52 protein-coding genes and 1 pseudogene (2 of these 53 cut by a window edge) are annotated in these 54939 nt (G+C 73.3%); 26 read left to right on the forward strand and 27 right to left on the reverse strand.

Translation table 11 applies throughout. The features are described from left to right. Positions 1 to 471, reverse strand: the beginning of a protein-coding gene (locus tag KBY90_RS02015; RefSeq protein WP_254966731.1) for a glutamine synthetase. The gene continues 990 nt to the left of window position 1, outside the view; 471 of the gene's 1461 nt are visible here — the first part of the coding sequence; its start codon is at positions 469 to 471; its stop codon lies beyond the left edge, outside the window. A gap of 26 nt (positions 472 to 497) precedes the next feature. On the opposite strand from KBY90_RS02015, the gene KBY90_RS02020 reads away from it, so the two are divergent. Together KBY90_RS02020 and KBY90_RS02025 are read left to right on the forward strand one after the other, a co-directional pair. Continuing rightward, positions 498 to 1103, forward strand: coding sequence for a cysteine hydrolase family protein (locus tag KBY90_RS02020; protein WP_254966732.1), 606 nt, complete (start codon positions 498 to 500; stop codon positions 1101 to 1103). A gap of 4 nt (positions 1104 to 1107) precedes the next feature. Then, complete coding sequence (locus KBY90_RS02025; protein ID WP_254966733.1) at positions 1108 to 2175, forward strand: GlxA family transcriptional regulator; 1068 nt, start codon at positions 1108 to 1110, stop codon at positions 2173 to 2175. Here KBY90_RS02025 and KBY90_RS02030 read toward each other — a convergent pair. From KBY90_RS02030 to KBY90_RS02045, 4 genes are all read right to left on the reverse strand, one after another. Next, on the reverse strand, positions 2099 to 2995 hold the full coding sequence (locus KBY90_RS02030) for a transglutaminase family protein (RefSeq protein ID WP_254966734.1): 897 nt from the start codon (positions 2993 to 2995) through the stop codon (positions 2099 to 2101). The genes KBY90_RS02025 and KBY90_RS02030 overlap by 77 nt on opposite strands. A 77-nt stretch (positions 2996 to 3072) precedes the next feature. Continuing rightward, positions 3073 to 3822 (reverse strand): NYN domain-containing protein, encoded by a 750-nt coding sequence (locus KBY90_RS02035; RefSeq protein ID WP_254966735.1) that lies wholly within the window; start codon positions 3820 to 3822, stop codon positions 3073 to 3075. Further along, positions 3819 to 5246, reverse strand: a complete 1428-nt coding sequence (locus tag KBY90_RS02040; protein ID WP_254966736.1) for a (Fe-S)-binding protein — start codon at positions 5244 to 5246, stop codon at positions 3819 to 3821. The genes KBY90_RS02035 and KBY90_RS02040 overlap by 4 nt, the downstream gene beginning before the upstream one ends. A gap of 28 nt (positions 5247 to 5274) precedes the next feature. Continuing rightward, positions 5275 to 6705: an NADP-dependent isocitrate dehydrogenase gene (locus KBY90_RS02045; RefSeq protein ID WP_254966928.1), complete on the reverse strand. Its 1431-nt coding sequence runs from the start codon at positions 6703 to 6705 to the stop codon at positions 5275 to 5277. Between the two features lie 180 nt (positions 6706 to 6885). Here KBY90_RS02045 and KBY90_RS02050 point away from each other — a divergent pair, with 180 nt between their 5' ends. The 6 genes from KBY90_RS02050 (at position 6886) to kdsB (ending at position 13763) form a co-directional block, all read left to right on the forward strand. Continuing rightward, on the forward strand, positions 6886 to 7353 hold the full coding sequence (locus KBY90_RS02050) for a hypothetical protein (protein ID WP_254966737.1): 468 nt from the start codon (positions 6886 to 6888) through the stop codon (positions 7351 to 7353). A 77-nt stretch (positions 7354 to 7430) separates the two neighbouring features. Then, on the forward strand, positions 7431 to 8156 hold the full coding sequence (locus KBY90_RS02055; RefSeq protein ID WP_254966739.1) for a heme oxygenase (biliverdin-producing): 726 nt from the start codon (positions 7431 to 7433) through the stop codon (positions 8154 to 8156). Positions 8157 to 8197: 41 nt separating this feature from the next. Further along, on the forward strand, positions 8198 to 9271 hold the full coding sequence (locus KBY90_RS02060; RefSeq protein ID WP_254966740.1) for a glycosyltransferase: 1074 nt from the start codon (positions 8198 to 8200) through the stop codon (positions 9269 to 9271). 10 nt (positions 9272 to 9281) lie between these two features. Then, on the forward strand, positions 9282 to 11702 hold the full coding sequence (locus KBY90_RS02065; protein ID WP_254966741.1) for a UvrD-helicase domain-containing protein: 2421 nt from the start codon (positions 9282 to 9284) through the stop codon (positions 11700 to 11702). A gap of 25 nt (positions 11703 to 11727) precedes the next feature. Continuing rightward, positions 11728 to 12945 carry a CCA tRNA nucleotidyltransferase gene (locus KBY90_RS02070; RefSeq protein ID WP_396122500.1) on the forward strand — a complete coding sequence of 406 codons (1218 nt, stop codon included), beginning with the start codon at positions 11728 to 11730 and terminating at the stop codon, positions 12943 to 12945. Continuing rightward, positions 12945 to 13763: a 3-deoxy-manno-octulosonate cytidylyltransferase gene (gene kdsB / locus KBY90_RS02075; protein ID WP_254966742.1), complete on the forward strand. Its 819-nt coding sequence runs from the start codon at positions 12945 to 12947 to the stop codon at positions 13761 to 13763. The genes KBY90_RS02070 and kdsB overlap by 1 nt, the downstream gene beginning before the upstream one ends. Before the next feature lie 58 nt (positions 13764 to 13821). Here the strand turns inward: kdsB and KBY90_RS02080 are convergent, their stop codons facing one another. The 8 genes from KBY90_RS02080 to KBY90_RS02115 are packed head-to-tail and all read right to left on the reverse strand — an operon-like array spanning position 13822 to position 23162. Then, complete coding sequence (locus KBY90_RS02080; protein WP_254966743.1) at positions 13822 to 14391, reverse strand: HAD family hydrolase; 570 nt, start codon at positions 14389 to 14391, stop codon at positions 13822 to 13824. Continuing rightward, a complete protein-coding gene (kdsA, locus tag KBY90_RS02085) occupies positions 14388 to 15209 on the reverse strand; it encodes a 3-deoxy-8-phosphooctulonate synthase (RefSeq protein ID WP_254966744.1) in 822 nt (273 codons plus the stop codon). Before kdsA ends, KBY90_RS02080 begins: the two co-directional genes overlap by 4 nt. Then, positions 15206 to 16228, reverse strand: a complete 1023-nt coding sequence (locus KBY90_RS02090; protein ID WP_396122488.1) for an SIS domain-containing protein — start codon at positions 16226 to 16228, stop codon at positions 15206 to 15208. Before KBY90_RS02090 ends, kdsA begins: the two co-directional genes overlap by 4 nt. A 20-nt stretch (positions 16229 to 16248) precedes the next feature. Beyond that, positions 16249 to 18480 carry a selenide, water dikinase SelD gene (gene selD, locus KBY90_RS02095; RefSeq protein WP_315858700.1) on the reverse strand — a complete coding sequence of 744 codons (2232 nt, stop codon included), beginning with the start codon at positions 18478 to 18480 and terminating at the stop codon, positions 16249 to 16251. Next, a complete protein-coding gene (locus tag KBY90_RS02100; RefSeq protein WP_254966746.1) occupies positions 18477 to 19277 on the reverse strand; it encodes a pentapeptide repeat-containing protein in 801 nt (266 codons plus the stop codon). The genes selD and KBY90_RS02100 overlap by 4 nt, the downstream gene beginning before the upstream one ends. A 50-nt stretch (positions 19278 to 19327) precedes the next feature. Continuing rightward, positions 19328 to 21214, reverse strand: coding sequence for a DUF3488 and transglutaminase-like domain-containing protein (locus tag KBY90_RS02105; RefSeq protein WP_254966747.1), 1887 nt, complete (start codon positions 21212 to 21214; stop codon positions 19328 to 19330). Further along, positions 21215 to 22234: a hypothetical protein gene (locus KBY90_RS02110; protein ID WP_254966748.1), complete on the reverse strand. Its 1020-nt coding sequence runs from the start codon at positions 22232 to 22234 to the stop codon at positions 21215 to 21217. Next, positions 22221 to 23162: a MoxR family ATPase gene (locus tag KBY90_RS02115; protein ID WP_254966749.1), complete on the reverse strand. Its 942-nt coding sequence runs from the start codon at positions 23160 to 23162 to the stop codon at positions 22221 to 22223. The genes KBY90_RS02110 and KBY90_RS02115 overlap by 14 nt, the downstream gene beginning before the upstream one ends. Here KBY90_RS02115 and KBY90_RS02120 point away from each other — a divergent pair. Next, a complete protein-coding gene (locus tag KBY90_RS02120) occupies positions 23161 to 24264 on the forward strand; it encodes a histidinol-phosphate transaminase (RefSeq protein ID WP_254966750.1) in 1104 nt (367 codons plus the stop codon). The two genes, KBY90_RS02115 and KBY90_RS02120, sit on opposite strands and share 2 nt — an antisense overlap. 4 nt (positions 24265 to 24268) lie before the next feature. Here the strand turns inward: KBY90_RS02120 and KBY90_RS02125 are convergent, their stop codons facing one another. After that, the gene (locus tag KBY90_RS02125; RefSeq protein ID WP_254966751.1) at positions 24269 to 25342 is read right to left on the reverse strand and encodes a glycosyltransferase; all 1074 of its coding nucleotides are present in this window, start codon (positions 25340 to 25342) and stop codon (positions 24269 to 24271) included. Between the two features lie 49 nt (positions 25343 to 25391). On the opposite strand from KBY90_RS02125, the gene KBY90_RS02130 reads away from it, so the two are divergent. After that, positions 25392 to 26219, forward strand: a complete 828-nt coding sequence (locus KBY90_RS02130; protein WP_254966752.1) for a hypothetical protein — start codon at positions 25392 to 25394, stop codon at positions 26217 to 26219. Between the two features lies 1 nt (position 26220). Here KBY90_RS02130 and KBY90_RS02135 read toward each other — a convergent pair whose 3' ends face one another. Then, a complete protein-coding gene (locus tag KBY90_RS02135) occupies positions 26221 to 26502 on the reverse strand; it encodes an EF-hand domain-containing protein (RefSeq protein WP_254966753.1) in 282 nt (93 codons plus the stop codon). A gap of 81 nt (positions 26503 to 26583) precedes the next feature. On the opposite strand from KBY90_RS02135, the gene KBY90_RS02140 reads away from it, so the two are divergent. Then, positions 26584 to 27306 carry a response regulator gene (locus KBY90_RS02140; RefSeq protein WP_254966754.1) on the forward strand — a complete coding sequence of 241 codons (723 nt, stop codon included), beginning with the start codon at positions 26584 to 26586 and terminating at the stop codon, positions 27304 to 27306. Next, positions 27284 to 28594: an ATP-binding protein gene (locus KBY90_RS02145; RefSeq protein ID WP_254966755.1), complete on the forward strand. Its 1311-nt coding sequence runs from the start codon at positions 27284 to 27286 to the stop codon at positions 28592 to 28594. Before KBY90_RS02140 ends, KBY90_RS02145 begins: the two co-directional genes overlap by 23 nt. An 18-nt stretch (positions 28595 to 28612) precedes the next feature. Here KBY90_RS02145 and KBY90_RS02150 read toward each other — a convergent pair whose 3' ends face one another. Both KBY90_RS02150 and KBY90_RS02155 read right to left on the reverse strand, forming a co-directional pair. After that, the gene (locus KBY90_RS02150; protein ID WP_254966756.1) at positions 28613 to 29509 is read right to left on the reverse strand and encodes an NAD(P)-dependent oxidoreductase; all 897 of its coding nucleotides are present in this window, start codon (positions 29507 to 29509) and stop codon (positions 28613 to 28615) included. Beyond that, a complete protein-coding gene (locus KBY90_RS02155; protein WP_254966757.1) occupies positions 29506 to 30711 on the reverse strand; it encodes a phosphoglycerate kinase in 1206 nt (401 codons plus the stop codon). The genes KBY90_RS02150 and KBY90_RS02155 overlap by 4 nt, the downstream gene beginning before the upstream one ends. A gap of 113 nt (positions 30712 to 30824) precedes the next feature. On the opposite strand from KBY90_RS02155, the gene KBY90_RS02160 reads away from it, so the two are divergent. The 4 genes and pseudogenes from KBY90_RS02160 to KBY90_RS02175 all read left to right on the forward strand — a co-directional run bounded on the left by KBY90_RS02160 (position 30825) and on the right by KBY90_RS02175 (position 33405). Beyond that, a complete protein-coding gene (locus KBY90_RS02160; protein WP_254966758.1) occupies positions 30825 to 31196 on the forward strand; it encodes a universal stress protein in 372 nt (123 codons plus the stop codon). Then, a complete protein-coding gene (gene ylqF, locus KBY90_RS02165) occupies positions 31196 to 32131 on the forward strand; it encodes a ribosome biogenesis GTPase YlqF (RefSeq protein WP_254966759.1) in 936 nt (311 codons plus the stop codon). The genes KBY90_RS02160 and ylqF overlap by 1 nt, the downstream gene beginning before the upstream one ends. A 23-nt stretch (positions 32132 to 32154) precedes the next feature. Further along, positions 32155 to 33132, forward strand: a pseudogene (locus KBY90_RS02170) (RluA family pseudouridine synthase); the annotation flags it as partial. Between the two features lie 27 nt (positions 33133 to 33159). After that, positions 33160 to 33405, forward strand: a complete 246-nt coding sequence (locus tag KBY90_RS02175) for a Nif11-like leader peptide family RiPP precursor (protein ID WP_254966931.1) — start codon at positions 33160 to 33162, stop codon at positions 33403 to 33405. A gap of 9 nt (positions 33406 to 33414) precedes the next feature. On the opposite strand, the gene KBY90_RS02180 is transcribed toward KBY90_RS02175, so the two are convergent. Further along, complete coding sequence (locus KBY90_RS02180) at positions 33415 to 35016, reverse strand: ABC transporter ATP-binding protein (protein WP_254966760.1); 1602 nt, start codon at positions 35014 to 35016, stop codon at positions 33415 to 33417. 116 nt (positions 35017 to 35132) lie between these two features. On the opposite strand from KBY90_RS02180, the gene KBY90_RS02185 reads away from it, so the two are divergent. Together KBY90_RS02185 and KBY90_RS02190 are read left to right on the forward strand one after the other, a co-directional pair. Next, positions 35133 to 37508 (forward strand): bifunctional (p)ppGpp synthetase/guanosine-3',5'-bis(diphosphate) 3'-pyrophosphohydrolase, encoded by a 2376-nt coding sequence (locus KBY90_RS02185; RefSeq protein ID WP_254966761.1) that lies wholly within the window; start codon positions 35133 to 35135, stop codon positions 37506 to 37508. 258 nt (positions 37509 to 37766) lie between these two features. Then, on the forward strand, positions 37767 to 37955 hold the full coding sequence (locus KBY90_RS02190) for a hypothetical protein (RefSeq protein WP_254966762.1): 189 nt from the start codon (positions 37767 to 37769) through the stop codon (positions 37953 to 37955). 21 nt (positions 37956 to 37976) lie between these two features. Here KBY90_RS02190 and KBY90_RS02195 read toward each other — a convergent pair whose 3' ends face one another. Further along, a complete protein-coding gene (locus tag KBY90_RS02195) occupies positions 37977 to 38480 on the reverse strand; it encodes a DUF2062 domain-containing protein (RefSeq protein WP_254966763.1) in 504 nt (167 codons plus the stop codon). On the opposite strand from KBY90_RS02195, the gene mnmE reads away from it, so the two are divergent. The 3 genes from mnmE to nadC all read left to right on the forward strand — a co-directional run bounded on the left by mnmE (position 38479) and on the right by nadC (position 41366). Continuing rightward, positions 38479 to 39837 (forward strand): tRNA uridine-5-carboxymethylaminomethyl(34) synthesis GTPase MnmE, encoded by a 1359-nt coding sequence (gene mnmE, locus KBY90_RS02200; protein ID WP_254966764.1) that lies wholly within the window; start codon positions 38479 to 38481, stop codon positions 39835 to 39837. The two genes, KBY90_RS02195 and mnmE, sit on opposite strands and share 2 nt — an antisense overlap. Positions 39838 to 39905: 68 nt before the next feature. Then, positions 39906 to 40460: a TerB family tellurite resistance protein gene (locus tag KBY90_RS02205; RefSeq protein ID WP_254966765.1), complete on the forward strand. Its 555-nt coding sequence runs from the start codon at positions 39906 to 39908 to the stop codon at positions 40458 to 40460. A gap of 18 nt (positions 40461 to 40478) precedes the next feature. Continuing rightward, positions 40479 to 41366: a carboxylating nicotinate-nucleotide diphosphorylase gene (gene nadC, locus KBY90_RS02210; protein WP_254966766.1), complete on the forward strand. Its 888-nt coding sequence runs from the start codon at positions 40479 to 40481 to the stop codon at positions 41364 to 41366. A 29-nt stretch (positions 41367 to 41395) separates the two neighbouring features. Here the strand turns inward: nadC and KBY90_RS02215 are convergent, their stop codons facing one another. Further along, positions 41396 to 42043, reverse strand: coding sequence for an NAD(P)H-dependent oxidoreductase (locus tag KBY90_RS02215; protein ID WP_254966767.1), 648 nt, complete (start codon positions 42041 to 42043; stop codon positions 41396 to 41398). A 41-nt stretch (positions 42044 to 42084) separates the two neighbouring features. Next, positions 42085 to 43581, reverse strand: a complete 1497-nt coding sequence (locus KBY90_RS02220; RefSeq protein ID WP_254966768.1) for a glycoside hydrolase family 13 protein — start codon at positions 43579 to 43581, stop codon at positions 42085 to 42087. Between the two features lie 63 nt (positions 43582 to 43644). On the opposite strand from KBY90_RS02220, the gene glpK reads away from it, so the two are divergent. Together glpK and KBY90_RS02230 are read left to right on the forward strand one after the other, a co-directional pair. Further along, complete coding sequence (gene glpK / locus KBY90_RS02225; protein ID WP_254966769.1) at positions 43645 to 45213, forward strand: glycerol kinase GlpK; 1569 nt, start codon at positions 43645 to 43647, stop codon at positions 45211 to 45213. Beyond that, positions 45213 to 46850 (forward strand): glycerol-3-phosphate dehydrogenase/oxidase, encoded by a 1638-nt coding sequence (locus KBY90_RS02230; protein ID WP_254966770.1) that lies wholly within the window; start codon positions 45213 to 45215, stop codon positions 46848 to 46850. The genes glpK and KBY90_RS02230 overlap by 1 nt, the downstream gene beginning before the upstream one ends. Here the strand turns inward: KBY90_RS02230 and KBY90_RS02235 are convergent. The 6 genes from KBY90_RS02235 to ggpS are packed head-to-tail and all read right to left on the reverse strand — an operon-like array spanning position 46763 to position 53883. After that, positions 46763 to 48457 carry an alpha-amylase family protein gene (locus tag KBY90_RS02235; protein ID WP_254966932.1) on the reverse strand — a complete coding sequence of 565 codons (1695 nt, stop codon included), beginning with the start codon at positions 48455 to 48457 and terminating at the stop codon, positions 46763 to 46765. The genes KBY90_RS02230 and KBY90_RS02235 overlap by 88 nt on opposite strands. Positions 48458 to 48490: 33 nt before the next feature. Further along, positions 48491 to 49495, reverse strand: a complete 1005-nt coding sequence (locus KBY90_RS02240) for an ABC transporter ATP-binding protein (protein ID WP_254966771.1) — start codon at positions 49493 to 49495, stop codon at positions 48491 to 48493. Next, positions 49492 to 50313, reverse strand: a complete 822-nt coding sequence (locus KBY90_RS02245) for a carbohydrate ABC transporter permease (protein WP_254966772.1) — start codon at positions 50311 to 50313, stop codon at positions 49492 to 49494. Before KBY90_RS02245 ends, KBY90_RS02240 begins: the two co-directional genes overlap by 4 nt. Further along, the gene (locus tag KBY90_RS02250) at positions 50310 to 51167 is read right to left on the reverse strand and encodes a carbohydrate ABC transporter permease (RefSeq protein WP_254966773.1); all 858 of its coding nucleotides are present in this window, start codon (positions 51165 to 51167) and stop codon (positions 50310 to 50312) included. Before KBY90_RS02250 ends, KBY90_RS02245 begins: the two co-directional genes overlap by 4 nt. Further along, complete coding sequence (locus KBY90_RS02255) at positions 51164 to 52378, reverse strand: ABC transporter substrate-binding protein (RefSeq protein ID WP_254966933.1); 1215 nt, start codon at positions 52376 to 52378, stop codon at positions 51164 to 51166. Before KBY90_RS02255 ends, KBY90_RS02250 begins: the two co-directional genes overlap by 4 nt. Before the next feature lie 47 nt (positions 52379 to 52425). Beyond that, positions 52426 to 53883, reverse strand: a complete 1458-nt coding sequence (gene ggpS / locus KBY90_RS02260) for a glucosylglycerol-phosphate synthase (RefSeq protein WP_396122489.1) — start codon at positions 53881 to 53883, stop codon at positions 52426 to 52428. Between the two features lie 10 nt (positions 53884 to 53893). Between ggpS and KBY90_RS02265 the strand changes: the two genes are divergently transcribed. The 3 genes from KBY90_RS02265 to argS all read left to right on the forward strand — a co-directional run. After that, positions 53894 to 54091, forward strand: coding sequence for a hypothetical protein (locus tag KBY90_RS02265; RefSeq protein ID WP_254966950.1), 198 nt, complete (start codon positions 53894 to 53896; stop codon positions 54089 to 54091). A gap of 345 nt (positions 54092 to 54436) precedes the next feature. After that, complete coding sequence (locus KBY90_RS02270) at positions 54437 to 54796, forward strand: hypothetical protein (protein ID WP_254966775.1); 360 nt, start codon at positions 54437 to 54439, stop codon at positions 54794 to 54796. Between the two features lie 74 nt (positions 54797 to 54870). Next, positions 54871 to 54939, forward strand: the beginning of a protein-coding gene (argS, locus tag KBY90_RS02275) for an arginine--tRNA ligase (RefSeq protein ID WP_254966777.1). The gene runs 1791 nt beyond the window's last position; 69 of the gene's 1860 nt are visible here — the first part of the coding sequence; it begins with the start codon at positions 54871 to 54873; its stop codon lies off the right edge, out of view.

Below are 54939 nucleotides of genomic sequence, written 5' to 3' on the forward strand. Positions count from 1 at the left end.
GGCGGATTGCCGCCGGCAGAAGCCCCGCTGGTCGAGGGCATACAGGCTGCCGTCCAGATGGTGGCGTTCGCCCGCCGCCCAGGCCCAGCCGGTGTCCGGATCCAGGGGCTGGATGGTGTCGAGCACCGGGATCAGCCGCAGATCGCCGTCGGGCCGGGCCAGCGACTGCAGCGGATCGATCAGGCCGGTGGCCCCGAAGGCATCCGCCACGGGCGAGAAGCCCACGCCGTCGCGGGCCACCTGGGGCAGGCGCTCCAGCGGCACCCCCTTCACCAGCACCGCGCCGCTGTGGTTCACGAAGGTGATCGCCAGCCGGCGCAGGCCGCGGGCCAGCAGCTCGGGTAGCCGTTCGCCAGCGTGGCGGGCGTCGGCCTCGCGCTGCTCGACGCCGCGCACCGGCAGGGGGAAGTCCGTCACGGAGGCATCGCGGCCGGCCGGCCCATCCTTGCTGCGATCGGCGCCGCCGGCCATGCTGAGGCGTCGTTCCCGAGCCGCCCGTGCGGACCACGGCCCTGCTGCTGGTCGATCTTCAGAACGGCACCTGCGGCCCCCCGCAGGCGGAACGGCGGGCGGACTTCCACCGCCGATTCCTGGCGCACACCCTGCCGGCGGCCCGGCGCGCCCTGGAGCTCAGCCGCGCCGCCGGCCTGGAGGTGATCCACACCGTGATCGCCAATCTCACCGCCGACGGCCGGGACCGCAGCCTCGACTACAAACGCAGTGGACTCGGGTTTGCCCCCGGTTCCTGGGACGCAGGGGTGATCGATGCGCTGGCGCCCCTGCCCGATGAGATCGTGCTGCCGAAGAGCTCCTCCTCCCCGTTCAACTCCACCTGCCTGGATTACGTGCTGCGCAACATCGGCATCCAGGACCTGGTGGTGGCCGGCATCCTCACCGACCAGTGCATCGACCACACCGTCAAGGACGCGGCGGACCGCGGCTACCGCGTCACCTGCCTCACCGATGCCTGCCAGGCCGAAACCGCTGAGCGCCACGCTGCAGCCCTGGCGTGCTTCCGGGGCTATGCCCGCCAGTGCACGGTGGCGGAGTTCGCCGCCGGCCTCGGCCGGCCGGCACCGCGGCCGGAGCGACCGGCGCCCTAGGCCCATGCCCGCCCGGCCGCCTGTCCCGCCTGAAGTCCCGCCGCCCGCCAGCGCGGCGATCCTGGCCTTCCCGGAGGCCACCGCGTCGGTGCTCTACGGCCTCGGCGACCTGCTGCATTCCGCCGGCCGCGACTGGGGAATGATCGTGGAGGGACGGCCCGGCGCCCCCCTGGTGGTGCCGCGGATCGTGGCGGCACGGCCGGAGCCGTTCACGATCGCCAACGGGGTGACGATCGTGGCCGACGCGACCCTGGAGCAGGTGGAACGGCCGGATCTGGTGTGCATTCCGGAGCTACTGATCGCCCCTGGCGACAGCCTGGCCGGGCGCTACGAGCGCGAGATCGCCTGGCTGCGGCGCTGCCATGCGCAGGGCGCGATCCTGGCGGCGGCCTGCTCCGGCGCCCTGCTGCTGGCCGAGGCGGGGCTGCTCGACGGCGAGGCGGCCACCACCCACTGGGCCTACTGCGACGCGCTCGCCGAGCGCTTTCCCCGCGTCCGGGTGCAGCGCCAGCGGGCGCTGGTGGCGGCCGGGGAGGGCCAGCGGCTGATCATGGCCGGCGGCGGTTCCAGCTGGCTCGACCTGGGCCTGTTCCTGATCGCCCGGCTGGCGGGGGTGGAGGCGGCGATGCAGCTGGCCCGCATCTACCTGATCGACTGGCATCAGGTGGGGCAGCAGCCCTTCGCGCGGCTCTCCCATGGCCGCCAGAGCCACGACGCCCTGATCGCCCGCTGCCAGGCCTGGGCGGTGACCGGCTTCCGGGAGCGGGCGCCGGTGGCTGCCATGGCCCGGCTCACCGGGCTGTCGGAGCGCACCCTGGCGCGGCGCTTCCAGCAGGCCACCGGCCTCACGCCGATCCAGTACATCCAGACGGTGAGGATCGAGGAGGCCAAGCAGCTGCTGGAGACCGGCGACACCGCCATCGAGGCCATCGCCGCTGAACTCGGCTACGAGGATCCGCGCTTCTTCGTGCGCCTGTTCAAGCGCGAGGTGAAGCTCACCCCTGCGCAGTACCGGCGCAAGTTCGGCCAGCTGCGGGCCGTGCTGCAGACGGCGCGGGGAGCTCCTCGGTGATCACCTCGAAGCCGAGCAGCTGATGCTCACCGAAGGAGAGCAGGAAGGGCACGTCGCCGGCGTCGCGGCCGCGGGCGATCAGCACCCGGCCGCGGCGGGGGAAGTTGTGGCGGGCGTCGAACACGTACCAGCGGTCGCCCAGGAACGCCTCGAACCAGGCGGAGAAATCCACCGGCGCCTCCCCCACCGGGATGCCCGTGTAGCCGAGATAGCCGGTGCAGTAGCGGGCGGGGATGTTCAGGCAGCGGCAGAGGCTGATGGCCAGGTGGGCGAAATCCCGGCAGACGCCGGCAGCGTCGGCGAGGGTCTGGCTGGCGGTCTTGTGGGGCGCCACCGCGTCGTAGTCGAAGCGGATGCGCTGATGCACCCAGTCGCAGATCGCCTGCACCCGCGGCCAGCCCTCCGGCACCGCCCGGAACTGGTCCCAGGCCAGGGGCATCAGCGCCGGCGTGTCGCAGTAGGCGCTGGCCATCAGGAACGGGTAGGTGTCGATCGGCAGCGCCTGCACCGGGCACTGGGGGGCCGAGGGCTCCACCGGATCGGCGGCGTCCGGGCAGGCGATGGTGGTGGCGTAGCGGAAGCGGGTGATGCCGGCGGGAGCCACCATCCGGCTCCAGCGGTTGCCGTGGCGGTCGATGAGCGCCTCGAGGGTGCGATCGGGGTCGAGTTCCACGCGCTCCGGAGACAGCAGCTGCGGCTGCAGGCTGAGGTGGGGGCGCACCAGTGTGAGCAGCGGGGTGGGCGCTTCACACTGCAGCTCCAGCCGGCAGCCAAGGGCGAGATGCACGGAAGCGGGGCAGAAGCGGAACGACGCCGTCATCTTCGCGGCTGCAGCTGGCCGGCGGGCCGTGGGCTGTCGCCATGCCAGGGAGTGCGCACCGGGCTCAGACCCGCCGCTCACCCCCCGCGCAGCTGCACGTACAGGTGCATCTGCTGGCTGCCCGGGCTCATCGGCACTTCCTTCACCGTGAGGTAGGGCTGACCCTTCACCAGTTCGCTGAGCTTGCGGAAGCCGTAGTTGCGGGCATCGAAGGAGGGGTCGTTCTTCTGCAGCAGGCTGCCCACCATGCCCAGCGGCGCCCAGCCGTCGTCCTGGGTCACGGCCGTGATCGCCTCGCACAGGAACGGCTTCAGGGGCGGGGCGCCTTCGTCGCCGCTCTCGCCTCCCTGCCGCCTGCCGTCAGTGCGGCCGCCGCCGGTGCCGCTGCCGCGCCGCAGGATGTCGGTGTAGAGAAAGCGGTCGCAGGCGGCCACGAACGCCTTCGGGGTCTTGCGTTCGCCGAAGCCGATCACCAGCAGCCCCTGCTCGCGGATGCGCGTGGCCAGCCGCGTGAAGTCGCTGTCCGACGACACCAGGCAGAAGCCATCCACCCGGCCGCCGTGCAGCAGGTCCATGGCGTCGATGATCAGGGCCGAATCGGTGGCGTTCTTGCCGCTGGTGTAGCTGAACTGCTGCACCGGCACGATCGCGTGCACGTTGAGCACCTCCTTCCAGCTGCCCAGCTGCGGGGTGGTCCAGTCGCCGTAGGCCCGTTTCACGGTGGCGGTGCCCACCTGGGCCACCTCGGCCAGCAGGTCGCTGATCACCGCCGCCTGGGCGTTGTCGGAGTCGATCAGCACTGCCAGGTTGGGGGCTTCGCGGCTCATGGCCCGTTCTCGCTGCTGCGGCTCCTCTCGCTGCTGCCGCTCGTGCTGTCCGCTCCACCCCCGGCCTGCCAGCTGCGCTGCAGCAGCTCCAGCGGGTGCAGCACCGGCAGTGGCTGGTCCTGATCGGCCATGTGCTGGCGGATCTGCAGTGTGCAGCCGATGTTGGCGCTCACCGCCAGCGCGGCGCCGGTGCCGGCCAGATCGGCCGCCTTGATGCGCCCCAGCTCGGCGGCCTCTGCGGGCTGCACCAGGTTGTAGATGCCGGCGCTGCCGCAGCACACGCCCGCCTCCACCGCCTCCTTCACGCGCAGGTGGGGGATCTGGCGCAGCAGCTGGCGCGGCTGCTCGCGGATGCCCTGGCCGTGGAGCATGTGGCAGGCGTCGTGGTACGCCACCGCCAGGGGCCGCTCGGCACTGGCGGGGGTGCCGTCGGCGTGGGCGAGGGGCGCCAGCTGGGAGCGGAACGCCTCGCTCAGCCCCAGCCGGGCCAGGAACTCATGGGCGTCCTGCACCTGGGACGCGAAGTCCGCCCCGCGTCCGGCCCAGCCGGGCTCCTCCGCGAGGATCGCGCCGTAATGCTTGAGCGTGTGGCCGCAGCCCGATGCCGCCACCAGCACCGCATCCAGCGGCCCGACGCCGGCGAAGCTCTCCACCAGCGCGCCCGCCAGCGCCCGCGTCTGCACCAGTTCCCCCTGGTGGTGGGTGGCGGCGCCGCAGCAGCCCTGTTCCCTGGGGATCACCACCTCGATGCCGTTGGCGCTGAGCACCTCCACCGCCGCCCGGTTCACCGCCGGATCGAACAGCCGCTGCACGCAGCCCAGCACCAGACCCACCCGCGCCCGTCGCTCCCCCCGGGCCGGCACCACCGCGGGGACATCGTCGCGGAAGGCCTCCGGCGCCAGCGGCGGCAGCAGCCGCTCCATCGCCTCCAGCTGGGGTCCGAGCAGCCGGGTGAGGCCGCTGCGCCGCGCCAGCCGCTGCAGCGGTGTGCCGGTGTAGGCCCGCAGCGGCGTGAGCACGGCCCGCAGCCGGGCGGGGTAGGGCAGCAGGGCGAACAGCAGCCGGCGGAAGGCCCGCTGGGCCGGCGTGCGCAGCTCCGGCGCGTTGAGTTTGGGGCGGGTGGCCTCGATCAGCTGGTCGTAGCGCACCCCTGACGGGCAGGCGCTGACGCAGGCCAGGCAGCCCAGGCAGCTGTCGAAGTGGCCGGCCAGGGTGGCATCGAGCTGCAACTCGCCGGCCTCGATCGCCTTGAGGGCATGGATGCGGCCCCGCGGCGAATCCATCTCCGTGCCCAGCACCCGGTAGCTGGCGCAGCTGGGCAGGCAGAAGCCGCAGTGCACGCAGGGATCGGTGGCCGACCCGGCGGCGACTGGGCCAGGAGTGGCGTCGAGACTGGGGGGGGGCTGGGAGCCGAAAGCATTCATGGGGGCAGTCTGGCGCCCGGATGCCGGCTCACCCCCCGAAGTGGCGCACCACCGCCTCGGCGAAGCCGCTGCAGCTCACCGGCTCCACGCGGGGCTCCATCAGGCGCGCCAGGTCGTAGGTGACCTCCTTGTTGGCGATCGCGGCGCTCAGCCCCTGGGTGATCAGGTCGGCGGCTTCCTGCCAGCCCATGTACTCCAGCATCATCACGCCGCTGAGGATCACCGAGCCGGGGTTGATGCGGTCGAGGCCGGCGTGCTTTGGGGCGGTGCCGTGGGTGGCCTCGAAGATCGCCGCACTGTCGCCGATGTTGGCGCCCGGGGCCATGCCCAGGCCGCCCACCACGGCGGCGGCGGCGTCGCTCACGTAGTCGCCGTTGAGGTTGAGCGTGGCCAGCACCGAGTACTCCTGGGGGCGGGTCTGGATCTGCTGGAAGATGCTGTCGGCGATGCGGTCATCGACCATCACCATCTGCTTCCACTGGCCGTTGCCGTGGGAGGCGCCGATGGCATCGAGCACCCCCTGCACCTCGGCGCAGATCGCTTCCTTCTTCTCCGGCGTGAGGGCGTCGTAGCCCGGGTCCACCAGGCGGGCGTTGGCCTCCACGCTCAGGCCCGGATTGCGGTCGGCGTTATCGAGGATCCAGCTCTCGCGCTCGGTGACGCACACGTCGCGGAACTCCGTGGTGGCCAGCTCGTAGCCCCAGTCGCGGAAGGCGCCCTCGGTGAACTTCATGATGTTGCCCTTGTGCACCAGCGTCACGTGGCGCTTGTCGCCCTCGAGCCTGAGGGCGTGCTGGATCGCCTTGCGGATGTGGCGCTGGCTGCCGAACTTGCTCACCGGCTTGATGCCGATGCCGGCGCCCTCGGGGATGCGGCGGTTGCCGAGCTTGCCGTTGGCCGGGATCACCGTCTCGTTGAGGTGCCGGATCAGCTCCACGCAGACCGGATCGCTGGCTTCCCACTCGATCCCCATGTAGATGTCTTCCGTGTTCTCCCTGTAGACGATCACGTCCAGGTCCTGGGGCCGCTTGTGGGGGCTGGGGGTGCCCTCGTAGTAGCGGCAGGGCCGCACGCAGCAGTAGAGGTCGAAGATCTGGCGAAGGGCCACGTTCAGCGAGCGGATGCCGCCGCCGATCGGCGTGGTGAGCGGGCCCTTGATCGCCACGCCGTAGGTGCGGATGGCGGTGAGGGTGTCCTCCGGCAGGTACTGGTAGGTGCCGTAGAGGTCGCAGGCCTCATCGCCCGCGTACACCTTGAACCACTCGATGCGCCGCTCGCCGCCGTAGGCCCTGGCCACCGCCGCGTCCAGCACCCGCTGGGTGGCGGGCCAGATGTCCACGCCGGTGCCGTCGCCGCGGATGAAGGGGATGATCGGGTCATTCGGCACCACCGGCTGGCCGTTCTCGAAGCGGATCGCCGTGCCCGCGCTGGGGGGCGTGAGCTTCTCGTACTGGTCCAGGCCCTGGACCGGTGACTGGAGCGAGGCGCTGGCGGAGCCGGTAGCCATTCGTGCGGCACTGACGCAGGGGCGACATTAGGTTTCAGGACCGGCCGGTTCTGCTCAGCACCAACCGGTTGTGCTGAAGGTCTCACGCACCCATCCCCTCACCCGCCCCATCCGCTCACGCACGCATCCGGCATGAACGCCGCCGACCAGGCCCGCAATCTGGAACTGGCCCAGGCGATCGCCTCGGTGGCGGCTCTCTTCCGCCGTCATTTCCCCGACGCCCGCGCCAACCTCACCCCCTGGCGGGACGACCCCCTAACCCGCGCCTGGGCCGAGCAGGAGAGCCTCGACCTCTCCTTCCATTTCCCCGGCTGGAATCCGCGCAACCAGTGCCGCTCGATGCTCGTGCAGCTGCGCCTGGAGCACCCGCCCCTCCAGGGCTGCGGCGGCGAGCCGGCACGGCCGCGGCTGATCGGCGTGCTGATCCGCGGTCTCACCTATGAATCCGAGCGCTGGCGGCTGGCCACCATGGGCGACTGGCAGCCCTCCGGCAGCCACCTCCCCCAGCCGGCGGTGGTGAGCAAGCTGCAGCAGGTGTGCCGCGACCTGTTCGCGCTGTTCGGTGGCGCCGAGTCCGACACCGATGCAGCCGTGGCGTAACCCTTCGCAACCTGAACAGGCCCTGCGCCGGAGCCCGCCCCTAACTTGTTGGCTCGCCAGCGTCGAGCCCCTCTCCCATGGCCGTTGCCCTTGCCTCCCAGCTGCGTGAAGGCACCAAGAAAGCCCACACCATGGCCGAGAACACCGGCTTCGTGAGCTGCTTCCTCAAGGGCGTGGTGGACAAGGCCAGCTACCGCACCCTGGTGGCCGACCTCTACTTCGTGTATGCGGCGATGGAAGAGGAGATCGGCCGGCTGCGCGAGCAGGGCCATCCGGTGGTGGCGCCGGTGGGTTTCCCCGAGCTCAACCGCCGCGAGTCCCTGGAGCGCGACCTGGCCTACTACTTCGGCGCCGACTGGCGCGGCAGCGTGCAGGCCACGCCCGCGGCCCAGGAGTACGTGGCCCGCATCCACCAGGTGGCCGCCGAGGCCCCCGAGCTGCTGGTGGGCCACCACTACACCCGCTACATCGGCGATCTCTCGGGCGGCCAGATCCTCAAGGCCATCGCCCAGAAGGCCATGAACCTGGGCGAGCACGACGGGCTGCGCTTCTACGAATTCGACGCCATCGCCGACGAGAAGGCGTTCAAGACCAACTACCGCAGCGTGCTCGACAGCCTGCCGATCGATCAGGCCACCGCTGACCGCATCGTGGCGGAGGCCAACCAGGCCTTCCACCTGAACATGAAGATGTTCCAGGAGCTGGAGGGCAACCTGATCGCCGCCATCGGCAAGGTGCTGTTCGGCTTCCTCACCCGCCGCCAGCGCGCCGGCAGCACCGAGGCCGTCGCCGCCCGCGCCTGAGCCGGCCTGCGGCAGAGTCGGCCCGCCCGGCCGCCCTGCCCTTGCGTCCCCTCCGCTTCCTGGTGCCTGGCACCAGCGGCCGCCTGCGCGGCGGCGGCCTGCTGGTGGAGCTGCAGACGGCCCGGCTGCTGCAGCAGCTGCTGTCCACCGAGGTGGTCACCTACCGGCAGCGGGAGGAGGGCCGCCCCTTCCTGGCCGACCTGCTGCGGGCCGAGCCGCTCACCGGCCCGGCGGCCCGGCGGGTGCTCTGGATCGTGAGCTGGGGCTTCGAGGTGCCGCGCCAGCTGCGCGCCCTGCGCGGCCGCCCGGTGGCCTACCACGCCCACAGCAGTGGCTACGGCTTCTGCCTGCCCCCCGGCGTGCCGGTGCTGGCCGCCAGCCGCAACACCCTCGGCTACTGGGGGCAGTGGGCCAGCCGCAATCCCCTCTTCCTGGTGCCCAACGCCCTCGCGCCGATGTGGCACGAGCGCGGCGACCGGCCCGGCAACCTCGGCGCCGTGCCGGTGCCCGGGGGGCGCTCGATCGATGTGCTGGTGCAGCGGCGCAAGAGCAGTGCCTACGTGCTGGAGCGGCTGGTGCCGGCCCTGCGCGCCCGCGGCCTGGCGGTGACGGTGCAGGACGGCTGGGTGGACGATCTGGTGACCCTGTTCAACAGCGCCAGGGTGGTGCTCTACGACTCGGCCGACCACTGGCGCGTCAGCGGCGTGAGCGAGGGCTTCGGGCTGCCGCCGGTCGAGGCGCTGGCCTGCGGCTGCGTGGTGTTCAGCAGTTTCAACCACGCCCTGGCCGACAGCCTCGATCCCGGCGGCATGGCGCACCAGATCGGTGCCGGCACCCTCAGCGCCGATGTGGAGCGGATCGCCGCGGCGGCGGCCGATCCGGCGGCCTGGCTGCCCCCGCCCCGCCAGCTGGAGGAACTGCTGCTGGAGCTGAGTGAGCCGCGGCTGCTGCAGCGCTGGCGCTATGCCCTGGAGGCGATCAACGCCCACCTCGACCGGCTCGAGGCCGGCGAGCCGCCGCTGCGGGCCCCGGCCCTGGCGGCCCTGCGCTGGCGCCGCTGGCGCGATCGCCTTGGCCGGTTGCTGCCCTCTGGCCGCTCGCGGCGCGGTGCCTAGGGTTGCTGTGATGAGCGCCTTTCTCAGCGGCCTGAACGACGCCCAGCGCCGGGCGGTGGACCACCACACCGGCCCCCTGCTGGTGGTGGCCGGCGCCGGCAGCGGCAAGACCCGGGCCCTCACCCACCGCATCGCCCACCTGGTGGGCCACCACGGCGTGGATCCGGCCGAGCTGCTGGCGGTGACCTTCACCAACAAGGCCGCCCGCGAGATGAAGGAGCGGCTGGAGCTGCTGCTGGCCCAGAAGCTGGCCCAGAGCCAGTTCGGCCAGCCCTGGAGCACCCTGCCGCCGGTGGAGCAGCGCCAGCTGCGCTCGCGCATCTACCGGGAGGTGATCAAGGACCTCTGGATCGGCACCTTCCACGCCCTGTTCGCGCGGCTGCTGCGCTTTGATATCGACAAGTTCAAGGATCCCGAGGGCTTGAGCTGGACGCGCCAGTTCTCGATCTACGACGAGGGCGACACCCAGAGCCTGGTGAAGGAGATCGTGACCCAGGAGCTGGGTCTCGACCCCAAGCGCTTCGAGCCCAAGAAGGTGCGCTGGGCGATCAGCAACGCCAAGAACCAGGGCTGGATGCCCGAGCAGCTGGAGGCCGACGCCGGCGGCCAGCGCGGCAAGCTGATGGCCGAGACCTACCGCCGCTACCGGCGAGCCCTGGCGGCCAACAACGCCCTCGACTTCGACGATCTGCTGCTGCTGCCGGTGCAGTTGCTGCGCCAGAACGAGCAGATCCGCAACTACTGGCACCGGCGCTTCCGCCACGTGCTCGTGGACGAGTACCAGGACACCAACCGCACCCAGTACGACCTGATCAAGCTGCTCGTCACCGACGGCCGTGATCCGGAGGCCTTCGACGACTGGAGCGGCCGCTCGGTGTTCGTGGTGGGCGACGCCGACCAGAGCATCTACAGCTTCCGCGCCGCCGACTTCACGATCCTGATGGGCTTCCAGGACGACTTCGGCGATGGTGCGCCCGATGAGGCCACCCGCACGATGGTGAAGCTGGAGGAGAACTACCGCTCCACCGCCACGATCCTGGAGGCCGCCAACGCCCTGATTGCGAATAACTCAGAGCGCATCGACAAGGTGCTGCGCCCCACCCGCGGAGAGGGCGAGCCGATCACCCTCACCCGCTGCGACGACGAGATCGCCGAGGCCGAGGCGGTGGTGCACCGCATGCGCATGCTCGATGCCGCCCACGACGAGCTGCGCTGGGGTGACATGGCGGTGCTGTACCGCACCAACGCCCAGTCGCGGGCAATGGAGGAATCGCTGGTGCGCTGGGGCATCCCCTACATCGTGGTGGGCGGTCTGCGCTTCTACGACCGGCGTGAGATCAAGGACGTGCTCGCCTACCTCAAGCTGCTGGTTAATCCCGCCGACACGGTGAGCCTGCTGCGGGTGCTGAACGTGCCCCGCCGCGGCATCGGCAAGACGACGATCGAGCGCCTCACCGACGCGGCCAACCAGCTGGGCATTCCCCTCTGGGATGTGGTGAGCGATGCCGAGGCGGTGCGCTCCCTGGGGGGCCGCTCGGCAAAAGGACTGCTGCAGTTCTGCGAGCTGATCAACGACCTGCAGCGTTCGGCCCAGGACGCGCCGCCCTCGCAGCTGGTGCAGAAGGTGATGGAGCAGAGCGGCTACCTGGCCGAGCTGATCACCACCGGCACCGACGAGGCCGAAGACCGGCGCCGCAACCTCAACGAGCTGGTGAACGCGGCGTTGCAATACCAGGAGGAGAACGAGGAGGGGTCGCTGGAGGACTTCTTGGCATCGGCGGCCCTGGCCAGCGACGCCGATTCCAAGGACACCGAACAGGACCGGGTCACCCTGATGACCCTCCATGCCAGCAAGGGGCTGGAGTTTCCCGTGGTGTTCCTGGTGGGGATGGAGCAGGGCCTGTTCCCCAGCTACCGCTCGCTTGACGACCCGGCGTCGCTGGAGGAGGAGCGCCGGCTCTGCTACGTGGGCATCACCCGCGCCAAGGAGCGCCTGTTCCTCTCCCACGCCAGTGAGCGGCGCCTCTGGGGCGGCATGCGCGAGCCGGCCGTGCCCTCGGTGTTCCTCGCCGAGCTGCCCGAGGAGCTCGTGCAGGGTGACATCCCCCGCAGCGGCGGGGCGGCGATCCGGCGCGAGCAGCGCCTGGACCGGCTCACCCGCGTCGACCGCGACGACAGCCGCCGGGTGGCCGGAGGCGGTGCCGCCGGTGTGCCGGCCAACGCCGTGCGCCGGCGCACGGCCGCAGCGCTGCCCGGCAAGGCCTGGTCGGTGGGCGATCGCCTGCGCCATGCCGCCTTCGGGGAAGGCCACGTCACCCACCTGTTCGGCAGCGGCGAGAAGATCTCGATCGCCGTGAAGTTCGAGGGCATGGGGCCGAAGATCCTCGATCCGCGTCTGGCGCCGATCGAGCCCCTTGGCGAGCCCTCCTGAGAGCGGCGGTGCAGGCTTGAGCCCCGTGCTGGACCTTCCCGGCATCCCGCCGGCCCTGCCGCCGGTGCTGCTGGCGGCGGCCCGCGAGCAGCGGGCGGCCCTGGTGGGCGGCGCCGTGCGCGATCTGCTGCTGCACCGGGTGCACAACGACCCCTGGCGGGGTGTGCCCGATCTCGATCTGGTGGTGGAGGGCCGCGCCGGCGACTTCGTGCGCCGCCTGGAGCGTTCCCTGCCCCCCGGCAGCCTCCGCGCTGAGCTGGAGCATGGGGCCTACGGCACGGTGGAGCTGGAGCTGCTGGTCGACGGTCAGCCGCTGCTGCTGGATGTGGCCTCGGCCCGCCGTGAGACCTACCCGGTGGCGGGCGAGAACCCGCAGGTCACCCTCGGTGCCCTGGCCGACGACCTGGCCCGGCGCGACTTCAGCATCAACGCCATGGCCCTCGACCTGGCCAGCGGCCGCCTGCTTGATCCCCATTCCGGACAGGACGATCTGCGCCAGCGCCGGCTGCGCTGGCTGCACACCACCAGCGTGCGTGACGACCCCACCCGCCTGGTGCGCGGCGCCCGCTACGCCGCCAGGCTGGGCTTCGAGCTCGATCCCGCCAGCCGCGAGCAGGTGCGCGCCACCCTGGCCGCCTGGCCCTGGGCCTGGCGCCCCGGTGATCCCCCCGGCCTGGCGCCGACCGCCCTGGGCACGCGCCTGCGCATGGAGCTGGCACTGCTGCTGCGGCGCGAGCCCTGGCGGGCTGGCGTGGCGGCCCTGCAGCGCTGGGGTGCCCTGGTGCTGCTCGACCAGCGCCTGCAGGCCGACCGGCGCTGGCCCCAGCGTCTCTGGTGGGCCACCCGTTTCCAGGTGCCGTTGCTGCCCGCCCTGGTTGCGGGCGCCGCAGACCCCCTGGCCCTGGCCGAACGCCTCCAGCTCCCCCCTCGCCAGCACCGCCTGCTGGCCCAGTGGCTCGGTCTGCGCAGGCAGCTCGCGGAGGCCGGCCCGTCACCCGGCGATGCCCCCGCCTGGTGCGAGCTGCTGGAGGCTCCGGGGCATTCCCTCGAGGCGGTGACCCTGGCTCTGGTGGCCGGCGACGTGCCCCGCAGGCCTCTACTGCGGTGGCTGCTGCGCTGGCGGCAGCTCAAGAGTCCGGTGAGCGCCGCCGAGCTGATCGCCGCCGGCTGGCGGCCGGGGCCGGAGCTGGGGGCTGAGCTGCGGCGCCTACGCTCGCAGGCTCTGGCCCAGGAGCGCTGCTGATGGCCCACCCGGGAGCCGCTGCGATGGGCGCCGGCAGCACCAGCCCGCCTCCTGCCGTGGTGGTGGCCGTGCCGGCGCGGCTGGCCTCCTCGCGGCTGCCGGGCAAGGTGATGGCGGACATCGGCGGCAGGCCGATGCTGCAGCACGTGCTGCAGCGCTGCCGTCTGGCCCGTGGGGTGACGGCGGTGTTCGCCTGCACCGACAGCCCGGAGGTGCTTGAGGCCGCCCGCAGCTGGGGTTTCGAGGGGCTGCTCACCCCCGAGAGCTGCAGCAGCGGCAGCGAGCGCCTGGCAGCCGTGACCGGCGAGCTGGTGGGCGCCGGTGGCGCCTCACCCCACGACACGCTGGTGATCAATGTGCAGGGCGATCAGCCCCTGCTCGATCCAGCCATCATCGAGGCGATGGTGGAGCGGTTCGCCCGCCTGCGACGGCCGCCCGTGCTCACGCCGGTGTACCGGCTGGGGCCCGAGAAGATCCATGACCCCAACGTGGTGAAGGTGCTGCGCGCCGCCGACGGCCGGGCGATCACCTTCTCCCGCAGTGCCCTGCCCCATGTGCGCGATCTGCCACCGGATCAGTGGCACCAGCGCGCCAGCTACTGGGGCCATGTGGGTCTCTATGGCTTCAGGGGCGATGTGCTGGCCGGCTGGCATCAGCTCAGCCCCTCGGCCCTCGAGGACCAGGAGAAGCTCGAGCAGCTGCGCCTGATCGAGGCAGGCATCCCCATCGGCACCTATGAAGTGCCGGACGACTGTCTCTCCGTGGACACCGCCGAGCAGCTGGAGCAGGCCCGGGCCCTGGTGCGGGCGGCGACCTGACCGCCAGGCGCCGCTGGGAGGTGGCTGCACTTCAGGCGACGTGCCGGGCCCTCGCGCTTCAGCCGTTGTGCTCGCGCCAGCCGTGGCGGTGCAGCGCCTCCAGCGCGCCCCGCTGCTGCAGCAGCGCCTCGGCCAGTTCCCGCAGGGCGCCGTTGCCGCCGCGGCGGCGCAGCACCCAGTCGGCGTGGCGGCGCAGGCCCCGGGCCGCGTCGGCCGGGGTGATCAGCAGGGCCACCCGCGGCCGCACGGTGAGGTCGTTGAGGTCGTCGCCGATGAAGGCCGTGTGGGCCGGCTCCACCTGCAGCTCGGCCTGCAGCTGCGCCAGGCCGGCGGCCTTGTCGCCCACCCCCACCAGGCAGTGGCGGATGTGCAGGTGCTGGGCCCGCTGCTCGATGGCGCCGCTGCGGCCGCCGCTGAGCAGGGCCACCTCGAGGCCTTCGCGCTGCAGCATGCGCACCGCCAGGCCGTCGCGCACGTCGAAGCGCTTCACCACCCGGCCGCTCTCGTCGTAGTGCAGTCCACCGTCGGTGAGCACTCCGTCCACGTCGCACACCAGCAGCCGCACCGCCGCCAGCCGCCGCCCCAGCCGCAGCCGCTGCAGCCGGGAGCGCAGGCCCAGGGTGCTCACAGCGTGCTGACGGCGCTGCCGCCGGCGACCGCCGCCCGGATGGCCAGCAGCTGCTCGAGCAGCGCCTCCAGCCGGTGCAGCGGCACCATGTTGGGTCCGTCGCTGAGGGCCTGCTCCGGGTCGGGGTGCACCTCCAGGAACAGCCCGTCCACCCCCACCGCCATCGCCGCCCGGGCCAGGGGGGCCACGAACTCCCGCTGACCGCCGGAGCTGGTGCCGCGGCCGCCGGGCTGCTGCACGGCGTGGGTGGCGTCGAAGATCACCGGGCAGCCGGTGGCCTGCAGCTGGGGCAGGCTGCGGTAGTCAACCACCAGGGTGTTGTAGCCGAAGCTGCTGCCGCGCTCGGTGAGCCAGAGCCGCCCGCTGGCCGGATCGAGGCCGCACTCGGCCAGCTTGGCCACCACCTGGGCCATGTCCCAGGGCGCCAGGAACTGGCCCTTCTTGACGTTCACGGCCTTGTCGGTGCCGGCCACGGCCTGGGCGGCGGCCTCCAGCAGGTCGGTCTGGCGGCAGAGGAAGGCCGGAATCTGCAGCACGTCCACGGCCTGGGCCGCCGGCGCGGCCTGATGGCTCTCGTGGATGTCGGTGAGCACCGGCACGCCCAAGCGCTCGCGCACCTCCGCCAGGATCGCCAGCCCCTCCTCGGGCCCGGGGCCGCGGAACGACTTGCCCGAGCTGCGGTTGGCCTTGTCGAAGCTGGCCTTGAACACGTAGTCGATCCCCAGCCGCCCGCAGAGCCCGCTCACCTGCTCGGCGATCCGCAGCACCAGATCGCGGTTCTCGATCACGCAGGGGCCGGCGATCAGGCGGAAACTCATGGGTTGTGGGCGGTGCTGAAGCCAGCCTGCACCAGATCATGCAGCCGCAGCAGGCCCACCAGCTGGCAGGCGTGCTCGGGGTGCACCACCGGCAGCACCGAGATGGCCTGGCGGGGGTTGTGCTCCATCAGCTCCAGGGCCTTGGCGGCCAGCACCTCCGGGGTCACGGTGATCGGGTCGCGGGTGGCCATCGCCGCCGCCGTCACCCGGTCCCACTCGGCGGTCCCGTGGCGCTGCAGGGCCCGGCGCAGGTCGCCGTCGGTGATCAGCCCCGCCAGGCGGGCCGGCTCGCCGGCGTGGTGCACCCAGGTGGCGCCCAGGCTGCCGCGCTTGGGACTGCCCTGGGTGAGCTGGGCGATCACCACCGGCAGGGGGGCGTCGGGGGCCAGCGGGGTGAGCTCGTGGGCCGGCACCATCAGGTCCGCCACGGTGAGGGTGAGGCGCCGGCCGAGGGAGCCGGCGGGGTGGTTGATGGCGAAGTCCACCGGTGAGATGCCGGCCCGCTCCATCCACACCGCCGCCAGGGCATCGCCGATCGCCATCGCCACCGCCGTGCTGGCGGTGGGGGCCAGGTTGAGCGGGCACACCTCCCGGTCCACCGACGCGTCCAGCACCACGTCGCAGCCGCGGGCCAGGCTCGAGGCCACCCGCCCCACCAGGGCGATGCGGTGGGTGCCGCGCCGGATCAGGTGGGGCAGGATCGCCAGCAATTCCTCGGTCTCGCCGCTGTTGGAGAGCAGCAGGGCCACGTCGTCGGCGGCCACGATGCCCAGGTCGCCGTGCAGGGCGTCCACCGGGTTGAGGAACACCGCCGTCAGGCCGATGGAGGAGAAGGTGGCGGCGATCTTGCGGGCGACGATGCCGCTCTTGCCCACCCCCGTCACCACCAGCTTGGCGCGGCGGGCCCGGCAACTCTCCAGCTGCTGCAGGGCCGTTTCCACCTGCTGCGGATCGAGGCGGGAGGCGCTGGCGGCGATGGCGGCGGCCTCTTCCACCAGGCAGCGGGTGAGGGCGGACAAGGGCACTGGTGAGGTCGCCGTCATTCTCCCAGGCCTGGGGGCTGCTCCACCCGGCCCACGACGGCTGCGGCGGCAAACCCGCGCCGGCGCAACGCGGCGATCGCGGCCTCGCCCGCGCCGGCCGGCAGGGCCGCCAGCAGGGGTCCGCAGGTCTGGGGATCGATCAGCAGCCCCAGCCGGGCGCTCCGCCGCGCTGCCGCGTCTGCCGGCCCGGGGGGCTCGCTGAGCCGCACCGGCCCCTCCAGCAGGGCCAGGGCGGCGGCGTTGGCGGGCGCCAGGCTGCTGGCCAGGCCCCCCTCCAGCAGCTCCAGGGCCCCGGGCAGGGTCGGCAGCGCGGCGGCGTCCAGCTCCACCCGCAGCCCCGGCGTGCTGGCGGCCAGCATCTCCGCCAGGTGTCCCAGCAGCCCGAAGCCCGTGATGTCGGTGCAGGCGCGGCAGCCCAGGGCCTGGAGCTCCTCCACCAGGTCCGCTTGGCTGTGCTGCATCTGCTCCAGCGCCGCATCGATCCAGGCGGCCCGCGCGGTGCCGGCCATGGCCGAGGCGAACAGCACTCCCGTGCCCAGCGGGCGGGTGAGCAGCAGCACCTGGCCGGGTTGCAGGGGGCCCTTGCTCCAGTGGCGCTCCGGCGCCACCGCGCCGTTCACGCTCAGGCCCAGCCCCAGCCCGGCGCCGTCGCGGCCCTCGACGGTGTGGCCCCCGAGCAGGGATGCCCCCAGCGGCTCCAGCACGGAGGCGATGCCGGCCAGGGTGTGGGCCAGCCACTCCTGCTGCAGCCGCGGCGCCGCCTGGGGCAGGGTCACCAGGGCCTGGGCGCTCGTGACCCGCGCTCCGCAGGCCCACAGATCGCTGCAGGCGTGCAGGGTGGTGAGCCGCGCGTTGAGCCAGGGATCGTCCACCAGGGCCGGAAACCCATCGACGCTCTGGAGCAGCAGCTCGCCGTTGTCGCGGCGGCCGATGACGGCCGCGTCCTCGGCCTGGCCCAGCACACCCGCCTGGCGCAGGCCGGCCGCCAGGGTGGCGCCCGCCAGCTTGGCGGCGCAGCCGCGGCAGGCCATCGCCGCAGCTGCGTCCTCGCTGCCCGCCCCCGTCGCCATGGGCCGCCGCAACGCGAAGCGCGCCATGAAGCGGCGGTCGATGCGGTCCTTCCAGCGCCACAGCAGCCGGCTCGGCCCAAGGGCCAACGGCCCCCACAGGGCGATGGCCCGGGGACGGTCGGGCCGGCTGCCGTCGGCGAGCAGCTGCAGGGCCCGGCGCTGGGGCCGCCAGCGGCGCAGCCCGGAGGGTGCTGCGGCCTGTGGATGGATCAGGCAGCGCTCCAGGTTGGTCGCCAGGGTGGGCGCGGCCCGCACCGCCCACACCCCCGAGGCCGGCCTGGGTGCGGCGGCGATCACGCCGCAGTCGCCGCTCGCGAACAGACGCGGCTGACCCAGCACCTGAAGGGTGGCTTCGGTGCGCACCCGGCCGCTGCTGTCGGTTGGCAGGCCCGCCGCCCCCAGCCAGAGCGGTGCCCGGCTGCCGGTGCAGGCCAGCGCCGCCTGCTGTCCGGGGCCGGCCTGGCGCCGCACCGGGATGGCGGCGGCCGCCAGCAGGCGTTCTCCCAGCCGGTTGGCCGCCGGTGTGCCCAGGTGCAGCTGCTCTCCCCGCAGCAGCAGCTCCGGGCGCAGGCCCCGGCCCTGCAGGGCCAGCGCCACTTCCACGCCGGCGGCGCCGCCACCGCGGATGGCCAGGCCGGGGGCGTGGGCTTCGCGGCCGGCGGTTTCGCTCAGGCGGGCTTCGGCCCAGGCGAGGAACGGCTCCAGGGGTTTCACGCCCTGGGCAGGGGGGGCGCCGGCTGCGGCTGGCCCGGGGCCGGCCGGCAATGCGGTCTCGGCGCCCACATCCAGGCTCAGCCAGTCCCAGTGCAGCGCTGGCCGGCCCTCCAGCTCGAGGGTGCGCTCCTGCGGGTGCAGACCGGTGATCTCGGCGGCGATGAACGTCGCCCCGGCCTGCCGGCAGAGACGCCGCAGGTCGATCGCACAGGCCTCTCGGTCGTAGATCCCGGCCAGCAGGCCGGGCACCATGCCCGAGTACAGGGCCGTGCTGGCCCGGCTCACCAGCGTGACCAGCGCTCCGCCGGTGCGCGGGCGTCCGCGTCGGGCGGCCATCGCCCAGCGCAGCAGCACCAGCGCATGGGTGTGGCCGCCGCCGGCGAGAACCAGATGGCCGGCGGGAGGTGGCGAGGGCAGGGGAGGATGCGTGGCGGGTGCCCTCAGAAGGGCAGCGGCAGGAAGGCTTTGGCCGCGATCGGGGCCAGGAACTGGAGGGCGCCGAGGGCCCCGCTCACGGCGCCGCCGATCGCCGCCATGCCCAGGCCGTTGCCGCCGCCTTCCGGCCGATCCGGCGCCGCCTTCACCTGCTCGGCGGCCTGCCGCAGCTGCGTGGCGGTGTCGCGCTCTCCGGCCGCCTCGTAGAGGCCGGCGGCGTAAGTGAAGTCATTGGCGGCGTCCTCCGACTTGCCCTGCTGGCTGCGGGTGATGGCCCGTGCCAGCCAGCTCACCGCCGCGGCCGGTTCCCGGCGGATGGCGGCGCTGAACCACTGCTCGGCCTCGGGATAGCGCCCCTTGCCGGCCGCATCCACGCCGGCGTTGTGCAGCTCTCCGAAGCTCAGCTGGCCCTGGTCGATGCCGCGGGCACCCTGCCAGTGGGCCCGGCTCAGGGCGCCGGGGCTGAGCAGCGCCCCGCTGAGATCCGCCTGGCGCAGGTCGGTGCCCTCCAGCCGGGCGCCGCGCAGGTCGGCGCCGCGCAGGGAGGCGCCCATCAGGCTGGTGAAGCTGAGATCGGCCCCGCCGAGCCGTGCGCCATCGAGACGCGCCTGGCCGAGGTTGGCGCGCTGCAGCCGGCTGCCACTGAGGTCGGCATCGGCCAGCTGGGCATGCACCAGATCCGCCCCGGCCAGATCGCAGCCGGGGCAGCGGCCTTGCTCGAGCAGCTGGATCAGGGCCTCGGTGCCGCCGGGGGGTGTGGCGGGCCGGGCCTGGACGGGCACGGATCCGGATGCCGCGACCGCCATGGCACTGAGTAGCGCAGGGGCAGTGACCCGGGCCAGTGGATTGCGCAGGGTCATGGGCCGCATCCGTTCCCTTGCCTTATAGCGCTGCGTCGGGCCTGCTTCAGCTGCTGCATTGACCTTCTCCAGCTGTCCGCCGCCTGGCGGGCCGAGGTGCTCCGGGGGTCCGTCGCCTCGAAGCGGCGCTGGGCGTGGCAACGGGCCAGCCGCTGGAGGGGCGCGGCCAGGCGCGGGTCCACCGCCGCGGCCCGCCGGCACAGACCCTCCAGGGTTTCACCCCGCCGGGGTTCGAGGCCGAGCTGGTGCAGCTGGCGCAGCAGGTCGGCCAGATCGCGGTCGATGCGATCCCGCCGTGGGCGGTGCCGGCGCAGCTGCCAGGGCACGAGGGCGCCGAGCAGGCCCAGCGCCACCCCGGCCAGGATCACCAGCCCCAGCGCCCAGTGCCGCCCCCCCAGCAACCACTCCAGCAGCGCCTCCTGCCGGCTGCGGTCGAAGCTCAGCCACCAGCGGCTCCAGGCCATGTCCAGGCCCCACCACTGCCGCTGCAGCCAGCGCCAGCCGCTGCTCGCCTGGGGGCTGTCGGCGCGGGCCGTGGCCGCGGCCGGTCCCTGATCCGTGCCGGCGCTGGCCCAGACGCTGGGATCGACCCGCAGCCAGCCCTGCCCCGGCAGCCACACCTCGCTCCAGGCGTGGGCGTCGCTCTGGCGCAGTTCCAGAAAGCTGGCCCCCCCCACCGGCACCACCCAGGTGCCGCCCAGGTAGCCGCTCACCACCCGGCTGGGCACCCCCGCTGCCCGCATCAGGGCACTGAAGGCGCTGGCGTAGTGGCCGCAGAAGCCCAGCCGCTGCTCGAACAGAAACACATCCAGGCCGTCCTGCTCCGGCAGGACTCCGGGGTTCCTGTCGTAGCGGAAGCCCCCCGCCTCGAACCAGGTCTGGGCCGCCGCCAGCCGGGCCGCCGGCTCCGCCAGCTGCCCCCAGCTGCGTCCCAGCGCCAGCAGCCTGGGATTGGCGGCTGCCGGCAGGCTCAGGGTCTCCGGGCCGGGGGTCTGCCCCTGCCAGGCCAGTGCCGCCGCCGCCGGCCGCAGGCGGTAGCTGCGCCGTTCGATGGCCGGCCGCAGCAGCCGCAGTTCCCCCTGCGGTTCGATGCGCAGCCGCGGGTCGGCGGAGCCGCTGCGCCCATCCCAGGGCACGGCCGTGAAGCGGCTGGGCTCCGCCAGCCACACCTGATCGCGGCCTGCCGCGGCCTCCAGCGGCACGGCCGCGGCCCTGCCCGCCGGTCCGTCCCGCTGCGGCGGGGCGGCTTCCTCCTCCTCGTTCTCGCGCTGCCAGCGGCGGCCGTCGAAGCGCTCGTGCACCAGCACCCGCCAGTAGCGCCGCTCCGGCGGCGGCGGCCGGTCGTCGCCGAAGGCCACCCGGGCCGCCGGACCGTCGTCATCCACGAGGGTGGCGATGGTGCCGGGGTCAAGGTCGGCGCTCAGCCCCGTCACCGCCCGGGCCGAGGGGCCGGGCAAGGCCGTGAGCGGCTCCAGGCGCGGCACCAGCAGGAACAGCACCAGGGCCATCGGCAGCGCCGCCGCCAGCACCTGCAGGCTCTGGCGCAGCAGCACCCGCCAGGGCGTCGCCAGACCGATCTCCAGCTGCAGCAGCCCCGCCAGGGCGAGCACGGCAGAGAGCAGCTGCACCAGGCTGGGCAGCAGGTCGGGCAGCTGGGCGGCCTGCAGGCCGCAGACCAGCAGCTGCAGCAGGGCCACCAGCCGCCGGCCGCCGCGATCCCGCGCCTCCACCAGCTTGAGGGCCGCCAGCACCAGCAGCGCCAGGGTGAGGGCCCCCAGCAGCCAGGTGGGATCGAGCCCCACGCTCCCCGCTGCCAGGGCGGCCATGCCGGCCCACTGCAGGCGCCTCGGCGGCAGGGTCCGATCCGCTGCAGGCCGCGACATTCAGCCTTCCCTCACGACGGTGCTGGTGCTTGTGCTTGTGCTGGTGCTGGTGCCGGCGCCGGGAGCCGTGGCCAGGGCCAGCAGGCAGCGGTCGCGGTGCCGGCGGCCCTGGCCGGCGGGAACGCTCAGGTGGGGCAGCACGAGGCCGTAGGCCTCGCCGCGGCGGCTGCGCTGCCAGATCTCGGCGGCCAGATGGCGCAGGGCCCGTTCCGCCTCCACCCCCGGAGCCGGCGTCAGCAGCGGCGGAGTGCCGGCCGGGTCGCGGAACACCTTGCTCAGCCGGCCCCGGCCCTGGGCCAGGGCCTTCCAGGCCAGCCGGGCCTGGCTCTCCTGGGGGCGGTGGGGACGCAGGTCGTGCCAGTGCTCGCTGCCCTCCCGGCCGCCGCTGGCCATCGCCGCGTCCAGGGCGCTGCCGGCCGTCGCGGTCCGGGCCACCGGACCGTGCTGGCGCGCCGGGTAGACCGTCTGGCGGGCGGCAGGCGCCCAGCGGCTCCAGCACACGAACAGACCCAGCGGGGCCGTGCTGCTGACCAGCAGCACGCCAGGGGTCTGCAGACCCCGCCGATCGCAGCGCCAGTCGAGTTCCAAGCTGGAGGTGCCGGCGGGGATGCGGCGGAGCTGCGCCGCCTGGCTGTCCAGGGGCTGGCCGGTCAGCCGCAGCCGGATGGCGTTGCGGGGGTGGCGGCTGCACGCCAGCAGCGGGTAGGTGAGGGCTTCCCCGGCGAAGCCCGGCTCGCTCCTGCCGCAGCGCAGCTCCAGCCCCTGCAGGTTGAAGTGGGTGAGGTGCAGGGCCAGCAGCTGCAGCGTCAGCATCAGGAAGCTGAGCAGCAGCGGACCGTTGCGCTGGGTCTGGATGCCCACCACCTGCAGCAGCAGCGCTCCCCCCAGCCAGAGCACGCCGAAGACCGTGGGCAGGATGTAGAGGTTGCCGAGGCGCAGCTGCAGGCGCTCGCCCCGCTGCACCCGCCCGAGCCGGGCCGGCCAGCCCTGCCCCCCTGCCCGGACCTCAACGGATGGCATCCACCGCCTCCAGCAGCGCGCGGCTCAGCTGGCCCCGTCCCGCCGGATCGAGGCGGTGCTCCACCACGGCGCGGAACACCGCCTGCACGTCGGCGGGGGTCACGAAGTCGCGCTCCTGCAGCAGGGACCAGGCCCGGGCCGCCGCCAGCAGCCCCTGGGAGGCCCGCGGCGAGAGCGGCGCCCCGGGGCGGTCCGGTGCCCGGCTGGCGGCCACCAGATCGAGCACATAGTCGATCAGGGCTGCGCTGCAGTGCTGCCGCCGGCAGCGGCGCCGCAGACTGAGCAGGTCGGCCGGCTGCCCCGCGGCCACCATGGCCCCCAGGTCCAGGGCCTGGCCGCTGAGCAGGGCGCGCTCGGCCTCACGCTCGGGGAAGCCCAGGCTCAGGCGCATCAGGAAGCGGTCGAGCTGCGACTCGGGCAGCGGCGAGGTGCCCACCTGATCGAGGCTGTTCTGGGTGGCGATCACCATGAACGGCCGGGGCAGTTCGTGGCTGGTGCCGTCGACGCTCACCCGGCCCGCGGCCATCGCCTCCAGCAGCGCGCTCTGGGTGCGGGGGCTGGCCCGGTTGATCTCGTCGGCCAGCAGCACCTGGCTGAACAGGGGCCCCGGCTGGAAGCGGAAGCTGCCGCTGGCGGGATCGAGCACGTTGATGCCCGTGAGGTCGGCCGGCAGCAGGTCGCTGGTGAAGCTCACCCGCTTGAAGGCCAGGCCGAAGCTGCGCGCCAGGGCTTCGGCGAGGGTGGTCTTGCCGGTGCCCGGCAGGTCTTCCAGCAGCAGGTGTCCCCCGGCCAGCAGACAGGCCAGGGCCAGCCGCACCGGGTGCTCCTTGCCCAGCAGCACCCGGTCGATGCCGGCCACCAGATCGCTCCAGGCCGCCACGGTCCTCCGCCCGCACCTCTCGATTGTGGCGCCGTAGCGTTCGCCCATGGACAGCGGTGCGGACGCCGAGCGCCATGGCGGCAACCTGGCGGCCGCCGCCCTGAGGCTGGGCCGCCCGCCCGGGGCCCTGCTCGATGCCAGTGCCTCGCTGGTGCCCTTCGCGCCCCCGGCGGCGGTGCGGCTGGCGCTGCTGCGGGCGGCCCTGGGCCCGGCGCCGCGGCTCTACCCCGACCGCGCCTGGCGGCGGCTGCGCGATCTGCTGGGCCGCCAGCACGGCCTGCCCCCGGACTGGGTGCTGCCCGGCAACGGCGCTGCCGAGCTGTTCACCTGGGCGGCCCGGGACGCCGCCGCGCTCGGCGAGAGCCTGCTGCCCGCTCCCGGCTTCACCGACTACCAGCGGGCCCTGGCCTGCTGGAACGGGGCCGCGCGTTCCCTGCCGCTGCCGCTGCGCTGGGACGCCGCCTTCCCCCAGTCCTTCCCGGCCGCCGCCGCCGGCGCTGAGACAGCGCCGGTGCTCTGGATCACCAACCCCCACAACCCCACCGGCCAGCTCTGGAGCCGCACCTCCCTGGAGCCTCTGCTGCAGCGCCATGCCCTGGTGATCTGCGACGAGGCCTTCCTGCCCCTGGTGCCCGGCGGCGAGGCCCACTCCCTGGTGCCTCTGCTGCCGCGGCACCCCAACCTGGTGGTGGTGCGCAGCCTCACCAAGCTGCTGTCGCTGGCCGGCCTGCGCCTCGGTTACGCGCTGGCCGCGCCGTCGCGCCTGCGGCGCTGGGCCGCCTGGCGCGACCCCTGGCCCGTCAACGGCCTGGCGCTGGCCGTGGGCGAGCGGCTGCTGGAGCGCCCCGGCTGGCTGCCGGGCTGGACGGCGAGGGTGCAGCGCTGGACGGCCCGCGAGGGGCCCTGGCTGGCCCGGCAGCTGGCGCGCTGGCCGCGGCTCACGCCCATGCCCTCGGCCGCCAACTTCCTGCTGGTGCACAGCAACGGGTCCCTCGAGCCGCTGCGCCGCGGCCTCGAGGAGCGCCACGGCGTCCTGCTGCGCGACTGCCGTTCCTTCGCGGGGCTGGATGGGTGCTGGCTGCGCATCGGCCTGCAGCACCGCCGCGGTCACCGCCGCCTGCTGCGGGCCCTGGAGCGGGAGCTGGGCTGAGCGGCTACGCCAGCTCCACCAGCAGGGCCGCCAGCCGCCGGTCGGCATCGCCCACGGCCAGCCGCTCCATGCCGGCGCGCATCGCCGCCAGCGGATCGGCCGCTGCTTCGGCCCCGCGCAGCCGCGGCCCCAGCAGCCGCCAGATCGTCCGCTCCAGCGTCGGCTGATCCGGGGGGTGTTCGGCCACGATCACCGCCGCCCCCAGCCGGGCTGCGGCAAGGGCGTTGGCGTCCTGGTGCCGGTCGGCCGCGGCCGGATAGGGCACCAGGATCGCCGGGGTGCCGCACACGGCCAGCTCGCTCAGGGCGCCGGCCCCGGAGCGGCTGATGGCCAGGTCGGTGCGCTGCAGAAGGCCCGCCAGTTCGCTGCAGAACGGCCGCTCCACCACCCCGGGAGGCAGGGGGGCGCCGGCCTCCGGATCGTTGCGGCCGGTGAGGTGCACCACGCGCACCCCTTCGGCGCTCAGCCGCCCCAGCAGGGGACGCAGCATCCGGTTCAGGCCCACCGCCCCCTGGCTGCCGCCCATCACCAGCAGCAGCGGCCCCGGTCCCTCCGGCAGCCAGTCGGGGGCGGGGCCCGGCTGCAGAAAGTCGCGGCGCACCGGCGTGCCCGTCACCAGGGGCCGGCAGCGGGGCAGCCGCTCGGCCGCGTCGCCCAGCCCCACCGCCACGCGGGTGCAGAGGCGCCCCAGCAGGCGCGTCACCCGGCCGGGGACGGCGTTGCTCTCATGCAGCACCACCGGCACGCCGCACCAGCGGGCCGCCAGGATCGCCGGCGCGGCGATGTAGCCGCCGCTGCTGAACACCACGTCGATGCGCTCGCGCCGGATCAGCCGGCGCACGCTGCCGATCGCCCGGAGCAGCCGCAGCAGATTCAGCAGCTTGCGCAGCCCCCGCCCCTGCAGCCCTCCGGCGCGCACGGTGTGCAGCGGGAAACGGCTGGGCACCAGCTCCCGCTCCAGCCGGTCCGGCACCCCCAGCCAGCGCACCTCCCAGCCGCTGGGCAGCGCCTCGGCCACGGCCAGGGCCGGGAACAGGTGGCCACCGGTGCCGCTGGCTGCGACGAGGAGCCTGGGCATCGATGGCGCTCACGAGCGCGCCTAACTTAAAAGCACATCCAGCAGGCGCATGCGGCGTACCGGCCTCTCCTCCATCCCCCAGCTGGGCCTGCGGGCTGTTTCCGCCAGATTGGCCGCCGCCACAGTCACAGCCACCGCCACGGTCCTGGCTGGTGCGCTGACCGGTGCGGCCGCCCTGCTGGTCGGCGGCGCCCTGCCGGTCCGGGCGGCAGCTCCATCGCCCCAGCTGCTCCAGAACCTGGAGGCGGCGTTCAACGGCCAGGGCGATCTCACGGCCCTGCTGGCCGAGGGCCCGGGCTTCGATCCCGCCGACGTGCGCAGGCGCCGCCAGCGGCTGCTCAGCCAGTTCCCCGATGCCCGCTGGCAGCTCGCCCAGGGGCCTGCCCTCAGGGATGGCCGGCCGACGGTGCTGGTGCAGGTGCGCGGCAGCCGTCAGGACGGTGCGCTCACCTATCGCCTCGAGGCCGAGCAGCAGCTGCTGCTGGAGAGCGACGGCCGCCGCATCAACGGCCAGACGGTGCTGCGCGAGCAGGCCCTGCTGCGCAGCGGCGAGGCCAAGCTGCCGGTGAGCGTGCTGATTCCCGACGCCGTGCTCACCGGCCAGCGCTACGACCTGGATGTGATCTTCGACGATCCCCTCGACGGTGCGATCGTGGCCGGCGGCATCGCCGATCTGCGGGAGGATCAGCTCACCGCTCTGGACAGCCCTTCCCTGCGTCTGGGCGCCCTGGGCGGCGGCGGGCTGTTCCGCGTCGTGCAGGCGCCCCTGAACCCCGGTGCCCAGACCTGGGCCGTGCTGCTGGTGCACCCCGAGGGTCTGGTGGGCATCAGCAAGCGGGTGCGCGTGGTGGCCGAGCGGGACCAGCTGCGGCCCTGACTCAGCGCAGGTCGGCGGGTACCAGGTAGCCCTTGCCGTCCCGGTCGAGCCGCTCGAAGTGCCGCTGCAGGTAGGGGTTCGCACCGGCTTCCCGGCGCTCGAGGCGGCCATCGCCGTTGCGGTCCAGCTGCTGGAACAGCTGCCGCATCCGTTGCTGGTACTGCTGCTGTTCACTGGCCCGGGCCGCAGGCAGTCCCCCCACATGGGCCGGGGCAGCCGCTGCCGCCGCGATCGCCAGGGCCCCGATCAGGGCACCCGCCAGAGCTGCTGGAATCCTGTTCATGACGTCAGGTTATGGAGCAGGTCCCGGCCGTCTGTGGCCGCACCCCAGGCAAGCTGTGACCAGATCTTTCCGGCGGGGCGGATGACAGGCCAGCGCATCTGGGTGGTGGATGACGATCCCGAACTGCGCCGGATGGTGGGCACCTATCTCACCGACCAGGGCTACGACGTGCGCTGCCTGGCCAACGCTGAGCAGCTGACGGCCCGTCTGGCCACGCAGCGCCCCGATCTGGTGGTGCTCGACCTGATGCTGCCCGGCGATGACGGGCTCACCCTGCTGCGCCGCCTGCGCGACGGCGGTGATGACCTGCCGGTGGTGATGCTCACCGCCAGGGGGGACGCGGTGGACCGCATCATCGGTCTGGAACAGGGGGCGGATGACTACCTGGCCAAGCCGTTCCTGCCCCGCGAACTCAGCGCGCGCATCGAGGCGGTGCTGCGCCGCCGGGTGGCCCTGCCGGCCGGCACCCCGCTGGCGGAGGGGCAGCGGATCCCCATCGGCGAGCAGGTGCTGGATCTGGCCTCCCGCACCCTGGAACGCGATGGGGCGGTGACCGTGCTCACCTCCGGCGAGTTCGCCCTGCTGGCGGCGTTCGTGCAGCACCCGCACCGGCCCCTGCCGCGCCAGCGGCTCGTGGAGCTGGCCCGCGGCCCGGAGTCGCTGATCGACAGCCGCAGCATGGACGTGCAGGTGTCACGGCTGCGCAAGCTGGTGGAACCGGATCCCGGCCGCCCCCGCTACCTGCAGACCGTGTGGGGGTTCGGCTACGTGTTCGTGCCCGATGGCCAGCCTCGCAGCCGTTAGGTCGGCACTGCCCTACGGCCTGGCCGGCCTTGGGGTGGCCCTGCTGGCCACGGTGCAGCTGCAGATGCTGCTGGCGGAGCGGCTGCAGCGCGACCGGATCGCCCAGCAGGGTCCCGAGGTGCTCTTCCAGCTGCGCCTGGCGGAGCTGGCGCTGGACCGCCTGCCGCCCGCCAAGCTGGCCCGGCTCAGCGGCCTGCCCCTGCGGGTGGGGGCAAACCCGCCGACCCGCCCGGATCGCGCCCTCGAGGCCCAGGGCGCGGTGCTGCGTGCGGAGCTCTGCCCCGCGATCGACCCCTGCCCCAGGGTGCTGCCGTCCGCGGGCGCCCGGCGGGGGGTGTGGGTGGAGGTGCTGGCGCCTTTGGATCCGGTGTGGTTGTTCGTGCCGATCCCGCCGGTGCGCCCCTGGCCGCCGGATCCGTGGCTGCTGCTGGTGGGCCTGGGCCTCGGCAGCAGCGCGGCCCTGCTGCTGTTCTTCTGGTGGGAGGTGCAGCGGCCGCTGCGGCAGCAGCAGCAGGCGCTGGCGCGGGTGGGGCATCACCAGTGGCCTGGCCTGCAGCGGGAGCGGGGCACGGCCGTGGTTCGGCAGCTCATCGGCCGCTTCAATGCCATGGTGCAGCGCCTGCAGGCCGGGGAACGGGAACGCTCGGTGATGCTGGCGGGCATCGCCCACGACCTCCGCAGTCCCCTCACCCGCCTGCGCTTCCGTCTCAGCCTGGCCGCTCTGCCGGCGTCCGACCTGCAGCAGGCGGAGGCCGACCTGGATGCGATGGAGCGCATCACCGGCCAGTTCCTGCTGTTCGCCGGCGGTGGCGATCACGAGGACCCGCTGGCGCTGCCCCTGGATCTGCTGCTGGCCGAGCAGGCGGCAGGGCTGGATGCGGGCGAGCTGGCGCTCGATCTGGAGCCCATGGAGCGGGTGGTGCAACCGGTGGCCCTGGCCCGCGCCGTGGCCAACCTCATCGACAACGCCCGCAGCCACGGCGCGCCGCCGCTGTGTCTGCAGCTGCGGGCGACGGAGCCTCTGGGCGAAGGGTTCCGGATCGTGCTCTGGGACGGTGGCCCGGGCATCTCCGCGGAGCGGTGGGAGCAGGCGCTGATGCCCTTTCAGCGTCTCGATGCCGCCCGCGGCGGCAGCGGCCATTGCGGCCTGGGTCTGGCGATCGCCGCCCGGGTGGCGCGGATCCATGGCGGCCGGCTGGAGCGGCTGGCAGGCGATGCCACCAGCCCCGGGGGGTTCGGCATCGCCCTCCGGGGGCGCTCGATCGACCGGCCCGAGGGCAGTGCCTAGAGCCCGGTCGGGCCAGGGTCAGCTGCCGAGCGCCGCATCCGCGGCGGCGGCGGCGTACCAGCGGGCCAGGGCCGAGACGTCGTCGTCGCCATGGCCCGCCTCCAGCAGGCTGTCTTCCATGGCGGCCACCAGCTGGCTCAGCGGAATCTCCACCCCGACGGCAGCGGCTGCCTCCAGGGCGATGGCCAGGTCCTTGCGGTGCAGGGCAAGCCGGAATCCCAGCGGGTAGCGGCCCTCCAGCATGTTGGCGGCGCGGTGCTCCAGTGCCCAGGAGCCGGCCGCGCCGGCCGTGAGGGCATCCCGCACCAGGGCCATCGGCAGGCCCAGCCTCCGGCCCAGGGCCATCGCCTCGGCCACGGCCGCGTAGCTGCCGGCCACCAGCACCTGGTTCACGGCCTTGGCCTGCTGGCCGGCCCCCACCGGCCCCAGGTGGGTGATCCGCTGCCCCACCACCTCCAGCAGCGGCCGGGCCCGCTCCACATCGGCACGGTCACCGCCCACCAACACCGAGAGGGTGCCGGCCCGGGCGCCTTCGGTGCCACCGGTCACCGGGGCGTCGATGTAGCCCACGCCCCGGTGGGCCAGATCGGCGGCCAGGGCCTGACTGGTGGCCGGGGCGATGGTGGAGAAGTCCACCACCAGGCTGCCGCTGGCCAGGGCCGGCCCCGCGGCCGTGAGCACCGCCTGCACGGCGGCGTCATCGCTGAGGCACAGGCAGATCAGCCCGGCAGCGGCCACCGCCGCCGGCACGGATGCGGCGGCCTCGGCGCCGGCGGCCACCAGGTCGGCTTCCGGGCCCGGGGTGCGGTTGTGCACCGTGAGATCGAAGCCGGCCCGCGCCAGGTTGGCGGCCATCGGCGCCCCGAGGGCCCCCAGGCCGAGGAAGGCGACGGCCGGCGGCCGCCGGGCGGTCAAGCCTCGTCGAGGGCGGCCACGCCGGGCAGCACCTTGCCCTCCAGCAGCTCCAGGCTGGCGCCGCCGCCGGTGGAGATGTGCGACATCTTCTCGGCCACGCCCACCTTCTCCACGGCGGCCACGGAGTCACCGCCGCCAATGATGGTGATGGTGCCCTTGGCGCTCAGCTCGGCCAGGGTGTGGGCGATGCCGTTGGTGCCGGCGGCGAACTTGTCGAACTCGAACACGCCCATCGGCCCGTTCCAGATCACGGTCTGGCAATCGGCCAGGGCCTCCTGGAACACCTTCACCGAGTCGGGGCCGATGTCGAGGCCCATCCAGCCATCAGGAATGGCATCGATCTTGGCGATCTGGCTGTTGGCGTCGGGGGCGAAGTTGTCGGCCAGCACCACATCGGTGGGCAGCAGGAACTGCACGCCCTTGGCGGCCGCCTTGGCCTCCAGCTCCTTGGCCAGCTCCAGCTTGTCTTCCTCCACCAGGCTCTTGCCTACCGACAGGCCGCGCGCCTTGTAGAAGGTGAAGATCATGCCGCCGCCGATCAGGATCTTGTCGCACTTGTCGATCAGGGCCTCGAGCACGCCGATCTTGCTGCTCACCTTCGAGCCGCCCACGATCGCCGCCAGCGGACGCTTGGGGTTGTCGATGGCGCCCTGCAGGTAGGCCAGCTCCTTCTCCATCAGGTGGCCGGCCACGTTGGGGCTCAGAAACTTGGTGACGCCCTCGGTGGAGGCATGGGCGCGGTGGGCGGCGCCGAAGGCGTCGTTCACGTACACCTCGGCCAGCGACGCCAGCTTCTTGGCGAATTCGGCCTCGTTCTTCTCTTCCTCAGCGAAGAAGCGCACGTTCTCCAGCAGCACCACGCCGCCCTCCTCCAGGGCCGCCACCTTGGCCTCGGCGTCGGGGCCGATGCAGCTCTCGGTCTTGGTCACGGGCACGCCCAGCAGGTCGCTGAGGCGGGCGGCCACCTGGGTGAGGCGCATGCCCTCGTTCACCTGGCCCTTGGGCCGGCCGAAGTGGGCCGCCAGGATCACCTTGGCGCCGTTGTCGCGCAGGTGGGCGATCGTCGGCAGGGCCGCCCGGATGCGGGTGTCGTCGGTGATGGTGCCGTTGTCGTCCTGGGGCACGTTGAAGTCGACCCGCACCAGCACCCGCTTGCCGCGCAGCTCGTCGACGCTGAGGCTGGTGAGGGATCGCTTCGCCATGGGACGCGTGTGGGAATAGGGATAAACGGGCCGGAGCTTAGCCCGCGGAGCGTCGTTCAGACTGAACCCCTCGACCCTGGATGCCACCTGGATGGCACCGGGACCCGCCAGCCATGTTCAAGACCGTTCTGTTCCCCATCGACCGCAGCCGCCAGGCCATGGACACCGCCGCCGTGGCCCTGCAGCTCGTGCAGGAGCACGGCAGCCGCCTGGTGCTGCTCTCGGTGGTGGAGCCCGGTGACGACGAGCCGGCCGTGGCCCAGCTGCTGGAGCAGGCGCGCGGCAGCTTCCAGCAGGCCGGCGTGACCTGTGAGGTGATCGAGCGGGAGGGCAAGGCGGCCTTCGTGATCGGCGATGTGGCCGACGAGATCGACGCGGACGTGATCGTGATGGGCACCCGCGGCATCACCCTCGAGAGCGACCAGGAGAGCACCGCCGCCCGGGTGATCCAGCTGGCGCCCTGTCCGGTGCTGGTGGTGCCCTGATGGCGGCGCCCATGCCGGCGGTGAACCTGCCGCAGCTGAGCGTCAACGCCCCGGCGATCCAGTGGTATCCGGGCCACATCGCCAAGGCGGAGAAGGCCCTGCAGGAGGCCCTGGCCAAGGTGGACCTGGTGATCGAGGTGCGCGACGCCCGCATCCCGCTGGCCACCGGTCACCCGCGGCTGCGGCGCTGGATCGGCAACCGGCAGCACCTGCTGGTGCTCAACCGCCGCGACATGGTGCCGGCCGCGGCGCAGCAGGCCTGGGATGCCTGGTTCCGCGGCCAGGGCCAGCCGATCTGGTGGTGCGACGCCAAGGCCGGCACCGGCGTGAAGCAGCTGCAGCAGGCGGCGATCCGGGCCGGCGAGGCCCTCAACGCGCGGCGCCGGACCCGGGGCATGCGGCCACGGCCGGTGCGGGCGCTGATGCTGGGCTTCCCGAATGTGGGCAAGTCGGCCCTGATCAACCGGCTGGTGCGCCAGAAGGTGGTGGAGAGCGCCCGCCGCGCCGGCGTCACCCGCAGCCTGCGCTGGGTGCGGCTGGGCCAGGAGCTCGACCTGCTCGATGCCCCAGGCGTGCTGCCGCCCCGGCTGGACGACCAGCAGGCCGCCCTGCGCCTGGCCCTCTGCGATGACATCGGCCAGGCCGCCTACGACAGTGAAGCGGTGGCCGTGGCCTTCCTTCAGCTCATCGCCAGCCTGGAACCGCTCACCGCCGCCGGTGTGCCCGCCGGCCTGCTGGAGCGCCGCTACGGCATCCCCGTGGCCCCGCTGCCCGCCGGCGGCCCCGATGGAGAGGGCTGGCTGGCGGCCGCCGCCGAGCGGCACACCAGCGGCGACCTGGGGCGGATGGCCACCAAGCTGCTCGACGACTTCCGCTGCAGCCGCCTCGGCGCCATCGCCCTGGAGCTGCCGCCGCCCTCCCCAGCTGCCGCCTGAGCCCGGCTCGTACGGTCGACGCCATGGACAAGGGCACAACGCCGATCCGGCCCGGCTTCGCCGAAGGCGAGGGCGAGCTGCTGACGCTCACCTATCCCAAGCCGCTGCCGATGCGGCTGGACCGCTGGCTGGTGTCCCAGCGTCCCGACCAGAGCCGCGCCCGCATCCAGAAGTTCATCGATGCCGGCTATGTGCGCGTGAACGGCATCACCGGTCGGGCCAAGACCCCCCTGCGCCACGGCGACACGGTGGAGCTGTGGATGCCGCCGCCTGAGCCCCTGCCGTACCTGATGGCCCAGGCGATGCCGCTGGATGTGCTGTTCGAGGACGAGCATCTGATCGTGCTCAACAAGCCCGCCGGCCTCACCGTGCACCCGGCTCCCGGCAACAGGGACGGCACCCTGGTGAACGGCCTGCTGCACCACTGCCCCGACCTGCCCGGCATCGGCGGTGAGCTGCGGCCCGGCATCGTGCACCGGCTCGACAAGGACACCACCGGCTGCATCGTCGTGGCCAAGAGCCAGGAGGCGCTGGTGCGGCTGCAGGCGCAGATCCAGCAGCGCATCGCCAGCCGCGACTACCTGGCGGTGGTGCACGGCCAGCCGGCGGCCGATGCGGGCACGATCGTGGGCGCCATCGGCCGCCATCCCGCCGACCGCAAGAAGTATGCGGTGGTGAACGATGCCAGCGGCCGCCATGCCTGCACCCACTGGCAGGTGGTGGAACGCCTGGGCGACCACGCCCTGCTGCGCTTCAAGCTCGACACCGGCCGCACCCACCAGATCCGGGTGCACTGCGCCCACATGAACCACCCGATCGTGGGCGATCCGGTGTATTCCCGCTGTCGCCGGTTGCCCCTGGAGCTGCCGGGCCAGGCCCTGCACGCCGTGCAGCTGGGGCTGAACCACCCGATCAGCGGCGAGCGGCTGGTGTTCGAGGCCCCCCTGCCGCCGGTGTTCGAAAAGCTGCTGGCGCTGCTGCGCCGCCGCACCCAGACTGGCTCCGCCTTTCCTCCCACGGCGCTTTCCATGGCGGAGCAGAACCTGCGGGCCTTCATCGCTGCGGTGCAGCAGGACCAGACCCTGCAGCAGCAGCTCGCCACCACGGCCGCCGCCGATGCCGACGAGGTGGCGAGCATCGCCCGCGGCGCCGGCTTCGAGGTGCTCCCCAACGACCTGGTGCGCTTCGGCGATGGAGCCCTGGTGGACTACGAGGACGAGGACTACTTCATGAAACCGCTCTGGTGGACCCTGCCCGGCTCAGCAGCCGGCTGAGTCCCACGGTCACACCAGCGCCGGCAGCCGCGGACAGGCCTCCACCAGCTGGCGGGTGATCGCCGCCTGCGGGTTGCTGAGCAGCGCCGATCCGGGGCCCTCCTCCACGATCCGGCCCCCGTCCAGCACGATCACGCGGTGGCAGAAGCCGCCGGCCACCGCCAGGTCGTGGGTCACGAACAGCATCCCCAGCCCCAGGCGGGTCTGCAGATCGCGCAGCAGCTCCAGCACCTCCGCCTGCACCTCGGCGTCGAGCATGCTCACGCTTTCGTCACAGAGCAGCACCTTCGGCTCCAGGATCAGCGCCCGGGCGATCGCCACCCGCTGCTGCTGGCCGCCGGAGAGCTGGCGGGGCAGGCGGTTCTCGAAGGCCTCGGGCGGGTTCAGCCCCACCGCCGCCAGCAGCTCGCGGGCGCGCTGGCGGGCGGCGGCGCGGCCGGCCAGGCCGTGGATCAGCAGCGGATCGGCGATCGCCTCGCCCACCCGCATCTGGGGGTTCAGGCAGGCCAGCGGGTCCTGGAACACCATCTGGATGCCGCGCCGGGCCCGGCGCAGGCTGGCGCCGCGCAGCCGCTGCAGATCCACCCCCTCCAGGCGCACGGCGCCGCCCCGCACCGGCGCCAGGCCCATCAGCGCCCGGCAGAGGGTGCTCTTGCCGCAGCCGGAGGCGCCCACCAGGCCGATGGTCTCGCCCTGCTGCAGCCGCAGGCTGACGCCGTCCACCGCCTTCAGCCAACGGCGCTGCCAGGGCAGGCCCGGCAGCGCATGCCAGCAGCGCAGCGCCTCGATCTCCAGCAGCAGCGGCGCCGCGGCCGGGGCCTGACTCTCGCTGCCCTCGCGTTCGCGCGCCTTGGCCACCAGCCGCCGGGCCAGGGGCGATTGCGGTGCCGTGAGCAGCTGCCGGGCCGGGGCGCGCTCGATCAGGCGGCCCTCATCGAGCACGGCGATCTGGTCGCACCAGCGCCCCGCCATGGCCAGGTCGTGGCTGATCAGCAGCAGGGCGCTGCCGGCTTCGCGGCACAGGCCGGTGAGTTCGGCCATCACCTGGCCGGCCACCGCCACATCCAGGCTGGTGGTGGGCTCATCGGCGATCACCAGCGGCGGGTTGAGGGCCATGGCCAGGGCGATCGCCAGCCGCTGGCGCATGCCGCCGCTGAATTCGTGGGGATAGCTGCCGTAGCGGTCCACGCCGATGCCCACCCGCCCCAGCAGCTCCTCGGCCCGCCGGCGCAGCTGCCGCCGGGTCCAGCCGGGGCGGTGGGCCCGCAGGGTGTCGGCCAGGTGGCCGCCGATGGTGAGCAGCGGGTTGAGCCGCGTCATCGGGTCCTGGAACACCAGGCCCACCGCCTCGCCGCGCAGGCGGCGCAGGGCCGGCCGGCGCAGGGCCCGGGGATCGCGGCCCGCCAGCAGCAGCTCGCCGTCGCAGCGGCTGCCGGCGGGCAGCAGCTGCAGCACGGCGCGCGCCACCGTGCTCTTGCCGCAGCCCGAGGGTCCCACCAGCGCCAGCGTCTCGCCGGGATCGAGGCTGAGATCGAGGCCGTCGAGGGTGGGGCGCTCGCTCTGGGGATAGGCCACCCGCAGCTGGTGCAGGCGGAGCACGGGGTCCGTCATGGGTGACGCGGCCCGCGGCGAGGGCGGCGGCGGACTGGTGCGATGGACAACGGCCGGTGCGCAATCACCCCCGAGTGTCGCTGCCTGCATACGATGAGGCCACTCCGCAGGACCCCATGCTCCCGGCGGCCACCGATCCGAATCCGAAGACGGATTCCACCGCGGTCGCGGCACCGGAGTCGCCTGCCCTGCCCACGGATCCCTCCCGCACCCGGTCGCAGCCCCCCTGCCCGCCCCTGGGGCGGCGGCCGATCCACGGGCCCGCCGACTACGGCGTGCCCCTTCCGGAGTGGCTGCAGCGCTGCATCGAGCATGTGCCGCCCGGCAGCGGCGAGAGCTGTCCCACCGACGCCGAGGCCCTGCTGGCCTCGGCGTTTGATTTCGCCTTCCAGCTGCACGAGGGCCAGTACCGCGCCAGCGGCGAGCCCTACATCATCCATCCGGTGGCCGTGGCGGATCTGCTGCGCGACATCGGCGCCAGCGCCGCGGTGATCGCCGCCGGCTTCCTGCACGACGTCGTCGAGGACACCGGTGTCACCCCCGAGCAGCTGGAGGAGCACTTCGGGGCCGAGGTGCGGGCCCTGGTGGAGGGGGTCACCAAGCTCGGCGGCCTGCACTTCACCAACAAGACCGAAGCCCAGGCCGAGAACCTGCGCCGCATGTTCCTGGCCATGGCCAGCGACATCCGCGTGGTGCTGGTGAAGCTGGCCGACCGGCTGCACAACATGCGCACCCTGGGGGCGCTGAAGCCGGAGAAGCAGCTGCGCATCGCCCGCGAGACCCGCGAGATCTACGCCCCCCTGGCCAACCGGCTGGGCATCGGCCGCTTCAAGTGGGAGCTGGAGGACCTGGCCTTCAAGATCCTCGAGCCCGACGCCTACCGCGACGTGCAGCAGCAGGTGGCCTCCAAGCGCAGCGAGCGCGAGCAGCGGCTGGCGGCCACCGTGCAGCTGCTGCGGGACCGGCTGCAGGCCATGGGGCTGGGGGACTGCGAGGTGAACGGCCGGCCCAAGCACCTCTACGGCATCTGGAGCAAGATGCAGCGCCAGCAGAAGGCCTTCCACGAGATCTACGACGTGGCGGCCCTGCGCATCATCTGCCCCAGCCTGGAGAGCTGCTACCGGGCCCTGGCGGTGGTGCACGACACCTTCCGGCCGATCCCGGGCCGCTTCAAGGACTACATCGGCCTGCCCAAGCCCAACGGCTACCAGTCGCTGCACACGGCGGTGATCGGCCGTCACCGGCCGATCGAGGTGCAGATCCGCACCGCCGACATGCACCAGGTGGCGGAATACGGCATCGCCGCCCACTGGAAGTACAAGGAGGGCGGCTCCCCCGCCGCCGGCGCCGACGCCGAGCGCTTCAACTGGCTGCGGCAGCTGGTGGACTGGCAGAAGGATGACCGCGGCGAGGACAGCAGCGACTTCCTGCGCTCGATCAAGGAGGACCTCTTCGACGAGGAGGTGTTCGTGTTCACCCCCAAGGGCGATGTGGTGGGCCTGCGCAAGGGCTCCACGGCCGTGGACTTCGCCTACCGGATCCACTCCGAGGTGGGCAACCACTGCCAGGGTGTGCGCATCAACGACCGCCTCTGTCCGCTGGCCACGCCGTTGCAGAACGGCGACTTCGTGGAGGTGATCACCGGCAAGAACGCCCACCCCAGCCTCGACTGGCTCAACTTCGTGGCCACCCCCACGGCCCGCAACCGCATCCGCTCCTGGTACAAGAAGAGCCACCGCGAGGAGAACATCCAGCGCGGCACCGAGCTGCTGGAGCGGGAGCTGGGCCGCGACGGCTTCGACGCCCTGCTCAACGGCGAGGCGATGGTGCGGGTGGCGCGCCGCTGCAACCTGGTGGGCACCGACGACCTGCTGGCGTCGCTGGGCTTCGGCGGGGTGACCCTGCACCAGGTGCTCAACCGCCTGCGCGAGGAACTGCGCCTCGACAGCACCGCCGCGGCGCCCCAGCTCAGCAACGAGGAGCTGGCCCGCAGCGTCTCGGCCCAGGGCGAGCAGGCCGCCAGCCGCCCCGCCGTGCACGGCAGTGAGAGTCCGATCCTGGGGCTGGAGGGGCTCGACTACCGCCTCGGCGGCTGCTGCAGCCCCCTGCCGGGCGAGCCGATCCTGGGGGCGGTGGCCCTGGGCAACCACGGCATCACCATCCACCGCCAGGACTGCGCCAACGTGGCCCAGGTGCCGGCCCAGCGCCGCCTGCCGGTGCGCTGGAATCCTGCCGTGGCCCAGCCCCGCCGCTACCCGGTGCAGCTGCGCATCGAGGTGCTCGACCGGGTGGGGGTGCTCAAGGACATCCTCACCCGCCTCTCCGACCACCGCATCAACGTGAGCGACGCGCGGGTGCGCACCACCCCCGGCAAGCCGGCGCGCATCGACCTGCGCGTGGAGCTGGAGAGCGCCGCCCAGCTGGCCGCCACCCTCAACCAGATCCGCTCGATGGCCGACGTGCTCGACATCGCCCGCACTGGCATCGGCTGAGCAGCCCGCATCGACACCCTCCGCCCCGCCCCCGGCCATCGGCAACCCCCTGCTGGCCCTGCCCTTCGAACCCGCCATCGAAGGCCTGGGACCCTGTCCCAGACGCCCGTGCGCCCCTTGATCGAGCGCATCTGGGCGGCGTGCGCTGGCCTGACGGCAGCGGGTGAGGGTGTGCCCACAGGTGCCGCAGCCCGTGCCTTACACGACAGCACCCCCGGGGGAGCCGGCCTACACAGCCCTCATCGATGCCGAACCCTCATGACCTCCGAGCAGGCCGCCCGCTTGATCGACGACACCCTGGCCCTGGTGCACCACCGGCTCCAGGCCCTGCAGACCCAGGCCCTCGGGCCGGAGCAGCAGGCCCTGGCCGCTGAATTCCGCGAATGGCGCCACCCCGCCGGCGGCCAGATCGACCTGATGGTGTTCCCGGGTCTGGCCAACCCCTGAGGCCGGTCGCTGCGGTCTCGTTCAGCCTTCGGTGCGCCGCTGCTCCCGCTCCAGCCACAGCCAGTACAGGCCGCCGCCGGCGGCACTGGCCGCCAGCCCCACCAGGGTGGAGCCGAGCAGCAGCCGGCTGGCCACGCTCCAGCCCAGGTCGCGCACGCCGTCCGCCCGCAGCGCCGCCAGCCCCGGCCAGCCGTTGGCCGGGCCCATCAGCCAGCAGCCCAGCTGGTAGTTGAACCAGTAGAGCGGCACATAGGTGAAGGGGTTGCTGACCCAGGTGCCGGCCGCCGCCAGCAGGTGGTTGCCGCGCACCAGCGAGGCCAGGGCCACGCCCAGCAGCGTCTGCAGCCCGAAGAACGGGAAGCAGCCGCAGAAGATCCCCGCCGCCAGCCCCCGGGCGCGCTGGCCGTGGCTGCCCTCCTGGGCCCACAGCCAGGCCAGCAGCCCCCGGGCGCGCCGCGCAAGACCCAGCAGCAGCCGTTGCAGCAGGGCCGGCAGGGACGAGGCGTGGGGCTGAAATGGGGGCATGAACGCCACAGACACGATCGCCGCCATCGCCACGGCCGTGGCCCCGGGCCAGGGCAGCGTGGCGATCGTAAGAATCTCCGGACCCGAGGCGGAGGCGATCGGCCGGCGCCTGTTCCACGCCCCCGGTCGGCAGCACTGGGAGAGCCACCGCGTGCTCTACGGCCATGTGGTGGATCCGGCCAGCGGTGAGCGGGTGGACGAGGCACTGCTGCTGCTGATGCGCGCCCCGCGCAGCTTCACCCGCGAGGACGTGGTGGAACTGCACGGCCACGGCGGGCTGGTGGCGGTGCGGCGGGTGCTGGAACTGGTGCTGGCGGCCGGGGCGCGGCGGGCCCTCCCCGGGGAGTTCAGCCAGCGGGCCTTCCTCAACGGCCGCCTCGATCTCACCCGCGCCGAGGCCATCGGCGAGATGGTCAGCGCCCGCAGCCGCCGGGCCGCCCAGCTGGCCATGGCCGGCATCGACGGCGGTGTGCAGCGGCGCCTCACGGACCTGCGCGCTCGCCTGCTGGATCAGCTGGCCGAGCTGGAGGCGCGGGTGGACTTCGAGGAGGACCTGCCGCCCCTCGACGCCGAGGCCGTGGCCGGCGAGCTGGCGGCCGTGCGCGGCGAGCTGGAGCGGCTGGTGGCCGAGGCCCGCCAGGGGGAGCTGCTGCGCGAGGGGCTGCGGGTGGCGATCGTGGGCCGCCCCAACGTGGGCAAGAGCAGCCTGCTCAACCTGCTCAGCCGGCGGGAGCGGGCGATCGTGACCGACCTGCCCGGCACCACCCGCGACCTGCTGGAGAGCGAGCTGGTGCTGGAGGGCGTGCCCCTCACCCTGCTGGACACGGCCGGCATCCGCGACACCGGTGACCGGGTGGAGCGTCTGGGCATCGAGCGCAGCCGCGAGGCCCTGGCGGCCGCCGATGCGGTGCTGCTGCTCTTCGACCTCACGGCGGGCTGGACCGACGAGGACCAGGCCCTGCGGGACCTGGTGCCCCCCGGCGCCGTGCTGCTGGTGGCGGGCAACAAGGCCGATGCCGCCGGCCTGCCCGCGGGGCCGCTGGCGCCGGCCGACGTGCGCTTCAGCGCCCTCACCGGCGAGGGGCGCGAGGAGCTGGTGGCGGAGCTGCTGCGGCGCTGCGGCGCCGGCCCGGCGGAGGGGCTGCAGGTGGCCCTCAACGTCCGCCAGCGGGATCTGGCCGCCGCCGCCGCCGAGGCCCTGGAGCGCAGTCTCGAGGCCGCCGCCCAGCAGCTGCCCTGGGACTTCTGGACCATCGATCTGCGCGCCGCCGTGCGCGCCCTGGGCGAGATCACCGGCGAGGAGGTGAGCGAGGCGGTGCTGGACCGGGTGTTCGCCCGCTTCTGCATCGGCAAGTAGTGCCAGGGCCCGTGGCCGCCTGCAGACTGCAGACAGCTCCGGCCTCCCGGCCCGCTGCATCCCCTGCCATGACCGCCTCCGATCCCTCCCCTGCTGCTTCGGCCACCGGGCCAGCCGCTGAGCTGACGCCGGCCCAGCGGGCGCTGCTGCGGTTGGTGTGCTGGGTGGCGATGGCCGATGGCGACTTCGCCGAGCAGGAGCGCCAGCTGCTGCAGAAGCTGGTGGCCAGCACCCTGCCCGCCCCGGCGGACAGCGCGGCCGATGCCGTGCAGGCCCTGGCGGCCGGGGCCCTCGAGGAACCCGACCTGGAGGCCCTGGTGGCCGATCTGGACGATGCTGACGACCGCCAGCTGGCGGTGAAGCTCGCCTTCCAGATGGCCTGCGTCAACCAGCGCCCTGAGGACGACGCGGTCATCAACACCGCCGAGAAGCGGGCCTACCGCCGCCTGGTGGAGCTGCTCAAGCTGCCGGAGACGGAGGTGGCGGAGGCGGAGTGGGCGGCCCGGCAGGAGCTGCAGCAGCGGCCGAGCCTGCTGGAGCTGATCAGCGGCCCCCTGGCCGGGTTCGGGGCCTGGCCTCCCCTGGAAGGCGACGGCGGAGCGCCCCCCGCCTACTGGCTCTGAGCCTGGCTCCCAGCCGTGATGCATGCCCCCAGCCTGCCGTTCACGCCGGCGCTCGAGCAGCAGCTGCGCCACTGGCTCGCCGAGGACATCGGCCGCGGTGATCTGAGCGCCCCGGCCCTGGCAGGCCGGCGCGGCACGGCCCAGTGGATCGCCCGGCAGCCCGGCGTGTTCTGCGGCGGCGCGCTGGCGGCGCGCCTGTTCGCCCTGCTCGATCCGGCGGTGACGGTGCGGCTGCCGGTGGCCGACGGCGAACCGGTGCAGCCCGATCAGGTGGTGCTGCAGCTGGAGGGGGAGGCCGCCGCCCTGGTGGCCGGCGAGCGCACGGCCCTCAACCTGGCCATGCGCCTGAGCGGCATCGCCACCGCCACCGCCGCCCTGGTGGCGGAGCTGGAGGGCACGGGGGTGGGGCTGGCCGACACGCGCAAGACCACCCCGGGGCTGCGGGTGCTGGAGAAGTACGCCGTGCGCTGCGGCGGCGGCATCAACCACCGCCTCGGCCTCGATGACGCCGCCATGCTCAAGGAGAACCACCTGGCCTGGGCCGGCGGCGTGGCGGCGGCGGTGGCGGCGGTGCGGGCCCAGGCGCCCTGGCCGGCGCGGGTGATCGTGGAGGCCGAGACCGATGCCGAAGCCGGCGCGGCGGTACGGGCCGGCGCCGACGGCGTGCTGCTCGACGGCTTCAGCCCCGAGCGGCTCAGTGCCCTGGTGCCACGCCTGCGCCAGCTCTGCCATGGGGCCGCCGCCGCGGGCGGCCGGGGAGCCCTGGTGCTGGAGGCCTCCGGGGTTGCCCCGGAGCACCTGCGGGCCTACGCCGCCACCGGGGTGGACCTGATCTCCACCAGCGCCCCGGTCACCCGCAGCCCCTGGCTCGACCTCTCGATGCGCTTCGCCCTGCCGATGGCCTGAGCGCCCCCAGCCGGCTGAGCGCTGCTCGATCAGCGGTGCTCAATGAGTTCGCTGGCCGGATAGCGCACCTTGGTCAGCGTGGCGTACTTGTCCTCGCTGCTGCGGTAACCCGCGGCGCACACCACGGCACTGCGGTAGAGCGACGCCTCCAGGCCGAGGATGCGGTCGTAGTCCGGCGGGGAGAAGCCCTCGATCGGGCAGGTGTCCACCCCCAGCAGCGCCGCCGCCGTCATGAAGGTGCCCAGGGCGATGTACACCTGGTTGCTGGCCCAGGTGCCGATGCGCTCGCTGCGGGGGCCGTGCACCAGGTCCTTCGCCATCAGCTCCCGGTAGCCGGCGAGCTGCTCGGGGCTCACGCCGCGGGCCGCGCTGGTGGCGCTGATCAACCGGTCCAGGTCGGCCTCGCTGACCGTGCGCTGGGCCAGGAACACCACCAGGTGCGAGGCATCGGTGACCTGGCTCTGGTTCCAGGAATGGGGCCGCAGCTCGGCGCGCAGGCCCGGATCGTCGATCACCAGGAACTTCCACGGCTGCAGGCCGTAGGAGGAGGGCGAGAGCACCAGGCTCTGCTCCAGCGCCGCCCAGGTTTCGGCGGGGATCCGACGGCCGGCGTCGAACGCCTTGGTGGCGTAGCGCCAGTGCAGGGCTGGAAGCAGGTCGTCGGGGGCCAGGATCATGGCGGCCGGCCGGGGGCCGGAGGCGGTGGGTTCGACGCAAGTTAGGAATCCGCAGGTTCCGCCGTGCCGTCGCCCCGCGGCAGGCTGAGGATCAGGGCCGAGCGGCCGGGCAGCCGCAGCGGGCCGGCGCCGTCGGCACCAACGGCCTTAGGCGGGATCCCCCTCTCTGGCTGTTCCCCTGCTGGCCACACCCGCCCACCGATCCCCGCCGGCGGGGCCACCACCAGCTCCCGCTCGCCGCGGTTGATCGCCACCCACAGCCGCTGGGGCCCCTCGCCCCGCTCCAGCACCACCACGTCGTCGTGGGGGCTGGGCAGGAAGCGCAGGGCGGCCGAGCGCAGGGCCGGCTGCTCCCGGCGCAGGGCGCTCAGCCGCGTGATCCATGCCGCCAGGGGGCCGGGGCTGCGCTCCCAGGGGTAGGCCTCGCGGCAGCCGGGCTCCGGCCCGCCCGCCAGCTCCAGTTCGGTGCCGTAGTAGAGGCAGGGTGCCCCCGGCAGCAGGAAGAGGCACAGCAGGCACAGCTGCAGGGCCTGGGTGTCGCCCTGCAGCACGTGCAGGGCGCGGGGGGTGTCGTGGCCGTCCAGCAGGTTGAGCTGGGCCAGACGGGTGGCCGCCGGATACCAGCCCAGCACCTCCTCCACCCGTCGCTCGAAGCCGGCCCGGTCAAGTGGCTGGTAGGGCGGACTGCCGAGGGCCGGCAGCACCAGTTCGCTGCGCAGGCTGGCCGCCCCGAAGTAACCCAGGATCGGCCAGGCCAGCGGGTAGTTCATCACCCCGTCGAACAGCGGCGGCTCCCCCAGCCAGGGGCGGCCGTCCCGCCAGATCTCGCCCACGATCCAGGCGTCCGGGCGCTCGGCACGCACCGTCTCGCGGAAGGCCCGCCAGAAGTCCGTCGGCACCTCGTCGGCCACATCCAGCCGCCAGCCGTCGATGCCGGCCGCCAGCCAGTGGCGGGCCACCGCCAGCAGATAGCGCCGCACGCCGGGGTGGGCGTGGTTGAAGCGCGGCAGGGCCGGATCGTTCCACCAGCAGTGGTAGCCGCAGCTCTCGCCGGGCGCCGGGTAGGGGTTGAGCGGCCAGCGCTCCACGTGGAACCAGTGGCGGTAGGGGGAGGCCTCGCCGTTCTCCAGCAGGTGGTGGAAGGCCCAGAAGCCTCGCCCGCAGTGGTTGAACACGCCGTCAAGGATCAGGCGCATGCCGCGTTCGTGCACCGCCTCGATCAGGGCGGCCAGGGCGCCGTTGCCGCCCAGCAGCGGATCCACCTGGAAATACTCGAAGGTGTGGTAGCGGTGATAGGCCGCCGAGGCGAACACCGGGTTCAGCGACAGGGTGTTGACCCCCAGGGCCTCAATGCGGTCCAGCGCGTCGATGACGCCCAGCAGATCGCCCCCCTGGAACCCCTGGCGCTCAGGGGGACTGCCCCAGGGCAGCAGCTCCAGATCCTGTTGCGCCTCCACCCGCCCACTGCGCCGGAAGCGGTCGGGAAACACCTGCAGCACCACGGCGTCAGCCACCCAGGCCGGTGTTGCGGGCTCCATCGATCGCCTTGGTGCAGCGCTGCAGCAGCGCTAGCACGAAACCAGTGACCCCTGGTGAGGCCCATGACCCAGCCCCTGCTGCTGGCCCTCGATCAGGGCACCACCAGCTCCCGGGCGGCGGTCTACGACAGCAGCGGCCGGCGATTGCTCAGCCGCAGCGCGCCCCTGGCCAACCGCTACCCCGCCGACGGCTGGGTGGAGCAGGACGGCGCGGCGATCTGGCGGAGCCAGCTGCAGGCGATGGCGGATCTGGAGCGGGCGCTCGAGCCGGAGCAGCGGCGCGCGCTGGCGGCCTGCGGCATCGCCAACCAGCGCGAGACCACCCTGCTCTGGCGGCGCTCCGGCGGGGAGCCGATCGGCCCGGCGATCGTCTGGCAGGACGGCCGCACCGCGACGATCTGCGCCGACTGGAAGCGCCAGGGCCTGGAACCGCTGCTGCGCGAGCGCACGGGCCTGCTGGCCGATCCCTACTTCTCCGCCAGCAAGATCGTCTGGCAGCTGCGCGAACACGGCGCCGCGGCGGCGGCCGGCCGCGGCGAGCTGGCCTTCGGCACGGTGGACAGCTGGCTGCTCTGGCAGCTCAGCGGCGGCCGCCGCCATGCCAGCGAGCGCAGCAACGCCAGCCGCACCCTGCTGATGGACCTGGAGTCGGCCCGCTGGGACGGGCTGCTCTGCGAGGCGCTGGGGGTGCCGCAGGCGCTGCTGCCCGAGCTGCTGCCCAGCGCCGCCGACTTCGGCGTGATCGCCCCCGGCCTGCCCTTCGCCGGCGTGCCGATCACCGCCATGCTCGGCGACCAGCAGGCCGCCACCCTGGGCCAGAGCTGTCTGGCGGTGGGCGACGCCAAGTGCACCTACGGCACGGGCGCCTTCCTGGTGATCAACACCGGCCGGGAGATCCGCCGCTCCAGCCAGGGGCTGCTCAGCACCTACGGCTGGCCGGATGCCGAAGGCCGCGCCACCTACTGCCTGGAGGGCAGCCTGATGAACGCCGGCACCGTGATCCAGTGGCTGCGCGACGGCCTGGGAGTGATCGAGCAGGCCGATCAGGTCAACGACCTGGCCGGCCGGGCGCCGGCCCGCAGCGGTCTGATGCTGGTGCCGGCCTTCACCGGCTGGGGCACGCCCCACTGGGACCCCCTGGCCCGGGGGCTGCTGATCGGCATCACCCGCGACACCGACGCCGCCCAGCTGGCGCGGGCCTCCCTGGAGGGCATCGCCCTGGCGGTGGCCACCCTGGCGCAGCTGGCCAGCGAGGCCCTCGGTGCCCCCCTGGCCGAGCTGGCGGCGGACGGTGGCGCTGCGGCGGCCGACCTGCTGCTGCAGGCCCAGGCCGATGCCACCGGTCTGGTGGTGCGTCGGCGGGGGGATCTGGAGAGCACCGCCCGCGGTGTGGCCCTGCTGGCCGCCCGCCGGGCGGGGGTGGTGGCGGATCTGGCGGCCTGGCGCCAGGTGCCCGGCGAGGAGCCCGTCAGCCGCTTCCGCCCGCAGCTGGGCGCCGCCGAGCGGGAGCGCTGGCTGGGCCGCTGGCAGGAGGCCCTGCGCCGCAGCCTCGCCTGGCACAGCCCCCCGGCAGGTCCCGGATCCGCTAGCCCTGCTCCCACGGGTTCCGCCGCCACCACCGCCCAGCCTTGATGACCGACGCCGCACCGACCACCGCAAGCCCGCCCGCCAGCACCACTCCCCGCTTCGACCTGCTGGTGATCGGCGCCGGGGCCAGCGGCGCCGCGATCGCCTTCGAGGCGGCCCGGCGCGGCCTGGCGGTGGCGCTGGTGGAGGGCCGTGACATCGCCAGCGGCACCAGCAGCCGCAGCACCAAGCTGCTGCACGGCGGCGTGCGCTACCTGGAGCTGGCCTTCCGCCGCTTCGACCGGCGCCAGCTGCAGCTGGTGCGGGAGGCCCTGGTCGAGCGCGGCCACTGGCTGGAGGCGGCGCCCTTCCTGGCCCGGCGCCTGGAGCTGCTGCTGCCCACCCGCCAGCCGGTCGCCAAGCTGTATTACGGCGCCGGCCTGGCCCTCTACGACGCCCTGGCCGGCCGCAGCGGCATCGGCGCCAGCCGCTGCGTGCCCGCCGCCGAGGTGGAGCGGCTGCTCCCCGAGCTGGCCCCCGGCCACGGCGGCGTGGCCTACAGCGACGGCCAGTTCGACGACGCCCGCCTCAACCTGCTGCTGGTGCGCACCGCCGCCGATCTGGGGGTGCGGGTGTGGACCCACACGCCGGTGGTGGAGCTGCTGCGCGACGGGGCGGGGCGGCTCAGCGGGGCGGTGCTGCAGCGGCCGGACGGCGGCACCGAGCGCCTGCAGGCGGCGGTGGTGGTCAATGCCACCGGCATCGGCGCCGACGCCGTCCGCCGCCTGGCCGATCCGGATGCGGCCCCCCGGCTGCAGGTGAGCCGCGGCGTGCACCTGGTGCTGGCGGCCGACCTCTGCCCCGACGGCACCGGCCTGCTGGTGCCCTCCACCGACGACGGCCGGGTGCTGTTCGTGCTGCCCTTCCAGGGCCGCACCCTGGTGGGCACCACCGACACCGCCTGCCCCGGGGAGGCGGCTGAAACCCCCAGCGCCGCCGAGGAGGCCTACCTGCTGGAGTATGTGCGCCGCTGGTTCCCGGCCCACGGCGAGCCGGCGGTGGCCAGCCGCTGGGCGGGAGGCCGCCCCCTGCTGCTGCCCCAGGCCGGAGAGGCCGGAGGCACGGCCGGGATCGTGCGCGAGCACGCCGTGGAAACCCTGCCCTGCGGGCTGGTGAGCCTGATGGGTGGCAAGTGGACCACCTGTCGCCCCATGGCCCTCGATGCCCTGGCGGCGGTGGCCGAGCAGCTCGGCCGCCCCCTGCCGGAGCCGCCGGGCGCCACGCCGCTCCTGGGGGCGGCAGCCGACGGCCCCACCACCCGCCGCCGGCTGGCGGCGCTGGAGCAGCGTCTGCGGCAGCACCACGACCCCGCCCTGGTGGCCCACCTGCTGGCCAGCCACGGCCTGGCGGCCGAGGCGGTGCTGGCCTGCGCCGCCGGTCCGGCCGAGCTGGATCCCCTCAGCGCCGTGATTCCCCTCACGGCCGCCGAGGTGCGCCATGCAGCCCGCCACGAGTGGGCCCGGGCGCCCGACGACGTGCTGGAGCGCCGCTGCCGGCTGGGCTTCGTGGACCGGGCCGAGGCCGACCGCCTCCGTGGCCCGGTGCAGGCGCTCGTTCAGGAGGAGCTGGAGCGGCTGGGGGCTTCCTGCTCACCCCCGGCCTCCTCCGGATCCTCCCGCACCAGCCACCAGAAGAACCCGTAGGCCGGCAGGTACACGAACCAGTCGGCACTGGCGGGCGGAAACTCGCAGCCCCAGAGCACCTCGCGCACCTGGCTGCCCTGCCAGGCACTGAGGTCCAGCCGGGTGGCGGCGCCGGCGCCGGACACGTTGGCGGCGATCACCAGGGTCATGGCAGCCGTGCTGCGGGCGTAACACAGCACGCTGGGATGGTCGCTGGCCAGCAGGCTGAAATCGCCGTGGCGCAGGGCCGGCAGATGCCGCCGGCTGGTGAGCATGCGCCGGTGCCAGTTGAGCAGCGAGCCGGAGAGCTGCTGCTGCACATCCACGTTCACCACCCGGTAGTCGTAGCCGGGGGCCGTGATCGGCGGCAGCACCAGCAGGGGGTCGGGGGCGGAGGAGAAGCCGCCGTTGCGCTCACTGGTCCAGGCCATCGGCGTGCGGTTGGGGTCGCGGTCGCGCAGGCCCGGCCAGTCGCCCATGCCCAGCTCGTCGCCGTAGTAGAGGCAGGGCAGACCCGGCAGGCTGTAGAGCAGGCCGTGCAGCAGCGTGTTGGGCCGGGGGTCGCCGTTGAGCAGCGGCGCCAGGCGCCGGTTGATGCCCCAGTTCAGCCAGTGCCCCTCGGCGGTGGGGAAGCCGGCGCGGATCGATTCCACCACTGACTCCTCCACCAGGTGGCCGTCGCCCAGCCAGAGCTCGTCGTGGTTGCGCAGGGGCAGGGCCCAGCGGCAGCCCGGCACCAGCGCCTGGGCATGGGCCAGGCACTCCCGCAGGTCGCTCACCCGGCCGCGGGCCAGCGCCGCGAACAGCTGGGCGGTGAGCACGAAGTCGAAGGCGGCATGCAGCTCCCCCGCCTCCAGGTAGGGGGCCGATTCGCGCACGGGCTGGATCGCCTCGGCCAGCAGCAGCACGTCCCGGCCGCAGGCGTCCACCTGCCGGCGCACGCGCTGCAGGAAGGCATGGGTGTCGGGCAGCCCCTCGCAGCGGCTGCCCTCCTCCTCGAACAGGAAGGGCACGGCATCGAGGCGGAAGCCGTCCACCCCCCGCTCCAGCCAGAAGTCCACCACGCTGAGCATGGCGGTCCGCACAGCCGGGTTGGCGTAGTTGAGGTCGGGCTGGTGACGCAGGAAGCGGTGCAGGTAGTACTGCCGCGCCACCTCGTCCCACTCCCAGTTCGACTGCTCGAAGTGGCGGAACAGCACCGGCGCCTCGGCGTAGCCGCGGTCGTGGTCTCGCCACACGTAGAAGTCGCGTTCGGGGCTGCCGGCCGGGGCCCAGCGGGCCCGCTGGAACCAGGGGTGCAGCACGCTGGTGTGGTTGAGCACCAGATCGAGGATCACGCGGATGCCGCGCCCGTGGGCCTGCTCGATCAGCTGGGCCAGGTCATCCAGACGGCCCAGGTCGGGGTGAATCGCCGTGAAGTCGGTGATGTCGTAGCCGCCGTCCCGCAGTGGTGAGGGGTAGATCGGCGTCAGCCAGATGGCATCGATCCCCAGCCACTCCAGATAGGGCAGGCGGCTCGTGATCCCGGCCAGATCGCCGATGCCGTCCCCGTCCGCGTCGCTGAAGCTGCGCGGCATCAGCTGGTAGATCACACAGCCTTCCCACCAGTGCCTGGGCTGGTCCGGCATCAGGGTGTCGCGCTGCATGGTCTCTGGTTCGGTCTAGGCATGACGCCCCGGGCTGCCAAGGCGCTCACCGCTGGCCTCCCGGAAGCGGTGCTCGTGGCGCGGCTCCCAGCCCAGCCGCAGCTCCTCGCCGATTTCCTGGTTGCCGTCGCAGGTCCAGCGCAGCGGGCCCTGCGCGCTCTCCAGCAGCAGCTGCTGGCTGGCGCCGTGCCACTCGCGGCTGCGCACCCGCACCGGCACCCCGCCGCTGTCCACCGCCACCAGGTGCTCGGGCCGGATGCCCACCACGGTGCCGTCGTCCTGGGGCAGCAGGTTGATCTGCGGCCGGCCGATGAAGCCGGCCACGAACAGGTTGGCGGGGTGGTGGTACAGCTCCCGGGGCGTGCCGCACTGCTGCAGGCGGCCGTCGTGCAGCACGGCGATGCGGTCGGCGATGCCCATGGCCTCCTGCTGGTCGTGGGTCACGTGGATCGCCGGGGCCCGGCCGCCGCTGAGGATCGCCCGCAGCTGGGGGCGCAGCTCCTCGCGCAGCTGGGCGTCGAGGTTGCTCATCGGCTCGTCGAGCAGCATCAGCTGCGGCTTGCGCAGCAGGGCCCGGGCCAGGGCCACCCGCTGGCGCTGGCCGCCGGAGAGCTGGGCGGGTCGGCGCCGCCGCAGCCCACCCAGCTGCAGCAGCTCCAGCACCGCCGCCAGCTCCTGCTCGCGCTGCTCCGGCGGCACGCCGCGCAGTTCCATCCCCAGGGTGAGGTTGCGCTCCACGCTCAGGTGCGGGTAGAGGGCGTAGCTCTGGAACACCATCGCCACCCGTCGCCGCGCCGGCGGCCGGTGGGTGATGTCGCGGCCGTCGAGCAGGATGCGGCCCTCGTCGCAGGGATCGAGGCCGGCGATCACCCGCAGCACCGTGCTCTTGCCGCAGCCGCTGGGGCCGAGCAGCGCCAGGCACTCGCCGGCGGCCACCTCGAGATTGATGCCGTCGAGGATGGCGCGCTCACCGATGCGCCGGCAGAGCCCTTCCAGCCGCAGGCTCGCGGTCTTGGTCATCCCTTGATCGCTCCCTGGGTGAGGCCGGCCACGATCTGGCGCTGGAACAGCAGCAGCAGGGCCAGCAGCGGCACGCTGCCCAGCACCGTGGCGGCGGCGAAGGCCCCGTAGGGCACGGTGTACACCGACGAGCCGGCGATCCGTGCCATCGCCGGGGCCAGGGTGAGCAGCTCGCTGCGGCTGATCCAGGTGAGGGCGATCGGAAACTCGTTCCAGCTGAACAGGAACACCAGCAGGCCGGTGCTCACCACCGCCGGCCCCATCAGCGGCAGCAGGATCCAGCGCAGCCGCTGCCAGAGGCTGAAGCCCTCCAGCACCGCGCTCTCCTCCAGCTCCGGCGGCAGTTCGGCGAAGGCGGCCTGCAGCAGCAGCACCGCCAGCGGCAGCTGCAGGCCGGCGTAGGGCAGGCAGAGGGCCAGGAGGCTGTTGGCCAGCCCCAGCTGGCGGGCCACCTGCAGGAGGGCCAGGAACAGCAGCACGTAGGGGAACACGGCCGCCGCCAGCAGGCCGCCGCCCACCAGCAGCCGCAGCAGGCCGCGGCGGCGGCTGAGGGCGTAGGCGCAGGGGATCGCCAGCGCCAGGGTGAGCAGGGTGCTCAGGGCCCCCACCACCGTGCTGTTGAGCAGGTAGCGCCAGAAGGGCGGATCGCCGCCGAGCACGGCGCCGTAGTTGGCCAGCGTCCAGCCGCCGGCCAGGCCGCCGGCACCCGCCAGCAGGGCCTCGGGGGTGCGCAGGGACGTGTACAGCTGCCAGAGCATCGGCCCCAGGCTCCAGAGCAGCAGCAGCGCCACCAGCGCCGTGCGGGTACCGCCCCTCATGCCCCCACCTCCGCCTGGCGCCGCCAGAGCAGCAGCGCCGCCGCCCCCAGGAGCAGCAGCAGGAACATGCCCAGCATCACCGTGGCGCTGTAACCGAAATCGAGGAAGCGCATGGCGTTGAGGTAGGCGTACACGGCCAGGCTCTCGGTGCTGCTGGCCGGGCCGCCGCCGGTGAGCACGGCGATCAGGTCGAACACCCCCAGCGCCTGGGCCAGGCGGAACAGCGCCGCGATGAAGATGTAGGGACGCAGCAGGGGCAGGGTGATGCGCCGCAGGCCCTGCCAGGGCGTGCCGCCCTCCAGGGCGAAGGCCTCGTAGAGGTCGGCCGGGATCATCTGCAGGCCGGCCAGGAGCAGCAGCGCCACGAACGGGGTGGTCTTCCAGACGTCGGCCACCACCGTGGCCACCCAGGCGAGATCGGGCGACGCCAGGAACGGCACCGTGGCCAGTCCCAGGCTCTGCACCACCCCGTTCAGCGGGCCGTGGGGATCGTTGAAGATCCAGCGCCAGCCCAGGGCCATCACGGTGGTGGGCAGGGCCCAGGGCAGCAGCGCCAGGCTGCGCACCGTGCCGCGGCCGCGCCAGCGCTGGTGCAGCAGCAGGGCGATCGCCAGGCCCGCCACCAGCTCCAGCGCCACCGACACCAGCGCGAAGCGCAGGGTCTGCCCGGCGTCCTGCCAGAAGCGCCCGTCGGCCAGCAGCCGCTGCCAGTTGGCCGCCCCCACCGGCACGGTCTCCAGGCCCGTGAACACCGACTGGGCCTGCAGGCTCAGCCAGGCGTAGTCGAGCAGGGGCCACACGAACACCGCCAGCAGCAGCAGCAGGGCCGGGGCCATCAGCAGCAGGCTGCTCATCGGCCCACCTCCTGGCCGCTGGCGCGCAGCAGCAGATCGCTCTCGCGGCCCGCCCGCGCCATGGCCGTGGCCGCCTCACCGCGCCCGCTGATCAGGGCGCTGAGCTGACGCTGGAGGATGTCGCTGAGCTGGGCGTAGCCGGGGTTCAGCGGGCGCAGCACCGCCTGATCCAGGGCCTGGCGCAGCTGGGGAAGCTGCGGGCGCTCGGCCACCAGCTCCGGGTCGTCGAACAGGTGCTGCAGGGTGGGGGTGTAGCCGTAACGGCTCACCAGCCGGCGCTGGCTGGCCTCTCCGGTGAGGGCCCGCAGCACCGTCACCGCCGTCTCCGGATGGGGGCTGCCGCTGAGCAGCGAGAACCCCCAGCTGCCCTGGGTGGCGGCAGGGGCGGCGCCCGGCTCGGCCACCATCGTGGTGATGCCCACCCGGCCGGCCACGGCGCTGCCCGGGCGTTGCAGCTCCTGCCAGGCATAGGGCCAGTTGCGCATGAAGGCCGCCTCCCCCGCCTCGAAGCTCTGCAGGGCCTCCGGCTCGGCGAAGTTGGCCACCGCCCGGGGGCTGATGCCCTCGTTCACCAGCTGCTGCAGCCAGCCCGCGGCCCGGGCCGCGGCCGGCGAGGCCAGCCCGACGCCGGCTTCGCCGGGGCCCCACTGGCCGCCGAAGCCGCTGATCAGTTCCACGAACACGCAGCTCAGTCCCTCGTACTGGCGGCCCTGCCACACGTAGCCCCAGCGCACCTTGCCCTGCTGCTGAAGAGCGCGGGCGATCGCCACCAGCTCATCGGGGGTGCGCGGCGGGGCCGCCATCAGGTCGGTGCGCCAGTAGAGCAGGCCCATGTCGGCCACCAGCGGCAGGCGGTAGAGGCGGCCGTCGATGCGGTTGCCGGCCCGGGCGCCGGTCACCAGCGGTTCGAGGGCCTCGGGCCCGAGCCAGGGATCGAGCGGTTCCAGCCACCCGGCCGCGGCGTACTTGGCCGTCCAGGTCACGTCCATCAGCAGCAGGTCGTAGGGGCTGTCGCCCAGCAGCAGGCTGCTGATCGCCAGGTCGGACACGGCGTCGGTCTCGAACGGGCCGCGGGTCACGGCGATGCGCACGTCCCGGTGGGCGCGGTTGAAGGTGGCCACCAGATCGGCGGTGGCATCGGCGAAGGGGGCGGGCATCAGCACCCGCACCACGGTGGCCGGCCGGGCCCAGACCCAGCTCAGCAGGCCCATGGCCAGGGCCAGCAGCAGCCCGAGGGCGATCGCCGTCAGCCGCCGGCTCAAAGCGCCCGCAGGGCCCCCAGCTGTTCCTCGGCCCAATGCTGCACCGTGAACGTCTCCACGGTGGCGCCCATCGCCGCCATGCGCTCGCGTTGCTCCGCCTCCGGCATCTCCAGGGCCGCCAGGATCGCCGCGTCCATGCTGCTGTGGGAGTAGGGGTTGGTGAGCAGGGCCTGCTCCAGCTCCACCGACACGCCGGTGAATTCCGAGAGCACCAGGGCGCCGCCGCGCCCCTGGCGCACGGCGATGTACTCCTTGGCCACCAGGTTGAGGCCGTCGCGCAGGGGGGTGATCCAGCACACGTCGGCCTCGCTGAACCAGGCCAGCAGCTCCTCGTAGGGCACCCGCCGGGTGGAGAGGCGGATGGGGGTCCAGTCGATGCGGCCGAAGCGGCCGTTGATGCGGCCCACGATCTCCTCCACCGAGCGCTGGATGTCCTCGTAGATGCGCATGCCGCTGGCGGCGGCCACGCAGGCCAGGAACAGTTCCACGCGGCCGTGCCAGTCGGGCCGCTGCTCCAGCAGCCGCTCGTAGGCCAGCAGCATCTCCTCGTTGCCCTTGGTGTAGTCCACCCGGGAAGCCGAGAGGATCAGCTTGCGGCCGCTGTGCTGCGCGGCGATCTGGGCGGCCATGGCCCGCACCTCCTCGCCGGCGGCGATGTCGCGCAGGGCCTGGGGCGAGGTGCCCACTGGCGAGGCCAGCAGGTGCACCCTGCGGCCCTCGTGGTCCAGCCAGGGCACCGCCGTGGGTTCGGCCAGGGCGCAGCCCACGCGGCGGAACCGGCCATCCACCGGGATCGGATCGCCCCCCTGCACCCCGCGCAGGTTCATGGCGTTGCGGGCGAAGTTGTTGGCGTAGCGGGGGATGTGGAACCCCACCAGATCGCAGCTCAGCAGGCTGTCGAGAATCGCGTCGCGCCAGGGCAGGATGCTGAACACGTCGTTGGAGGGGAACGGCGTGTGGTGGAAGAAGGCGATGCGCACATCCGGCCGCTGCGCGCGGATGTAACCGGGCGTCAGCCAGAGGTTGTAGTCATGCACCCAGATGGTGGCCCCCGGCGCGGCCTCCTCGCAGGCGGCGCGGGCGAAGGAGCGGTTCACCGCCTCGAAGGTCGCCCAGTCAGAGTTGTCGACGCTGAACAGCCCCGGAAAGCTGTGCAGGATCGGCCAGAATGACTCCTTGGAGGTGACGTGATAAAAGCTGGAGATCTGCTCCGGCGTCAGCGGCAGACGGCGCAGGTGGAAGCGCTGACCGTCCTTGTCGATGCTGAGCCGCTCGTCGGGGCTGCTGGCGGCCTCGGCATCCTCACGCCAGGAGATCCAGGTGCCACCGCGCTCCTCCTGGAAGAGATTGCGCAGGGTGGGGATGATGCCGTTGGGGCTCTTCTGATCGACCCACTGGCGCTGTCCGTCGCTGCTGACCCTCTCGTCGTAGGGAGAGCGGTGATAGACGAGCACGAACCGACTGGTGCCCGCGGTGCTGGCCGAGGTGGCTGCAGGGGCGGTGATGGTGTTTGTTGCGCTGCTGCGCTCCTGCAGTTCGCTGACCATGTTCTGCCTGCTCTTTTGGGTGATGGATTGGATGCTGGTTGATGCCTTCAGTGTCGTGATCGTCGCCCCGGCAATGCACAGCTCAGGAGGCTCCGGCCTCGGTTTCCAGATGTAGCGGAAGCTGCGCCGCAGGGTGTAATGCGAAGATCCGCTGAATTCTGTACGCTCACTCCACCCCACCACAGCTGATCAACAATGTCAACCCGTCCGGGCTCCGCTGATCGGCGAGATCCCAGTCGGGAGAGGCGGTTCCGGCGATCGGTCGAGTTTCCCCGGCGGCGGCCGGCCCACCCAATCGCTCCCCGGCAGGACGCGCCCCGGATCCCCTGCCTGGCCAGAGGGAAGCTGCTCGCCGGGAGGGGCAGGGGCATCGGAGCGAAGAGCGATCACCTGAGATGACCGTGGGTGCAAGACATCCGGAACGGCGTAGGGTGCAGACGATCCCGATCCAGGCACCCGCATGCTGAAGTCATGGCTTCGCGGCACCACGCTGGCTTGTGCCATGGCCGTTTGCGGCACGGTCGTGCCCGCCCTCGCCGATACGGTTCAGGCCCGCTGCGATGTGTATCCGAAGGGTGAAGACCGGGCGAAATCGTCAGGTCTTTGCAGCTTCTCCCAGCGGCAGGGTTTCGTCGGCATCGAACTCAAGAACGGCAAGCGCTACGACCTGTCGCCGAACGCGCAGCAGCCTGATGGCTACACCGACCGGAACGGCCGGGCGGTGACCCGTGAACTCCTCGAAGGCAACCGCGGCCAGGTGTACCGCTTCAAGGAGAAGTCGATCTTCGTGTACTGGGACACCGCTCCCTACACCCCCTGAGCCGCGTCCGGGGCAGGGACAGCGCCGGGGGATGATCCTGGGCTGAGTCCAGCGCCACTCCGGCCCGCCCCGCCATGCTCTCGGTTCTCGATGCCCTGAACGGCCAGCTGCTGGCTGCGATGGAGCGGGCGTTTCCCGAGGCG

Origin of the sequence: Cyanobium sp. CH-040 (assembly GCF_024346135.1) — a bacterium.
GTDB lineage: Bacteria > Cyanobacteriota > Cyanobacteriia > PCC-6307 > Cyanobiaceae > NIES-981.

Excerpts from the sequence above, each read along its gene's own strand:
- KBY90_RS02250 (WP_254966773.1), bottom strand. The coding sequence starts at position 51,167 with ATGAGCAGCCTGCTGCTGATGGCCCCGGCCCTGCTGCTGCTGCTGGCG.
- KBY90_RS02130 (WP_254966752.1), top strand. The coding sequence starts at position 25,392 with ATGCGGCGTACCGGCCTCTCCTCCATCCCCCAGCTGGGCCTGCGGGCT.
- KBY90_RS02125 (WP_254966751.1), bottom strand. The coding sequence starts at position 25,342 with ATGCCCAGGCTCCTCGTCGCAGCCAGCGGCACCGGTGGCCACCTGTTC.
- KBY90_RS02050 (WP_254966737.1), top strand. The coding sequence starts at position 6,886 with ATGAACGCCGCCGACCAGGCCCGCAATCTGGAACTGGCCCAGGCGATC.
- KBY90_RS02190 (WP_254966762.1), top strand. The coding sequence starts at position 37,767 with ATGACCTCCGAGCAGGCCGCCCGCTTGATCGACGACACCCTGGCCCTG.
- ylqF (WP_254966759.1), top strand. The coding sequence starts at position 31,196 with ATGGCGGCGCCCATGCCGGCGGTGAACCTGCCGCAGCTGAGCGTCAAC.
- KBY90_RS02040 (WP_254966736.1), bottom strand. The coding sequence starts at position 5,246 with ATGAATGCTTTCGGCTCCCAGCCCCCCCCCAGTCTCGACGCCACTCCT.
- KBY90_RS02155 (WP_254966757.1), bottom strand. The coding sequence starts at position 30,711 with ATGGCGAAGCGATCCCTCACCAGCCTCAGCGTCGACGAGCTGCGCGGC.
- KBY90_RS02235 (WP_254966932.1), bottom strand. The coding sequence starts at position 48,457 with ATGCCGGACCAGCCCAGGCACTGGTGGGAAGGCTGTGTGATCTACCAG.
- kdsA (WP_254966744.1), bottom strand. The coding sequence starts at position 15,209 with ATGAGTTTCCGCCTGATCGCCGGCCCCTGCGTGATCGAGAACCGCGAT.
- KBY90_RS02110 (WP_254966748.1), bottom strand. The coding sequence starts at position 22,234 with ATGCCATCCGTTGAGGTCCGGGCAGGGGGGCAGGGCTGGCCGGCCCGG.
- KBY90_RS02145 (WP_254966755.1), top strand. The coding sequence starts at position 27,284 with ATGGCCAGCCTCGCAGCCGTTAGGTCGGCACTGCCCTACGGCCTGGCC.
- KBY90_RS02270 (WP_254966775.1), top strand. The coding sequence starts at position 54,437 with ATGCTGAAGTCATGGCTTCGCGGCACCACGCTGGCTTGTGCCATGGCC.
- KBY90_RS02215 (WP_254966767.1), bottom strand. The coding sequence starts at position 42,043 with ATGATCCTGGCCCCCGACGACCTGCTTCCAGCCCTGCACTGGCGCTAC.
- kdsB (WP_254966742.1), top strand. The coding sequence starts at position 12,945 with ATGGCCCACCCGGGAGCCGCTGCGATGGGCGCCGGCAGCACCAGCCCG.
- KBY90_RS02220 (WP_254966768.1), bottom strand. The coding sequence starts at position 43,581 with ATGGAGCCCGCAACACCGGCCTGGGTGGCTGACGCCGTGGTGCTGCAG.
- KBY90_RS02205 (WP_254966765.1), top strand. The coding sequence starts at position 39,906 with ATGACCGCCTCCGATCCCTCCCCTGCTGCTTCGGCCACCGGGCCAGCC.
- KBY90_RS02140 (WP_254966754.1), top strand. The coding sequence starts at position 26,584 with ATGACAGGCCAGCGCATCTGGGTGGTGGATGACGATCCCGAACTGCGC.
- KBY90_RS02105 (WP_254966747.1), bottom strand. The coding sequence starts at position 21,214 with ATGTCGCGGCCTGCAGCGGATCGGACCCTGCCGCCGAGGCGCCTGCAG.
- KBY90_RS02030 (WP_254966734.1), bottom strand. The coding sequence starts at position 2,995 with ATGACGGCGTCGTTCCGCTTCTGCCCCGCTTCCGTGCATCTCGCCCTT.
- KBY90_RS02195 (WP_254966763.1), bottom strand. The coding sequence starts at position 38,480 with ATGCCCCCATTTCAGCCCCACGCCTCGTCCCTGCCGGCCCTGCTGCAA.
- KBY90_RS02065 (WP_254966741.1), top strand. The coding sequence starts at position 9,282 with ATGAGCGCCTTTCTCAGCGGCCTGAACGACGCCCAGCGCCGGGCGGTG.
- glpK (WP_254966769.1), top strand. The coding sequence starts at position 43,645 with ATGACCCAGCCCCTGCTGCTGGCCCTCGATCAGGGCACCACCAGCTCC.
- KBY90_RS02135 (WP_254966753.1), bottom strand. The coding sequence starts at position 26,502 with ATGAACAGGATTCCAGCAGCTCTGGCGGGTGCCCTGATCGGGGCCCTG.
- KBY90_RS02100 (WP_254966746.1), bottom strand. The coding sequence starts at position 19,277 with ATGGCGGTCGCGGCATCCGGATCCGTGCCCGTCCAGGCCCGGCCCGCC.
- KBY90_RS02185 (WP_254966761.1), top strand. The coding sequence starts at position 35,133 with ATGCTCCCGGCGGCCACCGATCCGAATCCGAAGACGGATTCCACCGCG.
- KBY90_RS02160 (WP_254966758.1), top strand. The coding sequence starts at position 30,825 with ATGTTCAAGACCGTTCTGTTCCCCATCGACCGCAGCCGCCAGGCCATG.
- KBY90_RS02255 (WP_254966933.1), bottom strand. The coding sequence starts at position 52,378 with ATGGGCCTGCTGAGCTGGGTCTGGGCCCGGCCGGCCACCGTGGTGCGG.
- KBY90_RS02035 (WP_254966735.1), bottom strand. The coding sequence starts at position 3,822 with ATGAGCCGCGAAGCCCCCAACCTGGCAGTGCTGATCGACTCCGACAAC.
- KBY90_RS02175 (WP_254966931.1), top strand. The coding sequence starts at position 33,160 with ATGGCGGAGCAGAACCTGCGGGCCTTCATCGCTGCGGTGCAGCAGGAC.
- KBY90_RS02115 (WP_254966749.1), bottom strand. The coding sequence starts at position 23,162 with ATGGGCGAACGCTACGGCGCCACAATCGAGAGGTGCGGGCGGAGGACC.
- KBY90_RS02230 (WP_254966770.1), top strand. The coding sequence starts at position 45,213 with ATGACCGACGCCGCACCGACCACCGCAAGCCCGCCCGCCAGCACCACT.
- KBY90_RS02025 (WP_254966733.1), top strand. The coding sequence starts at position 1,108 with ATGCCCGCCCGGCCGCCTGTCCCGCCTGAAGTCCCGCCGCCCGCCAGC.
- KBY90_RS02240 (WP_254966771.1), bottom strand. The coding sequence starts at position 49,495 with ATGACCAAGACCGCGAGCCTGCGGCTGGAAGGGCTCTGCCGGCGCATC.
- nadC (WP_254966766.1), top strand. The coding sequence starts at position 40,479 with ATGCATGCCCCCAGCCTGCCGTTCACGCCGGCGCTCGAGCAGCAGCTG.
- KBY90_RS02245 (WP_254966772.1), bottom strand. The coding sequence starts at position 50,313 with ATGAGGGGCGGTACCCGCACGGCGCTGGTGGCGCTGCTGCTGCTCTGG.
- mnmE (WP_254966764.1), top strand. The coding sequence starts at position 38,479 with ATGAACGCCACAGACACGATCGCCGCCATCGCCACGGCCGTGGCCCCG.
- KBY90_RS02055 (WP_254966739.1), top strand. The coding sequence starts at position 7,431 with ATGGCCGTTGCCCTTGCCTCCCAGCTGCGTGAAGGCACCAAGAAAGCC.
- KBY90_RS02180 (WP_254966760.1), bottom strand. The coding sequence starts at position 35,016 with ATGACGGACCCCGTGCTCCGCCTGCACCAGCTGCGGGTGGCCTATCCC.
- KBY90_RS02120 (WP_254966750.1), top strand. The coding sequence starts at position 23,161 with ATGGACAGCGGTGCGGACGCCGAGCGCCATGGCGGCAACCTGGCGGCC.